General features: G+C 74.7%; 52 protein-coding genes (1 of these 52 running past the window's edge). 25 read left to right on the top strand and 27 right to left on the bottom strand.

Annotated features, from left to right (window positions below):
• Window positions 1–601: the 5' portion of a DUF2877 domain-containing protein gene (locus QOZ88_RS04785; RefSeq protein ID WP_305998651.1), read on the bottom strand. Its footprint begins 314 nt before the window's first position; 601 of the gene's 915 nt are visible here — the first part of the coding sequence; the start codon lies at window positions 599–601; its stop codon lies off the left edge, out of view.
• Window positions 598–1,329 (bottom strand): cysteine hydrolase family protein, encoded by a 732-nt coding sequence (locus QOZ88_RS04790; protein WP_305998652.1) that lies wholly within the window; start codon window positions 1,327–1,329, stop codon window positions 598–600. The genes QOZ88_RS04785 and QOZ88_RS04790 overlap by 4 nt, the downstream gene beginning before the upstream one ends.
• Window positions 1,330–1,564: 235 nt before the next feature.
• Between QOZ88_RS04790 and QOZ88_RS04795 the strand changes: the two genes are divergently transcribed.
• The 4 genes from QOZ88_RS04795 to QOZ88_RS04810 all read left to right on the top strand — a co-directional run bounded on the left by QOZ88_RS04795 (window position 1,565) and on the right by QOZ88_RS04810 (window position 6,159).
• Window positions 1,565–2,449 (top strand): LysR family transcriptional regulator, encoded by an 885-nt coding sequence (locus tag QOZ88_RS04795; protein WP_305998653.1) that lies wholly within the window; start codon window positions 1,565–1,567, stop codon window positions 2,447–2,449.
• Window positions 2,450–2,982: 533 nt separating this feature from the next.
• Window positions 2,983–3,315, top strand: coding sequence for a TraR/DksA family transcriptional regulator (locus QOZ88_RS04800; RefSeq protein WP_305998654.1), 333 nt, complete (start codon window positions 2,983–2,985; stop codon window positions 3,313–3,315).
• A 168-nt stretch (window positions 3,316–3,483) separates the two neighbouring features.
• Window positions 3,484–4,764 carry an NAD(P)/FAD-dependent oxidoreductase gene (locus tag QOZ88_RS04805; protein WP_305998655.1) on the top strand — a complete coding sequence of 427 codons (1,281 nt, stop codon included), beginning with the start codon at window positions 3,484–3,486 and terminating at the stop codon, window positions 4,762–4,764.
• Between the two features lie 276 nt (window positions 4,765–5,040).
• Window positions 5,041–6,159, top strand: a complete 1,119-nt coding sequence (locus QOZ88_RS04810) for a PucR family transcriptional regulator (RefSeq protein ID WP_305998656.1) — start codon at window positions 5,041–5,043, stop codon at window positions 6,157–6,159.
• Window positions 6,160–6,243: 84 nt separating this feature from the next.
• Here the strand turns inward: QOZ88_RS04810 and QOZ88_RS04815 are convergent, their stop codons facing one another.
• Window positions 6,244–7,062 carry a hypothetical protein gene (locus QOZ88_RS04815; protein ID WP_305998657.1) on the bottom strand — a complete coding sequence of 273 codons (819 nt, stop codon included), beginning with the start codon at window positions 7,060–7,062 and terminating at the stop codon, window positions 6,244–6,246.
• A gap of 46 nt (window positions 7,063–7,108) precedes the next feature.
• Entirely contained in the window at window positions 7,109–8,533 is a 1,425-nt protein-coding gene (locus QOZ88_RS04820) for an NADP-dependent succinic semialdehyde dehydrogenase (protein WP_305998658.1), read from the bottom strand.
• Window positions 8,534–8,701: 168 nt separating this feature from the next.
• Here QOZ88_RS04820 and QOZ88_RS04825 point away from each other — a divergent pair, with 168 nt between their 5' ends.
• From QOZ88_RS04825 to QOZ88_RS04835, 3 genes are all read left to right on the top strand, one after another.
• Window positions 8,702–9,688, top strand: a complete 987-nt coding sequence (locus QOZ88_RS04825) for a sensor histidine kinase (protein ID WP_305998659.1) — start codon at window positions 8,702–8,704, stop codon at window positions 9,686–9,688.
• Window positions 9,689–9,853: 165 nt separating this feature from the next.
• Window positions 9,854–10,654, top strand: a complete 801-nt coding sequence (locus QOZ88_RS04830) for a CoA transferase subunit A (protein ID WP_305998660.1) — start codon at window positions 9,854–9,856, stop codon at window positions 10,652–10,654.
• Window positions 10,651–11,319, top strand: coding sequence for a CoA transferase subunit B (locus QOZ88_RS04835; RefSeq protein ID WP_305998661.1), 669 nt, complete (start codon window positions 10,651–10,653; stop codon window positions 11,317–11,319). The genes QOZ88_RS04830 and QOZ88_RS04835 overlap by 4 nt, the downstream gene beginning before the upstream one ends.
• 277 nt (window positions 11,320–11,596) lie before the next feature.
• Here QOZ88_RS04835 and purU read toward each other — a convergent pair whose 3' ends face one another.
• The 7 genes from purU to pcaH form a co-directional block, all read right to left on the bottom strand.
• The gene (purU, locus tag QOZ88_RS04840) at window positions 11,597–12,469 is read right to left on the bottom strand and encodes a formyltetrahydrofolate deformylase (protein WP_305998662.1); all 873 of its coding nucleotides are present in this window, start codon (window positions 12,467–12,469) and stop codon (window positions 11,597–11,599) included.
• A 259-nt stretch (window positions 12,470–12,728) separates the two neighbouring features.
• A complete protein-coding gene (locus QOZ88_RS04845) occupies window positions 12,729–13,325 on the bottom strand; it encodes a 5-formyltetrahydrofolate cyclo-ligase (protein ID WP_305998663.1) in 597 nt (198 codons plus the stop codon).
• Between the two features lie 184 nt (window positions 13,326–13,509).
• Window positions 13,510–13,911, bottom strand: coding sequence for a 4-carboxymuconolactone decarboxylase (gene pcaC, locus QOZ88_RS04850; protein ID WP_305998664.1), 402 nt, complete (start codon window positions 13,909–13,911; stop codon window positions 13,510–13,512).
• On the bottom strand, window positions 13,908–14,687 hold the full coding sequence (locus QOZ88_RS04855) for an alpha/beta fold hydrolase (protein ID WP_305998665.1): 780 nt from the start codon (window positions 14,685–14,687) through the stop codon (window positions 13,908–13,910). Before QOZ88_RS04855 ends, pcaC begins: the two co-directional genes overlap by 4 nt.
• The gene (gene pcaB / locus QOZ88_RS04860; RefSeq protein WP_305998666.1) at window positions 14,684–16,009 is read right to left on the bottom strand and encodes a 3-carboxy-cis,cis-muconate cycloisomerase; all 1,326 of its coding nucleotides are present in this window, start codon (window positions 16,007–16,009) and stop codon (window positions 14,684–14,686) included. Before pcaB ends, QOZ88_RS04855 begins: the two co-directional genes overlap by 4 nt.
• A gap of 37 nt (window positions 16,010–16,046) precedes the next feature.
• Entirely contained in the window at window positions 16,047–16,712 is a 666-nt protein-coding gene (gene pcaG / locus QOZ88_RS04865) for a protocatechuate 3,4-dioxygenase subunit alpha (protein WP_305998667.1), read from the bottom strand.
• A complete protein-coding gene (gene pcaH, locus QOZ88_RS04870) occupies window positions 16,709–17,455 on the bottom strand; it encodes a protocatechuate 3,4-dioxygenase subunit beta (protein WP_305998668.1) in 747 nt (248 codons plus the stop codon). Before pcaH ends, pcaG begins: the two co-directional genes overlap by 4 nt.
• A gap of 68 nt (window positions 17,456–17,523) precedes the next feature.
• Between pcaH and QOZ88_RS04875 the strand changes: the two genes are divergently transcribed.
• The 6 genes from QOZ88_RS04875 to QOZ88_RS04900 all read left to right on the top strand — a co-directional run bounded on the left by QOZ88_RS04875 (window position 17,524) and on the right by QOZ88_RS04900 (window position 24,204).
• Entirely contained in the window at window positions 17,524–18,300 is a 777-nt protein-coding gene (locus tag QOZ88_RS04875; protein ID WP_305998669.1) for an IclR family transcriptional regulator, read from the top strand.
• A gap of 51 nt (window positions 18,301–18,351) precedes the next feature.
• The gene (locus QOZ88_RS04880) at window positions 18,352–19,518 is read left to right on the top strand and encodes a 4-hydroxybenzoate 3-monooxygenase (RefSeq protein WP_305998670.1); all 1,167 of its coding nucleotides are present in this window, start codon (window positions 18,352–18,354) and stop codon (window positions 19,516–19,518) included.
• Window positions 19,519–19,557: 39 nt separating this feature from the next.
• Window positions 19,558–19,800 (top strand): hypothetical protein, encoded by a 243-nt coding sequence (locus tag QOZ88_RS04885; RefSeq protein ID WP_305998671.1) that lies wholly within the window; start codon window positions 19,558–19,560, stop codon window positions 19,798–19,800.
• A gap of 278 nt (window positions 19,801–20,078) precedes the next feature.
• Window positions 20,079–21,701 carry a carboxylesterase/lipase family protein gene (locus QOZ88_RS04890; RefSeq protein ID WP_305998672.1) on the top strand — a complete coding sequence of 541 codons (1,623 nt, stop codon included), beginning with the start codon at window positions 20,079–20,081 and terminating at the stop codon, window positions 21,699–21,701.
• A gap of 172 nt (window positions 21,702–21,873) precedes the next feature.
• The gene (locus QOZ88_RS04895) at window positions 21,874–23,049 is read left to right on the top strand and encodes an acyl-CoA dehydrogenase family protein (protein WP_305998673.1); all 1,176 of its coding nucleotides are present in this window, start codon (window positions 21,874–21,876) and stop codon (window positions 23,047–23,049) included.
• 6 nt (window positions 23,050–23,055) lie between these two features.
• Complete coding sequence (locus QOZ88_RS04900; RefSeq protein ID WP_305998674.1) at window positions 23,056–24,204, top strand: acyl-CoA dehydrogenase family protein; 1,149 nt, start codon at window positions 23,056–23,058, stop codon at window positions 24,202–24,204.
• Between the two features lie 133 nt (window positions 24,205–24,337).
• Here the strand turns inward: QOZ88_RS04900 and QOZ88_RS04905 are convergent, their stop codons facing one another.
• A complete protein-coding gene (locus QOZ88_RS04905) occupies window positions 24,338–25,174 on the bottom strand; it encodes an HDOD domain-containing protein (RefSeq protein ID WP_305998675.1) in 837 nt (278 codons plus the stop codon).
• Window positions 25,171–25,569 carry an EAL domain-containing protein gene (locus QOZ88_RS04910; protein ID WP_305998676.1) on the bottom strand — a complete coding sequence of 133 codons (399 nt, stop codon included), beginning with the start codon at window positions 25,567–25,569 and terminating at the stop codon, window positions 25,171–25,173. Before QOZ88_RS04910 ends, QOZ88_RS04905 begins: the two co-directional genes overlap by 4 nt.
• Before the next feature lie 162 nt (window positions 25,570–25,731).
• Here QOZ88_RS04910 and QOZ88_RS04915 point away from each other — a divergent pair, with 162 nt between their 5' ends.
• From QOZ88_RS04915 to QOZ88_RS04940, 6 genes are all read left to right on the top strand, one after another.
• The gene (locus QOZ88_RS04915) at window positions 25,732–27,300 is read left to right on the top strand and encodes a Re/Si-specific NAD(P)(+) transhydrogenase subunit alpha (RefSeq protein WP_305998677.1); all 1,569 of its coding nucleotides are present in this window, start codon (window positions 25,732–25,734) and stop codon (window positions 27,298–27,300) included.
• Window positions 27,297–28,703 (top strand): Re/Si-specific NAD(P)(+) transhydrogenase subunit beta, encoded by a 1,407-nt coding sequence (gene pntB / locus QOZ88_RS04920; RefSeq protein ID WP_305998678.1) that lies wholly within the window; start codon window positions 27,297–27,299, stop codon window positions 28,701–28,703. The genes QOZ88_RS04915 and pntB overlap by 4 nt, the downstream gene beginning before the upstream one ends.
• Window positions 28,704–28,749: 46 nt before the next feature.
• Window positions 28,750–29,607, top strand: a complete 858-nt coding sequence (locus QOZ88_RS04925; protein ID WP_305998679.1) for an MEDS domain-containing protein — start codon at window positions 28,750–28,752, stop codon at window positions 29,605–29,607.
• A gap of 211 nt (window positions 29,608–29,818) precedes the next feature.
• On the top strand, window positions 29,819–30,421 hold the full coding sequence (locus QOZ88_RS04930) for an ANTAR domain-containing protein (protein ID WP_305998680.1): 603 nt from the start codon (window positions 29,819–29,821) through the stop codon (window positions 30,419–30,421).
• Entirely contained in the window at window positions 30,367–30,801 is a 435-nt protein-coding gene (locus tag QOZ88_RS04935; protein ID WP_305998681.1) for a hypothetical protein, read from the top strand. The genes QOZ88_RS04930 and QOZ88_RS04935 overlap by 55 nt, the downstream gene beginning before the upstream one ends.
• A 50-nt stretch (window positions 30,802–30,851) precedes the next feature.
• Window positions 30,852–31,535 carry a TSUP family transporter gene (locus QOZ88_RS04940; protein WP_305998682.1) on the top strand — a complete coding sequence of 228 codons (684 nt, stop codon included), beginning with the start codon at window positions 30,852–30,854 and terminating at the stop codon, window positions 31,533–31,535.
• Window positions 31,536–31,538: 3 nt separating this feature from the next.
• Here the strand turns inward: QOZ88_RS04940 and QOZ88_RS04945 are convergent, their stop codons facing one another.
• Complete coding sequence (locus QOZ88_RS04945) at window positions 31,539–31,922, bottom strand: hypothetical protein (protein WP_091933915.1); 384 nt, start codon at window positions 31,920–31,922, stop codon at window positions 31,539–31,541.
• Between the two features lie 225 nt (window positions 31,923–32,147).
• On the opposite strand from QOZ88_RS04945, the gene QOZ88_RS04950 reads away from it, so the two are divergent.
• Window positions 32,148–33,320, top strand: coding sequence for a glycoside hydrolase family 3 N-terminal domain-containing protein (locus QOZ88_RS04950; protein WP_305998683.1), 1,173 nt, complete (start codon window positions 32,148–32,150; stop codon window positions 33,318–33,320).
• Between the two features lie 82 nt (window positions 33,321–33,402).
• Here the strand turns inward: QOZ88_RS04950 and QOZ88_RS04955 are convergent, their stop codons facing one another.
• The 5 genes from QOZ88_RS04955 to QOZ88_RS04975 form a co-directional block, all read right to left on the bottom strand.
• Window positions 33,403–34,239, bottom strand: coding sequence for an aggregation-promoting factor C-terminal-like domain-containing protein (locus tag QOZ88_RS04955; RefSeq protein ID WP_305998684.1), 837 nt, complete (start codon window positions 34,237–34,239; stop codon window positions 33,403–33,405).
• 439 nt (window positions 34,240–34,678) lie between these two features.
• Window positions 34,679–35,335: a class I SAM-dependent methyltransferase gene (locus QOZ88_RS04960; RefSeq protein WP_305998685.1), complete on the bottom strand. Its 657-nt coding sequence runs from the start codon at window positions 35,333–35,335 to the stop codon at window positions 34,679–34,681.
• An 8-nt stretch (window positions 35,336–35,343) separates the two neighbouring features.
• The gene (locus QOZ88_RS04965) at window positions 35,344–36,447 is read right to left on the bottom strand and encodes a GNAT family N-acetyltransferase (protein WP_305998686.1); all 1,104 of its coding nucleotides are present in this window, start codon (window positions 36,445–36,447) and stop codon (window positions 35,344–35,346) included.
• 40 nt (window positions 36,448–36,487) lie between these two features.
• A complete protein-coding gene (locus tag QOZ88_RS04970; RefSeq protein WP_305998702.1) occupies window positions 36,488–37,327 on the bottom strand; it encodes an SDR family NAD(P)-dependent oxidoreductase in 840 nt (279 codons plus the stop codon).
• Window positions 37,327–38,808: a flavin-containing monooxygenase gene (locus QOZ88_RS04975; RefSeq protein ID WP_305998687.1), complete on the bottom strand. Its 1,482-nt coding sequence runs from the start codon at window positions 38,806–38,808 to the stop codon at window positions 37,327–37,329. The genes QOZ88_RS04970 and QOZ88_RS04975 overlap by 1 nt, the downstream gene beginning before the upstream one ends.
• A gap of 122 nt (window positions 38,809–38,930) precedes the next feature.
• On the opposite strand from QOZ88_RS04975, the gene QOZ88_RS04980 reads away from it, so the two are divergent.
• Complete coding sequence (locus QOZ88_RS04980) at window positions 38,931–39,584, top strand: TetR/AcrR family transcriptional regulator (protein WP_305998688.1); 654 nt, start codon at window positions 38,931–38,933, stop codon at window positions 39,582–39,584.
• A 27-nt stretch (window positions 39,585–39,611) separates the two neighbouring features.
• Here QOZ88_RS04980 and QOZ88_RS04985 read toward each other — a convergent pair whose 3' ends face one another.
• The 3 genes from QOZ88_RS04985 to QOZ88_RS04995 form a co-directional block, all read right to left on the bottom strand.
• The gene (locus tag QOZ88_RS04985; protein WP_305998689.1) at window positions 39,612–40,532 is read right to left on the bottom strand and encodes an SMP-30/gluconolactonase/LRE family protein; all 921 of its coding nucleotides are present in this window, start codon (window positions 40,530–40,532) and stop codon (window positions 39,612–39,614) included.
• Between the two features lie 80 nt (window positions 40,533–40,612).
• Window positions 40,613–41,122, bottom strand: a complete 510-nt coding sequence (locus QOZ88_RS04990) for a universal stress protein (RefSeq protein WP_305998690.1) — start codon at window positions 41,120–41,122, stop codon at window positions 40,613–40,615.
• Between the two features lie 94 nt (window positions 41,123–41,216).
• The gene (locus QOZ88_RS04995) at window positions 41,217–42,137 is read right to left on the bottom strand and encodes a DivIVA domain-containing protein (protein WP_305998691.1); all 921 of its coding nucleotides are present in this window, start codon (window positions 42,135–42,137) and stop codon (window positions 41,217–41,219) included.
• 253 nt (window positions 42,138–42,390) lie between these two features.
• Here QOZ88_RS04995 and QOZ88_RS05000 point away from each other — a divergent pair, with 253 nt between their 5' ends.
• Both QOZ88_RS05000 and QOZ88_RS05005 read left to right on the top strand, forming a co-directional pair.
• On the top strand, window positions 42,391–43,533 hold the full coding sequence (locus tag QOZ88_RS05000) for an LLM class flavin-dependent oxidoreductase (protein ID WP_305998692.1): 1,143 nt from the start codon (window positions 42,391–42,393) through the stop codon (window positions 43,531–43,533).
• Window positions 43,530–44,150, top strand: coding sequence for an FMN reductase (locus QOZ88_RS05005; RefSeq protein ID WP_305998693.1), 621 nt, complete (start codon window positions 43,530–43,532; stop codon window positions 44,148–44,150). Before QOZ88_RS05000 ends, QOZ88_RS05005 begins: the two co-directional genes overlap by 4 nt.
• Before the next feature lie 132 nt (window positions 44,151–44,282).
• On the opposite strand, the gene QOZ88_RS05010 is transcribed toward QOZ88_RS05005, so the two are convergent.
• The 5 genes from QOZ88_RS05010 to QOZ88_RS05030 form a co-directional block, all read right to left on the bottom strand.
• Entirely contained in the window at window positions 44,283–44,459 is a 177-nt protein-coding gene (locus QOZ88_RS05010; RefSeq protein WP_305998694.1) for a hypothetical protein, read from the bottom strand.
• A gap of 139 nt (window positions 44,460–44,598) precedes the next feature.
• Complete coding sequence (locus QOZ88_RS05015; RefSeq protein ID WP_305998695.1) at window positions 44,599–46,173, bottom strand: FMN-binding glutamate synthase family protein; 1,575 nt, start codon at window positions 46,171–46,173, stop codon at window positions 44,599–44,601.
• Between the two features lie 57 nt (window positions 46,174–46,230).
• On the bottom strand, window positions 46,231–47,691 hold the full coding sequence (locus QOZ88_RS05020) for a GntP family permease (RefSeq protein ID WP_305998696.1): 1,461 nt from the start codon (window positions 47,689–47,691) through the stop codon (window positions 46,231–46,233).
• Window positions 47,692–47,706: 15 nt separating this feature from the next.
• The gene (locus QOZ88_RS05025; protein ID WP_305998697.1) at window positions 47,707–49,260 is read right to left on the bottom strand and encodes a gluconokinase; all 1,554 of its coding nucleotides are present in this window, start codon (window positions 49,258–49,260) and stop codon (window positions 47,707–47,709) included.
• A 75-nt stretch (window positions 49,261–49,335) separates the two neighbouring features.
• A complete protein-coding gene (locus QOZ88_RS05030) occupies window positions 49,336–50,667 on the bottom strand; it encodes an MFS transporter (protein WP_305998698.1) in 1,332 nt (443 codons plus the stop codon).
• 44 nt (window positions 50,668–50,711) lie between these two features.
• Between QOZ88_RS05030 and QOZ88_RS05035 the strand changes: the two genes are divergently transcribed.
• Window positions 50,712–50,837, top strand: coding sequence for a hypothetical protein (locus QOZ88_RS05035; protein WP_305998699.1), 126 nt, complete (start codon window positions 50,712–50,714; stop codon window positions 50,835–50,837).
• A 124-nt stretch (window positions 50,838–50,961) separates the two neighbouring features.
• On the top strand, window positions 50,962–51,363 hold the full coding sequence (locus QOZ88_RS05040; protein ID WP_305998700.1) for a cupin domain-containing protein: 402 nt from the start codon (window positions 50,962–50,964) through the stop codon (window positions 51,361–51,363).
• Window positions 51,364–51,391: the final 28 nt, after the last annotated feature.

Below are 51,391 nucleotides of genomic sequence, written 5' to 3' on the forward strand. Positions count from 1 at the left end.
CACCGCGGCACAGCGCCGCCAGCACGCCCACGAGGACGTCGTCACCGGACGGGGTGAGCCCGGCGCCGGCCCCGATCAGCCGGGCGACGGCGGTCTCCAGCTCCTGGCAGTCGGACGGCTGAGCCAGGCCGCCCGCGAGGAGTGCGCCCAGCGTCCGCACGTCCCGTTCGAGCTGCGGTGCGGTCTGGTACCCGCGGTCTCCCAGGTGGCCGCGCCGCGCCGCGGCGAGGCATGCCAGGCGTCGGTGGACCGGCGACCGGATCGGGTCGCCGTGGGCGACCGGGGCTGGCGCCCAGACCGGCACCCGGTCCAGGTCGAGCACGTGGTTGCCGAACGACAGCACGCCGGCCCGGTGGACGGCGCGGTCGCCGACGCGCACCGACGGCGACCAGATCGCGGGGCCGGCCACCGCGACGCGCACCGACGTGGGGGTGTGCTGCCTCGCCGCGTCCTGGACGGTGAGGAGCAGGCCGTCGACGACGATGTTGCACGCGGTCGCGAAGACGCTGTGGACGACGCCCACGAAGCCGACGACCGGTACCAGGTACGCCTTCGAGACGGCGTACTCGTCGACGCGGGAAGCCCCGCCGCCGGCGGTCATCGTCCGGCAGGTCCCGCGGGTCCAGCGGGCTCGGCATCCTCCTCGGCGGGCCGCCGGGGCCGGGCAGCCAGCGCCTTGATGGCGTGCTCGGAGTTCGAGACCCAGCCGAAGATGCCACCCTGCGCCTTGATCATCTTGAGTCCGACCTCCTGGAACTCCGGGAAGTAGGAGCCCACGCAGTCCTCGAGGACGACGCATTCGTAGCCGCGGTCGTTGCCCTCGCGCACGGTGGTGTGCACGCACACCTCGGTGGTGACACCGCAGAGGATCAGCGTCCTGATGCCGTGGTTGCGCAGGATGATGTGCAGGTCGGTCTCGAAGAAGGCGCCCTTGCCCGGCTTGTCGATGACCGGCTCGCCGGCGATCGGGTACAGCTCCGGGATGATGTCGTGGCCCTCTTCGCCGCGGACGAGGATGCGTCCCATCGGCCCGTCGGTCCCGATGAATGTCTTGCCGCCGCGGGTCAGCTTGGCCGGCGGGCAGTCGGTGAGATCGGGGCGGTGCCCCTCGCGGGTGTGGACGACCAGCATCCCCGCGGCCCGTGCCGCCTCGAGGACGGCACGCGTCGGCTCGATGGCCGACCGGAGCAGGGACACGTCGTTGCCCAGCAACTCGCCGAAACCGTGCGGCTGCAGGAAGTCCCGCTGCATGTCGATGATGACCAGCGCCGTCGTCGACGGGTCGAGCTCGAGATCGAACGGCTCGGCGGTGATGCTTGTGCGGCTCACTGCGAAATCCCCTCTGCCAGGGCCGTGGCGCCGCAACGCCGCGGCGTCGATGTGGCTGGCCCGTCGGCGTTCCCGGACCGCGCCGAGCGTCGGGCGCCGGCACATGTCCGCTGCGATCGAGGCTCGGTTCGATCGTCGTCCCGGCCGTCTATCGTGTCCAATGGATGTTCTCGAAGCGATTGATCGACCGGACGCATCGACTGATCGATCGACGGCCCGGTGATCCGAGGGAGTCGTGGAACTACGTCAGCTCGAGCACTTCGTCGCCGTCGCCCAGCACCTGAGCTTCACCCGTGCCGCTCGCGAGGTACATGTCGTGCAGTCCTCGCTGAGCACGTCGGTGCGCCAGCTGGAGCGCGAGCTGGGCGCGACCCTGTTCGAGCGCACGACCCGCAAGGTCACCCTCACACCTGCCGGGTGGACGCTGCTGCCCATGGCTCGGCGGATCCTCATGGATGCGCGGTCGGCACGGGAGTCCGTCGCCACGGTCGCCGGGGTGGTGAGCGGCGCGGTCGCCGTCGGCACCATCCAGATGCTGACCTGGGTCGACCTGCCCGCTGCGCTGAGCCGCTTCTACCGGGCACACCCGGGAGTGGAGATCACCCTGCGGGAGGCGCCGGTCGACGAGCTGCTCGACGCGCTGCTCGCGGGCGACCTCGACCTCGCCTACATCGCCCGCGACAGCAGCCGGCTGCCGGACGCCGTCTCGGTGCTCGCCACCCGTGACGAGGAACTCGTGGTCATCGCGGCCTCGGGCCACCCTCTTGCCCGGGAACACCAGGTGCACCTGGCCGACCTCCGGGACGAACCGTTCGTGGATTTCCAGGCCGGTACCGGGCTGCAGACGGTGGTCGAGCGGCTGTGCATCCAAGCCTCACTACGGCGTCGCATCACCTTCGCGGTCACCCAGCTGGAGCTGCTGGTCTCACTGGTCCGCGCCGGCCTGGGAATCGCGATCGTCCCGGCACCCGTGGCCCGGGGCAGCGGCGACCTGGCGCGCCTCTCGATCGCCCCATCCCCTCCGCATCGCACGCTCGCGCTGGTGTCCCGGACGCCCGGGCCGGGCAATCCTGCTGCCGTCGCGCTGCTGCGCGACGTCCACGGCCGCATTCTGCGCTGAGCTGCCCGGCGTGGTGTGCCGCACCAGTGGATCGACACCTCCGACGGAAATCCGGCCGGGCGCCGGATGCGAGCTCGGTACCCGCCTCGGTTGCCGACGGTCGGCAATGCCGTCGCGGTGAGTTGACCGGCGACCGCCCTGTTCCGGCCATCGGCGTGCGGGGAGGGTGAGGCCAGGTCCGCAGAGCTGCTAGCCCGTGGTCCGGCGAACCTCGGCCGGCTCCCGCATCCCGCACCCGACGTACGACCGGAGAGGAGTGACCCCGTGCACGCAGACGCGATGGAGCCCGCGAGCCAGACCCACGCGGCTGTACCGGCTGGATCACCACCTGGCTGGCCATCGCCGGTGCACGGTGACGGACTGCTGGCCCTGGCGATGAGCCTGCGGGCCCGCGGGCTGCGTGGTCTGGACGTGCTCCGCCGCAGCCAGGACCGTGCGCCCCCAGCGAGGTCGTGACCCCTCGAGGTCTCCAGCTCTCGTCAGGCGCGTTCCAGTTGGTGGGACGCGTTTCTCGTCGTTCCAGGAGTGCACTTATGACCACGCTCACCACCCCTGCCACCACCACATCCCCTGCCGCTGCGACGGACTGGACGTCCTTCCGGGTGCTGCTCGAGACCCAGCGGGCCGACTGCGTCCGGCAGCACGAGCTCGCCCTGGCCGAGACGGCCACGTCGGTCCCGGACCCGGTCGCGGTCAGCCGTGCGGCCAGCCTGCAGCGCAGGATCGCGGAGGTCGACGCGGCGCTGGACCGGATCGTCGCCGGCACCTACGGCCGTTGCATCCACTGCGAGAGTCCAATCCCCACCGAACGGTTGGAGTTCCGACCGTTCGCGGCCGCCTGCGTCTCCTGCCAGCAGGCGCACTGAGTCCCCCGCACCACAGCCGCGCATCGCCGCGCGGCCCACCTCCGGCCACCCACCTCCCGGGCACCCGCCGGTCCGACCCACGTCCGACCGGCGCCGGCGCGCTCCCTGCGCCGGTCGCTGCCCGGATGAACCCGTCCCGGCGAAGCGGTCGCCGGGGAAGGAGCGGGCATGTCCTCGTCCCAGCAGCACGGTCCGGTGTTCGCACCCGGCTCACCGCGGCAGGTCGCCGTCATCGGCGCCGGCGTGGTGGGCCTGTCCTGCGCCTGGTTCCTCCAGGAGGCCGGCGTGCAGGTCACCGTCTACGAGCGCGACACCGCGGGTGCCGGCGCCTCCTGGGGGAACGCCGGCTGGCTTACCCCGGCGCTGACCGCACCGCTGCCCGAGCCGGCGGTGCTGCGGTACGGGCTGCGCGCGGTGCTCAGTCCTCGATCACCGGTGTACCTGCCGCTGCGTGCCGACGGCGCACTGCTGCGCTTCCTGACCGGCTTCGTGGCGCACAGCACCGCGCGACGGTGGCGGGCCGGGATGGCCGCCTACGTGCCGCTGAACGAGCGAGCTCTCGAAGCCTTCGACGTCCTCGCCGCTGCCGGAGTACCTGCTGTCACCCATCCCGCGCGACCGTTCCTGGCGTGCTTCCGCCGCGAGCGCGAGGCCGAGCGGCTGTGCGGCGAGCTGGAGGCCATCCGCGACGCCGGCCAGGAGGTCAGCGGTCATCCGATCACCGGCTGGCAGGCCCGCGCCCTGGAGCCCGCGCTCACCGACCGGGTCTGCGCCGCGGTGCAGATCCACGGGCAGCGCTACCTGCACCCGCCGGAGTTCGTGCGGTCCCTGGCCTACGCGGTGCGGAACCGCGGCGGCGAGCTCGTCGAAGGCGTCGGGGTCAGCGACCTGCAGCACGTGAGCGGTGGGATCACCGTCGTGACCAGCAGCGGCGAGCGGCTGTGGCACGACGCTGTCGTCGTCGCCACGGGCGCCGAGCTCGGCCGCCTGGCCGGACGGTTCGGCGTGCGCCAGCCGGTGCAGGCCGGTCGCGGCTACAGCTTCAGCGTGCCGGCGCACCAGATGCCCGGCGGCCCCTTGTACTTCCCTGCCCAGCGGGTGGCCTGCACGCCGCTGGGTGACCGGTTGCGGGTGGCCGGGATGATGGAGTTCCGCCGCCACGGCGACCCGCTCGACCCACGCCGGGTCGCCGCGATCGTCGACGCGGTCCGCCCGTTCCTGACCGGGGTGGACCTCGACGACCGCCGCAACGAGTGGGTCGGTTCCCGCCCGTGCACTCCCGACGGGCTGCCGCTGGCCGGCGCCACCGCTTCCCCGCGGGTCTTCGTCGCCGGCGGCCACGGCATGTGGGGCATCGCGCTCGGTCCGATCACCGGCCAGCTGGTCGCCCAGACCGTGCTCAAGGGCGAGGCCCCGCCGGAGCTCTCGCCCTTCGACCCGCTGCGCTGAACCGGCCCCCGCACCCCTGCCCGTCGGCGGCCTCCCCACCTCCCGTCGAGCCCGACCCTGGCCGCAACCGGGGGCCGCGGACAGGGCCGAGGTCGGTCAGCTGGGGCATGCTCCCCTTGCCGACCATCGGCAAGGTCTGGGAGCACAGGAGCCGTGAGGGGCACGATGGCCATGGACCCGCAAGGCGCCGATCACCGACGACCTCCCCGGCCGTCCGCGTCCGATGACTGGCTGGCTCCCATCGCGGCCTCGGCTGCGGCCGCCCGTCAGGCGCCGGTGGAGCTGCTCGGCGAGTACCTGCCCATGCTCGCCGACGCGGCGATCAACGGACGCCGCCCCGACGCGTGGGAACTCGATGCCGTCCGGGAGTCGGGGCGCCGCGCGGCCGCGCAGGGGGTCGGGGCTCGGCGCGCGGTCGATCTGTACCTGTCAGCGGCGTGGCGGCTCTGGCGACAACTGCCGGTCGTCGTGCGATCCAGCGATCCGGAGAAGGTCCGGGCCGCCGCGGAGGCGGTGCTGCGTGTCCTGGACGACGCCGTCGGGGTGCTCGTCGACGGACACCAGGCCGAACGCCGGGAGATGATCCGTCGCGAGGAGTCCGTGCGAGCCGAGTTCGTCGACGATCTGCTCCGCGGTGACGCTGACGTCTCGCGGATGGTGGAGCGGGCCCAGCTGTTCGGCATCGACCTGGGCAAGCCGCACCACGTCGCGCTGGTGGCCCCACGCGACCCCGGCGGCGGGATCGACCGGGCGGCGACCGCTCTGGAGCGAGCAGTCGTCGACCGGTTCGGCGATCGCGAGGTCCTGGTCGCGATGAAGGACGGCCGCGTCGTCGTCGTGGTCCCCAGCGCCGCCACGCCGGCGGGCGCCGCCGCGCGGGGCACCGACGTCGGTGTGCTCCTGCAGCAGGACCTACGGCGACTGCGGATCCCCGGTCGATGGCGGGTGGCGGCCGGGCGGGCGTTCCCCGGGGTCTGGGGGGTGCCACGCAGCTACGAGGAAGCCAGAGAGGCGCTGGCCCTGGCCGACCGGCTGGCCGTGGAGGACGACGTCGTCCATGCCCGGGACCTCCTCGTGTACCGGGTGCTCGGCCGCGACCAGGCGGCGATCGTGGACCTGATCCGCGACGTGCTCGGCCCGCTGGAACAGGTCCGCGGCGGCGCGCAGGTGCTGCTCGAGACCCTGCACGCGTACTTCGATGCCGGTGACGTCGCTACCGAGGCCGCACGACGACTCCACGTCTCGGTGCGCACGGTCACCTACCGACTGGCCAGGGTCGCCCAGCTGACCGGGCACAGTGTCGCCTCGCCCGATCAGCGGTTCGCACTCCAGTCGGCCGTGCTGGGGGCGCGCCTGCTCGGGTGGCCGGTCAGGCCGCTGCCCACCGATCCCTGAACGGAGACCTCCCGCGCAACGGCGCCGGGCAGATCTCCACGCTGGACCTGCGCCGGACGACCCTCGGCGGCTGACGGGCGCCGGTCAGCGCTCCAGCACCGCCGCGATCCGGGTGATCGTGGCCTCCTCCACGGGCAGGTGCGGCAGCACCGACGGCACCTCCTCGGGCTCCAGCCCGGTGTCGCCGAACGCGGCCAGCAGCAGGTCGGCCTCGTCCGGCGGCACCGGCACCGTGCAGCCGGAGCCCTCCAGGGCGGCGCGGGCGAGGAACAGGGCGCCGGCCAGCGTCTCGTCGGGCACCGGCGCCGGCTCGGGGACGACGGCGGACCGGGCGGCCGCCTCGGCGGCGCGCACCAGCGACAGCGGCAACCCCTCGGCCTCGACCTCGATCAGCGGGACGTCGCGCAGCGCGGCGAGCACCAGGTGCTCGGCGTCGATGCGCAGCGGGGCCGCCCAGTCACCGGCCCGCACCACGCCGGCCACGTCGTCGGGGTCCTCGCCCAGGTCGTCGGCGAACTCGGCCCACGCAGCCGGGCGCGTGGCGCGGGCGCGCTCCCCCGCCAGCCGGCAGGTCTCGCCGACGAACGGGACGAGCACCTCGTCGTCGAACCGCTCGGCCACCAGCCGGCCGTCGGCGCCGATCATGTCCAGGGCGTCCTGGAAGCTGCCCGGCGCCGCGTCGCCGAGGTCGACGCGGCCGTCCTCCTCGCTCCCCAGCCGCTGCCCGGTGGCCGCCCGCTCCCCCACCGTCAGGCCGCTGGGCACCACCCGGCCCGCGCGCCGCCGGTGGTGCGGGCGGTCGGAGAGCCCCACGGCCCACGCGCAGCTCTCGGCGATCAGCGCGGCACCGCGCTCGCGCAGCACCTCCCGGGTCAGCAGCCCCATCCAGTCGACGTCGAACACGCCCTCCACTCTCCCCGCGACGGCGCGCGGGCGCTCGCGACCCCCGTCACTCCGCTGCGGAGCCGGCGGTGCTGCGCTCGGCCTGCTCGCTGCTCGGCCCGCCGATCCAGACGGTCTTGGCGTTCGTGAACTCGCGCATGCCCAGCCCGGTGAGCTCCCGGCCGTACCCGCTCTGCTTGACCCCGCCGAAGGGGAGGTCCGGGTAGCTCGTCGTCATGCCGTTCACGAAGGCCATGCCCGAGGCGATGTCGCGGATGAAGCGCGCCCGCTCGTCGGCGTCCTCGCTCCAGAGGTTGGAGCCCAGCCCGTAGGGGTGGCTGTTGGCGATCTCGATCGCCTCCTCCAGCGAGTCCACCGTCCACATCGCCGCGACCGGGCCGAAGACCTCCTCCAGGTAGAGGTCCATCTCCGGCGTGATGCCGGAGAGCAGGGTCGGCTCGAAGAACCAGCCCGGCCGGTCCACCCGCTTGCCGCCCACCAGCACCTGGGCGCCCTTGGCGACGGCGTCCTCGACGTACTCCTCGACGTCGTCGCGGCCGGACTCGGTGGCCAGCGGCCCGATCTGGGTGCCCTCGTCCATCGGGTCGCCGACGGTCAGCGCGCCGATCTTCTCGGCGAACAGGCGGGTGAACTCCTCGGCGACGTCGCGGTGCACGAAGAACCGCTTGGCCGCGATGCAGCTCTGCCCGTTGTTCTGGTTGCGGGCGGTCACCGCCACCTCGGCCGCCCGGTCCAGGTGCGCCGAGGGCATGACGATGAACGGGTCGCTCCCGCCGAGCTCCAGCACCGTGGGCTTGAGCGCGTCACCGGCGATCGAGGCCACCGACTGGCCGGCGGGCGCGCTGCCGGTGAGCGTCGCGGCCGCGACCCGGTCGTCGCGCAGCACCTGCTCGATCGTGCCGGAGCCGATGAGCAGCGTCTGGAAGACGTCGTCGGGGAAGCCCGCCTTGCGGAAGATCTCCTCCAGGTACAGCGCCGTCTGGGGGACGTTGCTCGCGTGCTTGAGCAGACCGACGTTGCCGGCCATGAGCGCGGGGGCGGCGAACCGCATCGCCTGCCACAGCGGGAAGTTCCACGGCATGATCGCCAGCACCACGCCCAGCGGCTGGTGCACCACGTAGGCCTGCTCGGCACCCACCGCGGCGGCGTCCTTGGGCTCGGGCTCCAGCAGCGCCGGGCCGTGCTCGGCGTACCAGCGCAGGGCCTTCGCGCACTTGCCCACCTCCGCCTTCGCCGAGGCCAGCGTCTTGCCCATCTCGGTGGTCATGAGCTCGGCGACGCCGTCGGTGTCGGCGTCCAGGACGTCGGCGGCGGCCGTGAGCCAGCCGGCCCGCTGCTGCGGCGTGGTCAGCCGGTAGCGCGCGAACGCCTGCGCGGCGCGCGCGATCCGGTCCTCGAGGGCCTCGTCGGTGAGCGGCTCGTAGGTCTTGAGCGTCTCGCCGGTGGCCGGGTTGATCGTGGCGATGGCCATGGTGTTCTCCCTCCGGGGTCCGCCCGTCACCTGCCCCTCGGGAGGCGGTCGAAACGGCGCGGACGGTCCCACGGGGACCCGCGCACCGGGGTGCGGCCCGGCCACCCGGCCCGCTGGCCTACCGTGGGGCACCGATTCGGACGACGGCGGAACGATTCAGGGGCACAGGTGAACTGGACGGCAGCGGGCGGGAAGGGCCACCCCCCGGCGGCAGGCTTCGTCCACGACGCGCTGCACTACGACTCCCTCGACGACTTGGTCGACGTCGCCGTTCCCTTCCTCCGCGGCGGGCTGGACGCCGGGGAGGCCGCCGTCGTCGTGGCCTCGGACCCGGCCACCGCCGCGCTGTGGGACGCGCTCGGCGACGAGCGGCTCGTGGTCCTCGACCGCGCCGCCACCTACGGCCCGCGCACGCCGGGGGCGATCACCAGCTTCCGCCGGCTGGCCGAGCGCCAGCGCGCGACCGGGGCGTCGCGGGTGCGGGTCCTCGGCGAGGTCGACCGCGGGGCCACCCCACGCGAGTGGCTGGAGTGGGAGCGCTACGACGCCGTCCTCAACGAGGCGCTGCGCGGCTGGGACCTCTGGGGTGTCTGCGCGTTCGACACCCAGCGGCTCCCCGGGCCGGTGCTCGCCTCCGCGTCCTGCACGCACCCGCATCTGGTGACGTCGCAGGGCCGCACCCCCAGCACGGGGTACACCGAGCCGGCCACCTACCTGCGCCGGCTGCCGGTGCCCGACGAGCCGCTGGAGAGCTCCCCACCCCGGTTCTCGGCCGCGGACGTCGCCGACTTCATCGGCCTGCGGCACGCCGTCGCCGCGGAGCTCGCGGGCCTGACCGCACCCGCCGACGTGGTCGAGGACTTCCTGCTCGCCGTCGACGAGATGACCTCCAACGCCGTCCGGCACGGGCTGCCGCCGGTCAGCCTGCGCCTCTGGACCGCCCCGGACCGGATCGTGTGCACGATCGCCGACGGCGGCCCGGGCTGGGACGACCCCTTCGCCGGGTACGGCCCGGCGCACGGCGAGGACCTGTCCCGCGGCGGGATGGGGCTGTGGCTGGCCCGGCAGCTCTGCGACCACGTCGACATCTCCGGTGGGGCGCACCACCCGGGCGACGGCGGGGCCCGCGTCCGGCTCACCACGCTGCTCCGCTGAGCCGTCCGCCGGACGATTTCCGGCCAGTGGGGAGGCCGGGCGCGCCGGGCGGTCGCGGGCCGCGATACTGAGGGCCGCAGCCTTGCGACGATGGGAGCAGCGTGGTGGATCGGGCGCGTTCGGACCACGGCCGGGGAACCGGCCCCGCAGAGCGGGAGGGCTGACGTGGACAAGGTCGTCCACTCCGCCGAGGAGGCGGTCGCCGACATCGGCCGGGGCGCGACCCTCGCCGTGGGCGGGTTCGGGTTGTGCGGGGTGCCGTACGCGCTGATCGACGCGCTGCTGGCGCAGGGCGCCGACGGGCTCACCACGATCTCCAACAACTGCGGGGTCGACGACCAGGCCCTCGGCGTGCTGCTGTACTCGGGGCGGATCCGCAAGACGATCAGCTCGTTCGTCGGGGGCAACAAGGAGCTGGCCCGGCTGTACCTGTCCGGTGAGCTCGAGGTGGAGCTGACCCCGCAGGGCACGCTGGCCGAGCGGTTGCGCGCCGGCGGCAGCGGCATCCCAGCCTTCTACACCCCCACCGGCGTCGGCACGCTCGTCGCCGAGGGGGGCATCCCGATCCGCTACGACGCCGACGGGAACGTGGTCGAGGTCAGCCGGCCCAAGGAGGTGCGCGAGTTCGACGGGCGGCAGTACGTGCTGGAGACCGCCCTGACCGCGGACTTCGCGCTGGTGCACGCGTCGGTGGGCGACCGGCACGGCAACCTGGTGTTCCACGAGTCGGCGGCCAACTTCAACCCGCTGGCCGGCATGGCCGGGCGGATCACGGTCGCCGAGGTCGAGGAGCTCGTCGAGCCCGGCGAGATCACGCCCGAGCACGTCCACCTGCCCGGCGTCTTCGTCGACCGCGTCGTCGTCGTCGGCGCCGACCGCAAGCCCATCGAGCGGCGCACCACCCGCCCGCGTTCGGACCGCTCGCAGACCCCGGCCGCCGCCGGTGAGGAGGCCACGCCCGCATGAGCCTGACCCGTGAGCAACTCGCCGCCCGCGTGGCGCTGGAGCTCGAGGATGGCCAGTACGTCAACCTGGGCATCGGCATGCCCACCCTGGTGCCGAACTACGTGCCCGAGGGGGTGCACGTCGTCCTGCACTCGGAGAACGGCGTCCTGGGTGTGGGCCCCTACCCCTTCGAGGGCGAGGAGGACGCCGACCTGATCAACGCCGGCAAGGAGACCGTCACCCTGCTGCCCGGCGCGAGCTTCTTCGACTCGGCGCTCTCGTTCGGCATGATCCGCGGCCAGCACCTCGACGTCGCCGTGCTGGGGGCCATGCAGGTCAACGCCCGCGGCGACCTCGCGAACTGGCTGATCCCGGGGAAGATGGTCAACGGCATGGGCGGGGCGATGGACCTCGTCCACGGTGCCCGGCGCGTGATCATCATGATGGAGCACGTCGCCCGCGACGGGTCCCCGAAGATCGTGCAGGAGTGCACCCTGCCGCTGACCGGCAAGGCGTGCGTGGACCGGATCATCACCGACCTCGCCGTCATCGAGGTGACCGGCGACGGGCTGGTGCTGCGCGAGACCGCGCCCGGGGTGGCCGTCGACGAGGTGGTCGCCGCGACCGGCGCCCCGCTCACCGTCGCCGACGACGTCCGCGAGATGCCGCTGCCCGCCACCGTCTGACCCGCCCCTGGCGAGGGCCTCGGCGACGCCGACCCACGACGCGCCGGCGCTGCCCGTCCTCGACCGGGACGGGCAGCGCCGGGTCGGCCGTGCTCGGCCGCCCGGTGCCGGGCCAGCACCTCGCGCCCCCCCCCCCCCCCCCCCCCCGCCCGCCCCCCCCCCCCCCCCCCCCCCCCCCCCCCCCCCCCCCGGGTCGGCCGTGCTCGGCCGCCCGGTGCCGGGCCAGCACCTCGGGCACCGGCGGCGTAGCGGCGACCCGCCGCGGAAGGGCGGCGGCTCACTCGAAGACGACGGTGCGGCCCCCCTGGATGACGACGCGGTTCTCGGTGTGCCAGCGGACCGCGCGCGCGAGCGCCCGGGTCTCGGCCTCACGGCCCCGGGCGGCGAGCTGCTCGGGGCCCAGCGAGTGGTCGACGCGGATCATCTCCTGCTCGATGATCGGCCCCTCGTCGAGGTCGGCGGTGACGTAGTGCGCCGTCGCGCCGATGAACTTGACGCCCCGGGCGTGCGCCTGGTGGTAGGGACGGGCGCCCTTGAAGCTCGGCAGCATCGAGTGGTGGATGTTGATCGCCCGGCCCTCGAGGGCCTCGCAGAGGCCGTTCGAGAGGATCTGCATGTACCGGGCGAGGATGACCAGCTGGACCTGCTCCTTCCGCACGATGTCGAGCAGCGCGGCCTCGGCCTCGGGCTTCGTCTCGCGGGTCACCGGGATGTGGTGGAAGGGGACGCCGTAGAAGTCGGCGATCCCCGCCAGGTCGGGGTGGTTGGACACCACCGCGACGACATCGAGGTTGAGCTCGCCGACCGAGTTGCGGAACAGCAGGTCGTGGAGGCAGTGCGCGTACTGGCTGACCATGACGAGCACGCGCTGGCGCTCGGCGGCGTCGGCCATGCGCCACCGCATCCCGAAGCGCTGGGCGACCGGCTCGAAGGCCGCGCAGAGGCGGGCGAAGTCGAGCGGCACGCCGTCGACGTGCCGGAACTCGACCCGCATGTAGAACATGCCGCTGGTCAGGCTGTCGAACTGGTGGCTCTCCACGATGGTGCACCGCTCGTCCACCAGCAGTCCGGACACGGCGTGCACGATGCCCGCGGCATCCTGACAGGACAGGACCAGGACGCCGTGCTGAGCCTCGGCGGGCCGCGTCATCACGTCACTCCTACGGATCGTCCGCGGCCGGTCGGCCGACCGCGGTGGGGGCTTCCCGCCGTCCATGTGGTCACCATGACCAGGACGTCGGGAAACGTGGGCTATGTGAGCCTAGGCATGTGGGCGCCTCCAGCGGATGCCGCACCCGACCTCGGCCGAGCCGCGACAACCGACGCCGGCGGGCGCCGTGGGACGGACAGCGGCCCGGACGGGGCGTAGTCGCCTGCTGTGGCCGCCCGGGGCCCGAGGTCGCCTCGGCTCAGCGGCCGTCCGGCTGGAGCGCCTCCCAGCCCCCGGACGGCGTCACCACCGCTCGCACCGGCCGGTCGTGCACCTCCCGCGGGAGCTCGTCCACCCGTTCGTCGTCGAACACCACGGCGACGAGCACGGCGTCGGGGCGCGCGTGCACCAGCGCGCGGTCGTAGTAGCCACCACCGCGGCCCAGCCGGATGCCGGCGCGGTCCACCGCGAGAGCCGGGACGACGACGGCGTCGGCAGCCGCGATCGCGGTGGGGCCCAGCCGTGGACCCACCGGGTGGAGCAGGCCGAACCGGCCGGGTTCCAGCTCGCCGGTGTGGTCCGCCCAGTCCAGCGTCCGACCCACGGGCGGGACGACGGGGAGCAGGATCCGGGCGCCCAGCTCGGTGCAGGCGTCCGGCAGCCGGCCGGCCCCCGGCTCGGTGGGGTCCGGCACGAACGCGGCGAGCGTGCGGACGCCCCGGAGGCCGCGGAGCAACGTCGCGACGACCGCCTCCGCGGCCGCCTCCCGCTGCGCCGTCGGGCGGGCCCGGCGGCGGGCGAGGAGGTCCTCGCGCAGCCGGTCCTTGGCGACGGACGGTTCTCCCGAGCTGATCACCACGGGATCAGAGCATGCCGACCGGTCGGATCGCCTGGCGGAGGACCGGGATCACCCCCGTGCAGTCCGGGGCCGGATCGGCGGGATCCCGCAGATGCCGGTTCCAGCGCCGACCCGATCGGTGTCCGTCGCGTCGATCACGTGGGTGGCGCCCAGGTCGGTGGCCGGCCGCTGCCGCCGCGGTTCAGGCGGAGGTGCCGCGGAGCTCCTCGAGGATCGGCCCAGCCACCTTGAAGGCGTGGTTGGCGGCCGGGACACCGGCGTAGACGGCGGCGTGCTGGATGACCTCGGCGATCTCCTCGTCCGAGAGGCCGTTGTTCTTGGCCGCCCTGACGTGGAGGGAGAACTCGTCCCAGTGCCGCAGCGCGATCGTGATCGACAGCGTCATCAGGCTGCGGTCGCGCCGGGCGAGGCCGGGCCGCTGCCACAGGTCGCCCCAGGCGGTGCGGGTGATGAAGTCCTGGAACCCGGCGGTGAACGGTGTCGTGCCCGCGACGGCGCGGTCGACCCATGCATCCCCGAGCACCTCACGCCGGGTCCGCATCCCGGCCTGCCGGCGCTCGTCGTCCGTCGTGGGTTCGCTCATCGGGCGCCTCCTGCGGCGTCGAAGTGGCCGAGCAGCGCGCCGGTGACCTCCAGCGCCCGTTCGAGGTTGCCCAGGTGCGCGGCCGGGCTGAGGCTCAGCAGCTCCGCCCCGGCGATGCCCGCCGCGATCGCCTCCTGGTGCGGGGGCGGGAGGGCCGGGTCCTCGGCGCCCGAGACCACGAGGGTGGGCGACGTGATGCGCCCGAGGTCGTCGCGCAGGTCGATGCCCGCCACCACCTCGCAGCAGGCGGCGTAGCCCTCGTCGTCGGCGCCGGCGATCATCGCCTCGAGCCGCGCCACGAGGTCGGGGTGCTCGGCGGCGAACCCCGGCGTCAGCCAGCGGGACACCACCGTCGGGGCGAACCCGGCGGTGCCCTCGGTCCGGGACTGGGCCGCCCGGTCGAGGAAGCCCTGCGGCTCCGTCTTCGCCGAGCTGAACAGCACCGCGAGGCCCAGCACGCGCGAAGGCTCCCGGGCCGCCATGCGCAAGCCCACCATGCCGCCGAGGGAGACGCCGGCGACGTGCGCCCGGTCGGCCCCGAGCCGGTCCAGCAGCGCCAGGACGTCGTCCACCAGGTCGTCGAGCGCGTACGGGCCCGCGGGTGCGGGCGACTCCCCGTGCCCGCGGCCGTCGTAGGTGACGACCCGGAAGCGCTCGGCCAGGGCGGGCACCTGCGGGTCCCACATGGCCCGCGAGGCGCCGAGTGAGTTGGAGAGGACGACCAGCGGTGCCTCCGGGGGCCCGGCGAGGGTGTACGAGACGGGGACGGCGGTCATCGGGCTCCTTCGGTGAGGTGGGCGTGCTCGGCGAGGGCGGCGTCGACCTGGGCGCCGGCCTCCCCGACGTCCGGTCCGCCGCCGAGCAGGTCGGCGAGCTCGACGTCGTCCCGGTCGGCGACCACGTCGGCGAGGGTCCGGCCGGTGGCGGCGGCCTCCCGGACGGCGGCCGCGGCCTCGTCGTGCGCGGCGTCCCGCCCGAGCAGCGAGGTCAGCGCGTCGGCGAGCGCGCCGGCGAGCTCGGGGTCGCGGGCCGCCGCCACCGTGGCGGCCATGCGGGCCGGGTCGGGGCGCAGGCCATCGAGGCTCTCGACGAGCCAGGCCGCGGCGGAGCCGACGGTCGACAGCAGGTCGGTCAGCGTGGGCCACTCGCTGTGCCAGGCGCCCGCGGCCCGCTCGTGCTCCTGCTCCATGGCGCCCAGCAGGGTGGCCACCAGGCCGGGGGCGCGCCGGGCGCAGGCCCGCGCGGAGATGGCGGCGACCGCGTTGCGCTTGTGCGGCATGGCCGAGGAGCCGCCCCGCCCGGCGCCGGTCTCGGCGACCTCCGCGACCTCGGTCTGGGCCAGCAGCACGACGTCGACGGCGACGGTCGCCAGCACGCCGGCGGTGGCCCCGAGCGCGCCGGCCAGGTCGGCGATCGGCAGTCGGACCGTGTGCCACGGTGCGGCGGTGGGGACCAGCCCCAGCTCGGCGGCCAGGGCGGCGCGGAGCGCGGTGCCAGAACCGTCGCTGGCGGCCAGGGTGCCGACGGCGCCGCCGTACTGCACCGGCAGGGAGGCCACCACCTCGGCCAGCCGCAGCCGGGCCCCGTCCAGCCCGCCGAGCCAGCCGGCGGCCTTGAGGCCGAAGGTCGTCGGCAGCGCCTGCTGCATGAGGGTGCGCCCCATGACGACGTCGTCGCGGTGGGTGCGGGCCAGCCGGGCAGCCGCCTCGGCGGCGAGCGCGAGGTCGCGGTCGATCGCGGCGATCGCCCGGCGGGCCAGCAGGACCAGCGCGGTGTCGACGACGTCCTGGCTCGTGGCGCCGACGTGGACGGCGACGGCGTCCCGCTCCCCCACCGCCGCGCGCAGCACCCGCACCAGCGGCGGCACCGGGTTGCCCGCGTCGGCGGCCTGCGCGACCACGGTGGCCAGGTCGAGCGCCGCCGGTTCCGCGCAGGCCCGGGTGACGGCGTCGGCGGCCGTCGCGGGCACCAGGCCGGTCGCCGCGGCGGCGCGTGCCAGCGCCGCCTCGACGTCGAGCAGCGCGTCGAACCAGGCGGAGTCGGAGACGGCGGTCGCCGCGCCACCGCGGGCGAAGGTCGCGCTGAAGAGACCGGTCACGTCCCGTTCCTACCGCCTCGGCGGCTCACGGGGAGGTTCATACGGCGAAGAACACCGTCTCGCGCTCGCCCTGCAGGTGGATGTCCAACCGGTAGCCGTCGTCGGCCGGCGTGGCCAGCAGCGTGCTCCGCCGGTCCTCCGGCAGCGCCCGCAGCACGGCGTCCTCGGCGTTGGCCTCCGCCTCGTCAGCGAAGTAGATCCGCGTGACGACGCGGTCGAGGATGCCGCGGGCGAAGACCGAGACGTCGATGTGCGGGGCCTGGAGCCCGCCGTCGCCGTCGGGCACCCGGCCGGGCTTCAGGGTGAACACGGCGTACTCCCCCCGCGGCTGGAGCGTCGAGGACCGCGCGTACGCGCGGAAGCCCGGGTAGGAGGCCGCGCCGCGCGGGTCCTCCGGCGAGGCGAAGCCGCCGTCGGGGTCGGCCTGCCAGGTCTCGACCATCGCATCGGCCACCAGGTCGCCGGCGCCGTCGAGGACCCGGCCGCGGATCCAGAAGGCGCCCGCGGTGCCCTCCTCCGCCGCCCAGACGCCGTCGGGCCACGTCATGCCGATGGCCAGGTAGGGGCCGACGGTGGCGCTCGGCGTGGTGCCCAGCCGCAGCGGCCCGTCGAGGAAGCCGCTGCCCCGCCGGCCGGAGCGCGGCTGGTGCGGCCCGGGGGCGTCGGGGACGACGAGCAGCGGGTTCACGAACGGCTCGCTCATGCGACATCTCCGTCGTCGTCGGTCTCGAACGGGGTCTGGTCGCTGCCGCGGAGCACGATGTCCCACTCGAACGCGAGCGCCCAGTTGTCCTGCGTCCGCTCCAGCGAGAAGCGGCTGATCGCCCGGTGCCGCGCGGCCGCCGGCATGGCGTTGAAGATCGGGTCCTGGCCGAACAGCGGGTCGTCCGGGAAGTACATCTGGGTGACCAGCCGCTGGGTGAAGGCGCGGCCGAACAGGCTGAAGTGGATGTGCGCCGGCCGCCAGGCGTTGTGGTGGTTCCCCCACGGGTAGGCGCCGGGCTTGACCGTCATGAACTCGTACCGGCCGAGGCTGTCGGTGACCACCCGGCCCAGGCCGTCGAAGTGCGGGTCCAGCGGCCCCGGGAAGCTGTCGCCGACGTGCCGGTAGCGGCCGGCGGAGTTGGCCTGCCAGACCTCCACCAGCGCACCGGGCACCGGCCGGCCGTCGCTGTCCAGCACGCGACCGTGCACGAGGATCCGCTGCCCCACGGCCTCTCCCCCGCTGCGCAACGTCAGGTCGGCATCGTGCGGCAGGACGCGGTCCTCGCCCAGCACCGGCCCGGTGACCTCGGTGAGCCGGTGCGGCAGGTCCACCGGCGTGCGCAGGGGCGCGCGCAGGGCGGTGCTGCGGTAGTCGGGGAAGCCCACGGGGGTGCGCAGCGCGGCGTCCTCGCGGTGGTACCGCGGCAGGTGCAGGCCGCCGGCGGATGTGGTCCCGGTCATGGGCGGACGGTACGACCGGGCGGCTAGGCTCCCAACCCCACACTTCCACTGGACGGGAGACACCCAGCATGGCCGGTCGCAGCGCCGCACCGGGGCGGTCGGTCACCTCGCGCGCTCTGGGCATCCTCGACGCCTTCGACAGCGGCACCCCGCGGTTGTCCCTCTCCGAGATCGCCGAGCGGTCCGGCACGCCGCTGACCACGGCCCACCGGCTGCTGGGCGAGCTCACCGGCTGGGGGGCGCTGATCCGCCGTCCCGACGGCCGCTACGAGATCGGCCGCAAGCTGTGGGACCTCGGGCTGCTGGCCCCGGTGCAGCTCGAGCTGCGCCAGGTCGCCGCACCGTTCCTGCTCGACCTGCACACGACCATCCGCGACACCGTGCACCTCGCGGTGCGCGAGGGGCTCAGCGCGCTCTACGTCGACCGGGTCTCGGGCCGGGAGTCGGTGCCGGTGGTCAGCCAGGTCGGCAGCCGGCTCCCCCTGCACGCCACGGGTGTGGGCAAGGTGCTGCTCGCCGCGGCCCCCGACGACGTGGTCGACCAGGTGCTGGCCGCGCTGCGCCCGGTCACCCGGCACACCGTCACCGACCCGGCGCTGCTCGCGCGCGAGCTAACCGAGATCCGGCGCCGGCGCTACGCCCGCACGTGCCAGGAGATGTCCCTGGGCGCCGCGTCCCTCGCCGTCCCGGTCCAGGTGGAGCGGGTGAACGGGCCGCTGGCCGTCGCCGCGTTGGGCATCGTCGTCCCGCCGCACCGCCGGGACCTCGCCCGCCTGGTCCCGGCGATGGAGATGGCGGCCCGCGGCATCGGCCGGGAGCTGGCCCGCTCCCAGGAGTTCCACTGACCGGAAGCGCCGGGTATCCACGGCCGCCGGCGGGGGGACACACTCGACGGCGTGCGCACCCAGGTAGCGATCATCGGCGCCGGCCCCGCCGGCCTCCTGCTGTCGCGGCTGCTCGCCCTGCAGGGCATCGACTCGGTCGTGCTGGAGAACCGCTCCCGGGTGTACGTCGAGGCGCGCATCCGGGCCGGGATCCTGGAGCAGCACACCGTCGACACGCTGACCGACGCCGGGCTGGGCGATCGGCTGCACCGCGAGGGCCTGGAGCACCGCGGCATCTACCTCCAGCACCCGGGCACGCGGCACAAGCTGGACTTCCCGGAGCTCTGCGGCCGCACGGTGTGGGTCTACGGGCAGACCGAGGTCACCAAGGACCTGATCGAGGCGCAGCTGGACGGCGGCCCGCCGCTGCTGTTCGAGGTCTCCGACGTGACGCTGGAGGACGTCGACTCCGACAGCCCGCGCGTGCGGTTCACCGACGCCGACGGCGCGGCCCAGGTGCTCGAGTGCGACGTGATCGCCGGCACCGACGGGTTCCACGGCGTCTCACGCCCCGTGGTACAGGCCGCCGGCGGGCGGACGTGGGAGCGCACCTACCCCTACGCCTGGCTCGGCATCCTGGCCGACGCGGCACCGGCCACCGACGAGCTGATCTACGCCTGGCACCCCGAGGGGTTCGCGCTGTACTCCATGCGCTCCCCCACGGTGTCGCGGCTCTACCTGCAGGTGGACCCGGCCGAGAAGATCGAGGACTGGTCCGACGACCGGATCTGGGATGCCCTGGACACCCGCTTCGCGCTCGAGGGCTGGTCGGTCAACCGCGGGCCGGTCACCGACAAGTCGATCCTGCCGATGCGCTCGTTCGTCAGCAGCCCGATGCGCCGCGGCCGGCTGTTCCTCGCCGGCGACGCCGCGCACATCGTGCCCCCGACCGGCGCCAAGGGGCTCAACCTCGCCGTGGCCGACGTGACGCTGCTGGCCCAGGCGCTGGTGCGGCTGCTGACCGAGAAGCGGACCGACCTGGTCGACACCTACTCCGACCGGGCGTTGGCCCGCGTCTGGCGGTGCACCCACTTCTCCTGGTTCATGACCTCGATGCTGCACACCTCCGGCGACGACTTCGACGCCCACCTGCAGCTCTCCCAGCTCCGGCGGATCTGCTCCTCGGAGGCGGCCGCCCGCGAGCTCGCCGAGAACTACACCGGGCTACCCGTCGGCTGAGGGTGCATCCGTTCGGCCTCCTGCGTGCGAATGCCGGTCGTGGAGTCAACCGCCCCGCAGCAGCAGACGGCATGGCTGGTCCAGCCCCTGGTCGACGCCGGCCTGGACCCGGGTGAGATCCAGGTGCTGGTGACCCGCCTGGGCTTCGAGGCGGTCGTCGCCGGCGATCGTGGCGTCGACATCCGCATCCTCGACGTCGTCGGCGACCACCCCAGCGACGTCCGGGCCGCCTGGCTCGAGGTGATCGACCGGATGACCAGCCGGCCGCTGCCCGGCGCCTGACCACCGCCACCGCCGTCCTCCCTCACCGCAGCGCGTCCTGCCTCGCGGTGTGCGATGAGGGAGGGCGCGCCGCGATCAGGTCACCTCATCATCACCGAGCCCGCCGAGGCGCCCCGGACAGACGGTCGACCCGGCCACCGCAGGCCCCGGCAGCGGCCGGTGGGCCGGAATCCCGTCGCACGTGACCCCCGCCACACGCGATGCAACAGGTGGGGTTAGTGTCTCAGACGCTGTGGTCCAGCTCACCCCGGGCCGGGCCGGCACTCCCTGGAGGTCACGTGCGCACCACTCCCCCACGTCCCGCCCGAAGGTCGTTGCTCGCGCTCGGGCTGGGCGCCGTCCTGACCGCCGGCGCCCTCGCCACCGCCACCGTGGCCGGAGCCGCCCCCGATCGCGCCCCGCTGGTCGTCCAGACCACCGAGGGCGCGGTCGAGGGCACCGCGACCGACGGCTACCGCCTCTTCGAGGGCATCCCCTTCGCCGCACCGCCGGTGGGCGACCTCCGGTTCGCCCCGCCCGCGCCGGCGCAGCCCTGGGACGGCGTGCTCGACGCGACCACGCCCGGCAGCGCCTGCCCGCAGGAGCCCAGCGCCAGCAACCCGACCACGTCGCTGGACGAGGACTGCCTCTACCTCAACGTCACGACCCCCTCGGGCCTGGACACCTCGCGGCGCAACCTGCCGGTGATGGTCTGGATCCACGGTGGGTCGTGGCGGACCGGCAGCGGCGACCGGTACGACGCCGGCAAGCTCGCGCTCGAGGGTGACGTCGTGGTGGTGACGATCAACTACCGCCTCGGCCCGCTGGGCTTCATGGCGCAGGAGGACCTCTCCCGCGAGAACGGCGACGTCGCCTCCGGCAGCGCCGGGCTGCTCGACCAGCAGGCCGCGCTGCGCTGGGTGGAGCGCAACATCCGCGCCTTCGGCGGCAACCCCGGGCGGGTGACCATCTTCGGCGAGTCGGCCGGTGGCTCGGCGGTCTGCGCCCAGCTCACCTCGCCGAGCGCGCGGGGCCTGTTCGACCGCGCCATCGCGCAGAGCTACAGCTGCACCGCGCCCTACGACACGCTGGAGACGGCCGAGGCCAAGGGCGCCCGGGTCGCCGAGACCGTCGGCTGCGCGGCCGCGTCCGACGTCGCGGCCTGCCTGCGGGCCACGCCGGTGCAGCAGCTGCTCGACGCCTGGCCGGGCGGCGCCTTCGTCGTCGGCGGCTCAGCCCTGCCGGTGCAGCCGGCCGAGGCGATCGCCGCCGGGAACCACGCCAAGGTGCCGGTCATGCACGGCAACCTCAGTGACGAGAACACCCTGTTCACGCCGCTGGACCCGACCGTCGCCCGGCTCGCCGCCGACGGCTTCACCGGGACCGACTACACGACGGTCCTCGCCGGTGTCTTCGGCGACAACGCCGACGAGGTGCTCGCGCGTTACCCGGCCGACGCCTACCCGTCGCCGTTGCGCGCCCTGGCCGCCGTCAACAGCGACGCCGGCAGCGCGCTGTCCACCTGCGAGCACGTCGATGCCTACGACACCCTCGCCCGCCCGCCGGCGCCGGCTCCCGTCTTCGCCTACCAGTTCCGCGACGAGACGGCCGACCCGCTGGTGGACTTCCCGTACCCGGCCTACCCGGAGGACGCCCAGCACGCCACCGAGCTGCCCTACCTGTTCCCGGGGCTGTTCGGGGACGGGCTGAACGCCGAGCAGGAGCGGCTGTCGACGGCGATGGTCCGCTACTGGACCAACTTCGCGGCCCACGGCAACCCCAACGGCCGCGACGTCCCGACCTGGACCCGCTACCGCGCCTCGAAGGACGTCCAGGGTCTGGACATCGCCTCCGACGGGGGCATCGGCCCGGTCGACGTCGCCGCCGAGGCGGACTGCGCGTTCTGGTCGACGCTGAGTTGAGCTGAGCCGACCCGATCGGCGGCGGGCCCCGGGCAGCGCGTGCTGCCCGGGGCCCGTCCGCGCGAGCGGCACGCCGCCCCCGGGTGCCGCTCGCTACCCACCGGTAGCCCGTGTGGGATCGTCGGGGGCACTACGTCGAGACGGCACCTGCCGCCGTCAGGAAAGAGGACCGATGCGGTTGCAGCTGTCCCCGGAGCTCGAGGCCTTCCGGGAGGAGATGCGGACCTTCTTCACGACCCAGGTGCCGAAGGAGATCCGCGACAAGGTCGCGGCCCACCGGCACGTGTCCAAGGAGGAGTACGTCGAGGCCCAGCGCGCGCTCAACGCCGCGGGTCTGGCCGTGCCCCACTGGCCGGTCGAGTGGGGTGGCCGGGACTGGTCGCCGCTGCAGCGCCACATCTGGCGCGAGGAGATGCAGCTGGCCGGCGTCCCCGAGCCGCTGGCCTTCAACACCAGCATGATCGGCCCGGTCATCGCCGCCTTCGGCAACCAGGAGCAGAAGGAGCGCTTCCTGGCCAAGACGGCGAACCTCGACATCTGGTGGTGCCAGGGCTTCTCCGAGCCCGACGCCGGCTCCGACCTCGCCTCGCTGCGCACCACCGCCGTCCGCGACGGCGACGACTGGGTGGTCAACGGCCAGAAGACCTGGACCACCCTGGGCCAGCACGCCGACTGGATCTTCTGCCTGGTCCGCACCGACCCGACGGCGGAGAAGAAGCAGCGCGGCATCTCGATGCTGGTCTTCCCGATGGACACCCCCGGCGTGACGCTGCGCCCCATCGAGCTCATCGACGGCGGCTTCGAGGTCAACGAGGTGTTCTTCGAGGACGTCCGCGTCCCCGCCGAGAACCTCATCGGCGAGGAGAACCGCGGCTGGGACTACGCCAAGTTCCTGCTGGGCAACGAGCGCGTGGGCATCGCCCGCGTGGGTGCGACCAAGAAGATGCTCGCCCAGGCGAAGGACTACGCCCGCGAGATCACCGTCGACGGCCGCCCCCTGCTGGAGGACCCGTTCATGGCCCGGCGGATCGCCGAGGTGGAGAACGAGCTGGTGGCCCTCGAGCTCACCGCGCTGCGCGTGGTCGCGAACTCCGCCGACGGAAAGCCGCACCCGGCGTCCTCGGTGCTCAAGCTGAAGGGCTCGGAGCTGCAGCAGGCCGCCACCGAGCTGCTGGTCGACATCGCCGGCCCGCTGTCGCTCGCCTCCTTCGCCGAGGAGGGTTCCGACGTGCCGGACTGGGCGCGCGTCGCGACCCCGCACTACCTGAACTACCGGAAGGTCTCCATCTACGGAGGCTCCAACGAGGTTCAGCGCACCATCATCGCCGGCACGATCCTGGGGCTGTGATCTGACGTGGACTTCACCTTCGACAGCGAGCAGAACGACCTGCGGGAGGCCGTGCGCGGCCTGCTGGCGCGCGCCTACTCCGACAGCGAGCAGCGCCGGAAGGTCGTCGCCAACGACCCGGGCTTCGACGAGAAGACCTGGGCCCGCCTGGCCGAGATGGGGCTGCTCGGGCTGCCCTTCGCCGAGGAGCACGGCGGCATGGGCGCCGGGCCGATCGAGGTGGCGATCGTCGCCGAGGAGATCGGCCGGGTCATCGCCCCCGAGCCGTTCATCGAGGCCGTCGTCCTCGCCGGCGGCCTGATCGCCGCCGTCGGCACGGACGAGCAGAAGGGCGAGCTCCTCGGGGCCATCGCCGAGGGCGCCACCGTGCCGGCGTTCGCCCACGCGGAGACCGGCACCCGGTGGAGCGCCTCCGCCTCGGCGGTCAGCGCCACGCAGTCCGGCGACGGCTGGACCCTCAGCGGCGCCAAGGAGCCGGTGCCCACGGGCGCCCGCGCCGACGTCCTCGTGGTCTCCGCCGTGGTCGACGGCGGGACCGGGCTCTTCCTCGTGCAGGGCGACGCCGGGGGCCTGACCCGCACCGGCTACCGCACGCACGACGGCACCCGGGCGGCCAACGTCCGCTTCGACGGCACCCCCGCGACCCTGCTGGGCACCGGCGGGGACCAGACCGCCGCCGTCGAGCGGGCGCTGGCCGAGGCCCGGATCGCCTACAGCCACGAGGCGATCGGCGCGATGGACACCGCGCTGCGCACCACCGCGGAGTACCTCAAGACCCGCAAGCAGTTCGGCGTCACCCTGAACCGGTTCCAGGCGCTCACCTTCCGCGCCGCGGACATGTACGTGTCCCTGGAGCTGGCCCGGAGCGCCGCGCTGTGGGCCTCGATGGTGCAGGACGCCGGTGGCGACGTCGTCTCCGCCGCCGACCGGGCCCGGCTGCAGACCAGCCGCGCCGGCCGGCACATCGGCAAGGAGGCCATCCAGCTGCACGGTGGCATCGGCGTGACCGCGGAGTACTCCGTCGGGCACTACACCAGCCGGCTCACCGCCATCGACCACCTGCTCGGTGACGGCGACTTCGCCGTCGCGCGGCTGGCCCGCACGGTAGGCGAGCGGGCGACCATCGACCCGCTGGGCGCGCCCTACGCCGTCTGAGCGGCACCCCGCCACGGAGCCCCGCCCCTCGACCCCGAGGGGCGGGGCTCCGTCGCGCCCGGGCCGACGGTGAGCGCTGCCGAGCAGATTCTGGCGGTGGACGTGCGCACCGGCGCACACCGTCGAGCGGCCCTCAGTCGCCGAGCATCGCCCGGCGGAGCTCGTCGGCGTCGGCCCGGACCTGGTCCAGCACCGGCACCACGTCGTCCTCGCGCAGCTGACCGCAGGAGAGCCGGGCGATCGGCACCGCCTCGTGGTCCTCGACGGTCAGCCGGGCGGCGACCTCGAAGGCCGCGCGGAGCAGCCCGCCCTCCACCGAGGTGGCGTCGTCGACCTGGTTGAGCCGGTTGGTCATGGTGTGCGGGAAGCCCCACTGCTCCAGCGCGACGGCGGTCAGCCGCACGCTGTTGACGCCGTAGCGGTGCAGCTCGGCGGTGCGCCGCTGGGCGAAGTCCGGGTGCTCGGCCACCAGCGCCTCGTAGCCCTCGGGGTCGTCGTGGTGCAGCAGCGCCGCACCCATCTGGGCGAGCAGCCCCACGCAGAGCGCGTCCTGCGACCGCTCCCCGAAGCGCGGCGCCAGCGTGGAGGACGCCAGGGCCAGGCAGGTGGTCACGTCCCAGAAGTCCTCCGGCAGCCGGGACTCGTCGTCGAGCTCGGTGAGCGCGACGGTCGCCATCGTCCGGACCGTGGTGAAGCCGACGACCGTGACCGCGAACTGCAGGGAGGTGACCCGCCCGCGCATGCCGAAGTAGGCCGAGTTGGCCAGCTTCATCACCCGGCCGGCGAGGGCGACGTCGGAGGCGAGGATCCGGGACAGCACCTTGGCGCTGGTGTCGTCGGAGTTCGCCACCGAGACGATCTGCGCCGCGACCGGGCGCTGGGCCGCCATCGTGTCGATGCCCGCGAGGACCTTCTCCAGGTCGAAGACGGGGGCCGCCTCGCCGCGGGACGGGAGCGGGGTGACGGTCATCGGGTGCACTCTCCGTGGGACGCGAACCAGGCGGCGGCGTCCGCCCCGGTCATCGGCGGGCTGAGGCTGAACCCCTGCAGGTAGGTGGCGCCCAGCCGGCCGAGCTCCGCGGCCTGCTCGGCGGTCTCGACGCCCTCGGCGACGGTGCTCAGGTTGAGGCTGCGGGCCAACGCGATGACGCCGGAGGCGATCTCGGTGTGCCCGTGCGCCAGCTCCGCGACGAACGACCGGTCCACCTTCAGGCAGTCCACGGGCAGGTGCCGCAGGTAGGCCAGCGACGAGTAGCCGGTGCCGAAGTCGTCGATCGCCAGCTCGACGCCGAGGTCGCGCAGTTCGTGGAGGACCGCGCGGGCGGAGTCGGGGTCCTTCATCAGCGCCGACTCGGTGATCTCCAACGCGGCGATCCGGCCCCGGCGTGCCGTGCCTCACAATTGCGCAGCCACGCACCGCGACCGTGCGTTAGCAGGCAAGATCCGTCCAACCCACCGAGCACCGCGAACGACCCCACCACCGGGGTCAGGCGACCAGGCCTGCCCACCGAGGAACGGAGCGCCACGATGCAGATCGGAGTCCCGCGCGAGACGCGGCCCCGCGAGACCCGGGTGGCGGCGACACCGGCGACGGTCACGCAGCTGGTGCAGCTGGGCTACGGCGTCGTGGTGGAGACCGGCGCCGGGACGGCGGCCAGCTTCCCCGACGACGCCTACGTGGCTGCCGGGGCGCGGATCGACGCGGCGGCCGAGGCGTGGGCGGCCGAGGTCGTGCTGCGGGTGAACGCCCCCGCCCGCGACGAGATCGGGCGGCTGGCCGACGGCGCGACGCTGATCAGCCTCCTCTCCCCCACGCTGAACCCCGAGCTGGTCGAGGCGCTCGCCGCCCGCCCGATCACCGTGCTGGCCATGGACGCCGTCCCCCGCATCTCGCGGGCGCAGTCGATGGACGTGCTGTCCTCGATGGCCAACATCGCCGGGTACCGGGCGGTCGTCGAGGCGGCCAACGTGTTCGGCCGGTTCTTCACCGGCCAGGTGACGGCGGCGGGCAAGGTGCCGCCGGCCAAGGTGCTCGTCGCCGGTGCGGGGGTGGCCGGGCTGGCCGCGATCGGCACCGCGTCCAGCCTGGGCGCCATCGTGCGAGCCACCGACGTCCGCCCCGAGGTGGCCGAGCAGGTGCGTTCCCTGGGCGGCGAGTACGTCGCCGTCCCCGCCGGGGAGCAGGAGGTCAGCAGCGACGGCTACGCCCGCGAGATGGGCGAGGACTTCAACCGGCGGGCCGCGCAGATGTACGCCGAGCAGGCCCGGGACGTCGACATCGTCATCACCACGGCGCTGATCCCCGGCCGGCCGGCGCCGCGGCTGCTCACCGAGGAGATGGTGGCCTCGATGCGCTCCGGGTCGGTGATCGTCGACATGGCCGCCGCGCAGGGCGGGAACGTGGCCGGCTCGGTGGCCGACGAGGTGGTCGTGACCCCCGACGGCGTCACCATCATCGGGTACACCGATCTGCCCGCCCGGCTCCCGGCGCAGGCCTCGCAGCTCTACGGCACCAACCTGGTCAACCTGCTCAAGCTGCTGACGCCCGGCAAGGACGGCCGGCTCGTCCTGGACCTCGACGACGTCGTGCAGCGGGGCATCACGGTGGTCCGCGAGGGCGAGCTGACCTGGCCCCCGCCACCCGTGCAGGTCTCGGCGGCACCGCCGCCGGCCGCTCCTCCCGCGGGGGCGACGGCGGGCACCCCCGCCGTTCCGCAGCGGACGCCCGCGCCCGGACGCCGGTTCGCCCTGGTGGGGCTCGGCGCCGCCCTGCTCTTCCTGGTCGCCGCCTTCTCCCCCGACGAGCTCCTCGGGCACCTCACGGTGTTCGCGCTCGCCGTCGTCGTCGGCTTCTACGTGATCGGGAAGGTGCACCACGCCCTGCACACGCCGCTGATGAGCGTCACCAACGCCATCTCCGGGATCATCGTCGTCGGCGCGCTGCTGCAGCTCGGCAGCGACGACGGCGTGGTGCGCGCGCTGGCGTTCGTCGCCACGCTCGTGGCCAGCATCAACGTCTTCGGCGGCTTCGCCGTCACCCGCCGCATGCTGGGCATGTTCTCCCGCGGCCCGAGCCCGGAGAGCGCCGTCCGATGACCGCCACCACCGCCGCGGCCGCGGCCTACATCGTCGCCGCCCTGCTGTTCATCCTGAGCCTGGCCGGGCTGTCGAGGCACGAGACGGCCAAGGCCGGGAACGCCTACGGCATCGCGGGCATGGCGATCGCGCTGGCCGCCACAGTCGGCCTGGCCACGCGGGACATCTCGGCCGTGGGGCTCACCCTGCTCGTCCTCGCGGTGGTCATCGGCGCGGCCATCGGCCTGTGGCGGGCGCGTGTGGTCGAGATGACCGGCATGCCCGAGCTCATCGCGCTGCTGCACAGCTTCGTCGGCCTGGCCGCGGTGCTCGTGGGCTGGAACGGCTACCTCTCCGTCGAGGGTGCCGACGGCGGCTCGACGCTCACCGGCGCCGAGGCCGGCATCCACTCCGGCGAGGTGGTGGTCGGCGTCTTCATCGGCGCGGTCACGTTCACCGGCTCGATCGTCGCCTTCCTCAAGCTCTCGGCCCGGATCAAGAGCAACCCGCTGGTGCTGCCGGGGCGCAACTGGCTCAACCTGGGCGCCCTGGCGCTGTTCGCCGTCCTGACCGTCATGTTCGTGGCCGCGCCGAACCTGCTCGTGCTCTCGGTCGTCACGGTGCTGGCCCTGGCGCTGGGCTGGCACCTGGTGGCCTCGATCGGCGGCGGCGACATGCCCGTCGTCGTCTCGATGCTCAACAGCTACTCGGGCTGGGCCGCCGCCGCGTCGGGCTTCCTCCTGGGCAACGACCTGCTGATCATCACCGGCGCCCTGGTCGGCTCGTCCGGTGCCTACCTCTCCTACATCATGTGCAAGGCGATGAACCGCTCGTTCCTCTCGGTGATCGCCGGCGGGTTCGGCAACGAGGGCGCCGCGGCGTCGTCCGACGTGGACTACGGCGAGCACACCGAGATCACCGCCGAGGAGACCGCCGAACTGCTGCGGGACGCGAAATCGGTGGTCATCACCCCCGGCTACGGCATGGCGGTCGCGCAGGCGCAGAGCGCCGTCGCCGAGCTCACCCGCAAGCTGCGCGCGCACGACGTCGACGTACGGTTCGGCATCCACCCGGTCGCCGGGCGCCTGCCCGGGCACATGAACGTGCTGCTGGCCGAGGCCAAGGTTCCGTACGACGTGGTCCTGGAGATGGACGAGATCAACGACGACCTCGCCGGCACGTCGGTCGTCCTGGTCATCGGCGCCAACGACACGGTCAACCCCGCTGCCACCGACGACCCCACCAGCCCGATCGCCGGCATGCCGGTGCTCCGGGTGTGGGAGGCCGAGCACGTGGTGGTGTTCAAGCGCTCCATGAACACCGGGTACGCCGGCGTGCAGAACCCCCTCTTCTTCCGGGAGAACAGCCGCATGCTCTTCGGCGACGCCCGGGAGCGGGTGGAGGACATCCTGAAGGCGCTGTGACCTCCGCCCGGCTGTCCCACCGCGGCGGGAGCCTTACCGTGAGCACATGCGCGTTCACGGGCCGGTGCGGGAGGTGCCTCCGCCCCGGGCGCGCGACCACGTCTGCTGGGTGTTCCGCGGCGAGGAGGAGCTGGACGCCGCGGTGCTGGCGTTCGCCCGCGGCGGGCTGGACCGCGGGGAACGCCTGCTGGGCGTGGGCGACCGGGTCGTGGCGGCCGTCCGCCGTGGCGGCGCGTCCCTCGGTGACGTCGCGGCGCTCGCCGCCGCCGGCACCCTGCAGCTGCTCTCGCTGGAAGATGCCTACGCCGCCACCGGGGCGTTCAGCGCCGAGCAGCAGCGCGCCTTCTACGCCCGGGCGACCCGGGATGCCCGGGCGGAGGGCTACCGCGGGCTGCGCGTGCTCGCCGACGTCAGCGGGCTGGCCGAGGATCCCGGCGCCCGGGCGGAGCTGGCCCGGTGGGAGCACGTGGCCGACGAGTACATCGCCCGCGGGCCCGGCATGTCGGCGATGTGCCTCTACGACGGCGCCCTGCCGGCAGCGGCCCTGGACGCGGTGACCGCCGTGCACCCGCAGGTCCACGCGCCCGGCCCTCCCCCCGCCTTCCAGGTGTACTTCGACCGGCACCGGGTCGCCCTGGTCGGCGACGTCGACTCGGTGGGTGCGGAGCGGCTCGCCCGGGTCCTGGCCACCTCGCCGGTCGAGGGCGGCACCTGCACACCGGAGCTCTCCGGCCTCGGGTTCGCCGACGTCGCCGGCTGCCGGGCGATCGCCCGCTGGCTCCGGACGCTCGCCGGCACGGGGGTGCGGGTGGAGCTGCGCGACGCCCCGCCGCTGGTGCGGCGGGCGTGGCCGCTGCTGGGGCTCGACCGGTGGGCACCCGTCGCCTTCACCACCGCCGACTGACCCCGCCCCGCCTCCCTGCTGCGGCCGGGCCCGCGCCGACGTCGCACGCCGCCCGGGATCGGCCCTGGCCGGTGGCTGTATTGAGCACCGCTGCACACGCGTCACGCAGCCGGCGCGCGGCCGGCGCGCGGCCGGGCCTCCTGGGCCCGGCGCCGAGGGCGTCCTGCAACAAGGCGGGAGCCCTCCTCTGACCGCCGGCCCGGTGGCCTCGGTGACGATCCTCGGCGACGGCCGCCCCAGCACGGTGGCCGCCAGCGGGGAACTGGCCGTGGAGCTGGACGAGCTGCTCTACCGCCTGGGCACCGGCCCCTGCCTCGAGGCGGCCGCGCGGGGGTGCGGGGGCACGCTGTCCTACCCGCTGCCGGTGCAGGAGCTGGTCTCCGGGTCGATGAACGTCTACGCCCGGGACTTCCCGGTCGCCGACGACCGCACCCGTTCCCTGGTCTCCCGGCTCGCCGCCTACGCCGTCGGCCCGGTGTCCAACATGTACCTGTACGAGACCGCCGTGGAGCGGGCCGAGCACCTGCAGGCCGCCCTGGAGCACCGGGCCGTCATCGACCAGGCCAAGGGCATCCTCATGGAGCGGCAGAAGCTCACCGCCGACCAGGCGTTCCAGCTGCTGGCCCGCGTGTCGATGGAGAGCAACACCAAGCTGCGGGACGTCGCCGCGCGGTTCGTGCTGACCGGGCAGCTACGGCCATCCTCACCGCCGCGCCCCGAGGAGTTGCGCCCGCGGCGCCGGTCGCACACGGTTTCCAGGTGGATCCCTTCCGCGGGCTCGGCATCCCCCGCATCCCCGGGCTCGGCGAGCTGATCGCGCTGCTCCAGACGCAGACGGAGGCGCTGTCCCAGCTCCCCCGGACGCTGGCCGACCTCAACGGCACGGTCCGGGAGCTCACCGCCGCCACCACCGCCGCCCGGGAGACCATCGCGTCCGCCCAGCGGATGGCCGAGCGGCTGGAGGGCCTGGTCGAGGAGCTCGAGGAGCCGGTGCGGGCCCTGCGCCCGGGCATCGAGCGGGTCGGGCGGGTGCTGGACGACCCCGCCGTCGACACCGTGCCGGAGACGTTGCGCCGCATCCACGACGACCTGATGCCGCTGATCCACGGCCTGCGCCAGGCCCAGACCCGCATGGGCTCGGTGACCGGCCTGCTGCGCCGCCGTCCCCCCGGGGACGAGGACGACGGCTACTGACCGGGGAGCTGACCACCGACCCGGTCGCGCTGCTGGTCTGCGGCCTGGCGGTGCTGCTGGCCTCGGTCGTCCAGACGGCGACCGGCATGGGTTTCGGCCTGCTCGCCGGTCCGCTGGTGCTGCTCGTGCAGCCTGCACTGGTGCCCGGCCCCCTGCTGGTGGGCACGCTCGCCGCGCTGCTGCCGGTGGTGTGGCGGGAGCGTGCCGCACTGGAGCTCACGGCCATGCGCGGCGCGGTGCTGGCGTCGGTCCCGGGCGTCGTCGCAGGTCTGCTGCTGTTGCAGGTGATTAACGGTCGTTTGTTGGGCATAACGGTCGCCCTCGTGGTGCTGCTGGCCTGCGGTGCGGCGCTCGCCGGGGTGCGGCTGCCGGGCGGGCGGCGGGCGCTCGCCGTCGCCGGGTTCGCCGCCGGCACGCTGTCGACGGTCGCGGCGACGCCGGGCCCGCCCCTCGTGGTCACCTACCGGGCGCCCACACCGGCCGCCCAGCGGGCGAACCTGTCGGTGTTCTTCGTCGGGACGACGCTGCTCTCCCTGGGCGTCCTGCTGGCCGGGGGCGAGCTCACCGGCGGCGGGCTGGCCGCCGGGGCGGGGCTGGTGCCCTTCGTGCTGGTCGGCTTCCTGCTCGCGGGACCGCTGCGCCGCCGGCTGGCGCTGGCGGCCATGCGCCGCGCCGCCCTGGTGCTGTGCCTGCTCTCCGGGGCGGCGCTGCTCGTCAGGTCGCTGGCGGGCTGACCGTCACTGCTCGGCGGGGGGCTCCCGGCGGACGATGTCGCCAACGGCCTCCTCCAGCCGCGCCCACGTCCCGCTCCACTCGACCAGCGGGTCGAGGATCCGCTCGAAGACGGCGAGCTGCTGGTCGAAGGCGTCCAGCTGGGCCCGCATCGCCGCGATCGAACTGCGCTGCGCGGTCACCATCTCCTTGATCGCGCGGAGTTGGGCGGCGGACATCGCGCCGGGCGGGCTGGGCAGGGCGGGCAGCGGGAGCCGGGACGTCGCGCTGCCCGCGAGACCGCGGGCGCGGTCGCTGAAGAACCGCAGCTGGCTCACGAACTCGTCGATCGACCGGCCCACGAACCCGCCCTGCGGGGTGGTCCGGTCGTCGTCACCGGCCTCGGTCATCGCTCCCCCTCCGTCGCTGCTGCACCGACCTTAGGCAGCGCGGGCACTCCGCCGCGAGCGCGCCGCGGCGGCTCGCCCGGGCGTTCCCGGGCCGCGCGGCCGGTGCGGCCGGTGCGCCGGGGCCCGGTGGGACGGGAGGGGTGCCCACCACGCGTCGGAGCACGGACAGGGGCGCCGCCCCGCGGAAGCTGGCCCGCGGACCGACCCCGAACCCCTGGGAGACCCGTGCACCTCCGCGGCATCCTGCCGGCCCTCACCTCCGTCGCGCTCTGCACGGTGCTGGCCGGCTGCAGCACCCCGATCGCCGTCCGCCCGGCCTCGGCCACCGCCGAAGCCGCCCCTGACCGCACGGTGCCGGACGACCCCGCGGCCGCCGTCGACGCCGCCCTGGCCGGGCTCGACCGGCGGGCGGAGGTCGCCCAGCTGTTCGTCGCGAGCGTCGCGCTGGACGACCTCGGCGACGCCGAGGCGCTCGTGGCCCAGGGGGTGGGCGGCGTGTTCCTCGCCGGCCGGAGCACCGCCCCGGCCACCGGGCTGGCCGCGACGACCGCGCGCTGGCAGGAGCACGCCCCCGGGCCGGGGTTGTGGATCGCGGCCGACCAGGAGGGCGGCGCGGTGCAGACGCTGAAGGGCGAGGGGTTCGAGCGGCTCCCCACCGCCGCCGAGCAGGGCGCGCTGCCCGCCGAGCGGCTCGCCGGCCTCGCCGACGGCCTGGGGCAGGATCTGAGCTCGGCCGGGGTGAACCTGAACCTCGCGCCGGTCGCCGACGTCGTCCCGGCCGGCACCGAGGAGGGCAACGAGCCGATCGGCGCCTTCGGCCGCCAGTACGCCGGCACCGGGCCCGAGGTGGCCGAGGACGCCGCCACCGTCGCCGACGGCCTCGCCGCGCACGGCGTGGTGCCGACCTTCAAGCAGTTCCCGGGGCTCGGGCTGGTGCAGGGCAACACCGACACGAGCGCCGGCGTCGTCGACCCGGTCACCGACGCCGGCGGCGAGCAGGTCACCGCCTTCGCCGAGGCGCTCGCCCGGACGTCGGCCGACGGGTTCGTGATGACGTCGTCGGCGACCTATCCGCGGATCGACCCGGAGAACCAGGCGGCCTTCTCCCGCACGGTGGTCACCGACCTGCTGCGCGACCGGCTCGGCTTCGACGGCGTGGTGATCTCCGACGACCTGGCCAACGCCGCGGCGGTCCGGGATCTCCCCGTCGGCCAGCGGGCCACCCGGTTCCTCGCCGCCGGCGGCACGCTGGTGCTCAGCTGCGACGGCGACCTGGTGCCCGAGATGGTCGAGGCGGTGCTGGCTCGGGCCGAGGCCGATCCCGGCTTCGCCGACGTCGTCGACGCCGCCGTCCGCACCGCGCTCACCGCCAAGGCCGAGGCCGGGCTGCTCGGGTGACCCCTTCAGGCATAGGAAGCTCTACCTGCGTGATGACCCCGTGGGACGCAGGTAGAGCTTCCTATGCCTCAGCGGGGTCCGCTCAGTACCAGCCCTTGGACTGGGAGTGCGCCCACGCGCCGCACGGCGAGCCGTAGCGGTTGTTGATGTAGATCAGGCCCGCGTCGATCTGCCGGTAGCCGTCGGAGGTCTTGGCGATGCCGGTCCCGGCCCAGGTGGAGTCGAGGAACTGCGCGATGCCGTAGGCGGTGCTGCGCGGGTTCTGCGCGTCGGGGTTCCACCCGCTCTCCTTGCCCCACAGGCTCTCCAGGCAGGAGAACTCGCTACCCGAGCCCACCTTGCCCATCGCGTAGTCCTTGAAGGAGCCGGCCGGGGCGGGCGCGGCGGCCGGTGCGGGCGCGGAGCGGGCGGGGGCCGGCGCGGCCGGCGCGGGGGCGCTGGCCGCCTGCTGGCGAGCGGCCTCGGCCCGGGCGGCCTCCTGCTCGGCGGCCCTGCGGGCGGCCTCCTCCTCCGCGGCCTTGCGGGCGGCCTCCTCCTCGGCGGCCTTGCGCGCGGCCTCCTCGGCGGCGCGGCGGTCGAGCTCGGCCTGCTCGGCCGCGGCCCGCGCCTCGGCGGCGGCGGTCTGCTCGGCGGCGCGCTCGCTGCGGCTGGCGGCCAGCGGGGCGAGGCTCTGCACGGCGGACTCGACGGCGTCGGCGGCGGGAGCCTCGGTGGGGATCCCGAGCTGCTCGGCCACGCTGACCGACGCCAGCTCCGGCTCGGCCTGCGCGGCCGGCTCGTCGACGACGACGACGACGTTGACGAGCAGCCCGCCCGCGGCGGCGACCGCCAGGAGCAGCGCGGGACGACGGATCGTCCGGGCGGTGCGCTCGCCCGTGGGGCGCAGGGCGCGGGTGATCGAGGTGTCGGGAAGGTTCATGGGGAGGAACTGCTCCAGGGGGCAGGGCACAGCGGGCCGGTGGCCGGCGCTGCGGCGGGGGTGGTCGAGTGGCAGCGGTGGTCGGGCGGTCGCCCGGGCGCTCAGCGCGGGGAAGGCGCGCGCGAGGCTCCGTACCGGCTGCGGTTCCGTGCAAGGTGGGCCCGCAGGCTCGCCATGCGGCGGCTCTCCGTTTCTTCCGTCGTGCCGCCTACCGGGCCAGCTGACGGGGGGAGAAGCGCTGCTACCCGCGACGGGACGTGCCCGGCGCGCGATTCACCCCAGTGCTGCGGTGGGTCCCCGGCTCGCCCCGGAAGGCGACTCGGCGGCGCCCGGCGGACCTCCCCGGTGGGGAGCGGACGACCGGCCGGGCGCAGCCACGGTAACCACCGTTATGCAGTCGTGACAATCCCCCGACTGCCATCGGTCCGTGACCCGGGCGTCACGGCAGCCGCCAGACGGTGGTCCGGCGCACCGGCACGGGCCCGGTCGGCGACGGCTCGGTGTCGGGGACGTCGTAGGCCGCCAGCGGCTCCAGCCGGTCCTCGGGCAGGTACACCCGCCCCGGATCGCCGATGATCACCTCGGCACCGCGCGCCCGGGCCGCCGTCAGGAAGGGCAGCACCCGGTCGGTCATCTCCCGGTCGTAGCAGACGTCCCCGGCCAGGACGACGCCGACGTCCGGCGGTTCCGCACCGAGCACGTCGCCGACGGGGGTGATGCCCGGGGTCCCGTTCCGGGCCGCGTTGACGGCGATCGCGGTCAGCGCGAACGGGTCGACGTCGCTGGCCAGCACCGCGCCCGCCCCGGCGAGGACGGCCGCGACGGCGACCAGCCCGCTGCCGGCGCCCAGGTCGAGGACCGTGCGCCCGGCCACCAGCTCCGGGTGGTCGAGCACGTGCCGCGCCAGCGCCTGCCCGCCCGGCCAGGCCGCGGCCCAGAACGGCGGGTCGGTGGAGGTGCGCCCGTGCTCGGTTTCCATCGCCTCCCACAGGGCGACGACGTCGCCGGCGACGAGCAGCTCCACCTCGGGCACCAGCTCCGGGCGCACCGGCCGGGTGTGGGCGCGGACGAACTCCGCAGGGATGGGACGGTCCACCCCGGCAGTCAACCGCACCCGGCTCCGGACGCCCGGGCCGCCCGGCTGTGGAGGACGCCGGCGACTTCCACCATCCCGAGGCGGCCGACGGCCAGGGGGTCCCGGAGGCGGGCCGACCAGGAGGAGAGCGCGCCCGCGGGGCGGAAGCCGAGCTCCTCGTTGACCGCCACCATGGGGGTGTTGCCGTCGGAGTTGTAGGTGCTGATGCGGCGCACCTCGGGGAACCCGGCGGCCAGCTCGCGCAGCACGGCGGCCTTCATCCGGGCGCCGAGCCGGTGGCCGCGGTGCGCACGCAGCACCAGCGTGCCGCCCTGGTGGACGAACTCCGGCTGCGCCAGCGGGATCTGCAGGTCGGTGAACCCGACCAGGCGGCCACCGGTCACCGCTCCCGCGCTGAGCACCGTGCGCCCCCGGGCGAGGTGGGTCTGCTCGTACTCCCGGATCCGGTCGCCGTCCCACTCCTCCTCCCCCACCGGCAGGTCGCCGTACGGGGCGTCGGTGGTCATGCGCCGCTCCAGCAGCGCGCGGTCGGCCAGCAGCGGGTCCGGGGTGCGGTCCCGCCAGGTGACGATCTCGTAGCCGGCGCCCGCCGCGGCGGCCCCGGCCTCCAGCGCCGCCAGCCGGTGCTCGTCGACCGGCAGCGCCAGCTCCCGGCGGGTCTCCACCAGGTCGCAGCTCCAGCCGTGCCGCTCGGCGAAGGCCCGCCCCGGTGCCCCGGGGCCCGGTTCGTCCACCTCGCTCACCAGCAGCGAGCGGCCGTGCGTGGCGGCGATCGCACGGGCCTCGGCCAGCAGGGCGCTGCCCAGCCCCCGGCGCCGGGCGGCCGGGTGCACCGCGAGGTCGACCATCGCCAGCGACGGGTTGTCCCGGAGCGGGAGGAGCAGCCGCAGCGCGCCGGCGACCGCGCCGTCCACGAGGGCCGCCCGGTGGGTGCCGTCCCGCGACCCGCCCTGCGCCATGAGCTCGCGGCCCAGCGCGACGTGCTCCTGCGCCGGGCGGGGCGGGGTCGCCGGCCGGGCGTCGCGGCCCGCGGCGGCCCACACCTCGCACCAGGAGGGGAACAGGTCGTCGTCGGGTGCGAGCTCGACGACCCGGCAGGAGGGGTCGGTCACAGCTCCCGTTCTACCGGGCGCGGCAACCGCTTTTCCGGCCTCAGCCCTCCGGTCGCGCCGGCGCCGCCCGCCGGGCGATCAGCCGCCAGTAGGTGCCGGGCAGCAGGCGGACGAGCACGTCGGGCACCTTCGCGGTCCAGCCGATGAGCAGCCGCGGGCGACGGCGCTCGACCGCCGCGACGATCTGCGCGGCGGCGACCTCCGGCGGGATGCGCAGCAGCTTGCTGAACTGCTTGCGGCCCTCCTCGTACTCCTCCACCGACACCCCGGCGCCGGTGCGGGCGCTCTCGGCGATCCGGGTGCGGATCCCCCCGGGGTGGACCACGGTGACGCCGATGCCGTCGTCGGCCAGTTCGTGGCGGAGCGCCTCGCTGAACCCCCGGACGGCGAACTTGCTCGTCGCGTAGGCGACCTGCCCGGCGGGGGCGAAGATGCCGAAGACGCTGGACACGTTGACCACGTGGGCGCCGGGGTGCGCCTTCAGCACCGGCAGCAGGGTGTGGGTGAGGCGGACGACGGCGCGCAGGTTGACCGACAGCAGCCACTCGACGTCCTCCAGGCCCACCTGGTCGAAGCGCCCGCCCAGGGCCACGCCGGCGTTGTTGACCAGCAGCGTGGTCTCCGGGTGCTCGGCGACCAGCATCGCGGCCATCCGGGCGGTCGCCTCGTCGTCGGCGAGGTCGACCACGTGGGTGGCGACGCGCAGGGCGGGGTGCCCGGCCGCGATCCGGCCGGCCACCGCCGCCAGCCGGTCGGCGTCCCGGTCCAGGAGCACCAGGTGGCTGCCGCGGCCGGCCAGCTGCTCCGCCAGCGCCTCCCCGATCCCGCTCGCCGCGCCGGTGACGACCGCCGTCCCGCCGGCGAACGCGTAGGGGCGCATCACGCCACGACCCGGTCGGCGGCGGCCGGCACGCGCGGCTGGAAGGTCATGCCCTCGTCCTCCAGGGGCCCGCGGCGCATCACCGCGACGTCGCGCAGGTAGTTCTGGTGCAGCCGCCAGGGCGCGCGACGCCCTTGCTGCGGCAGGCCCGCGAGGCCGCGCTGCACGTAGCCGGCCGCGAGGTCCAGGAAGGGTGCGCCGCCGCCCTCGGGCGGGGCGACCGGCGTCGCCGACGCGTAGCCGTGTGCGTCCAGGTGGTCCAGCAGACGGCAGACGTAGCGGTTGACCAGGTCGGCCTTGAGCGTCCACGAGGCGTTGGTGTAGCCGATGACCATGGCGAAGTTGGGCACGCCGGAGAGCATCATGCCCTTGTAGGAGACCCGCTCCGGCAGCTCGACGGGCTCTCCGTCGACGACGATGCGCATCCCGCCCACGGGCAGCAGGTTCAGCCCGGTCGCGGTGACGACGACGTCGGCCGCCAGCCGCTCCCCCGAGGCCAGCTCGATGCCGTCCTCGGTGAAGGTGGCGATCCGGTCGGTGACGACCGACGCCGTGCCCCGGCGCAGGGCGCGGAACAGGTCGCCGTCGGGGATGAGGCACAGCCGCTGGTCCCACGGGTCGTAGGGCGGGTTGAAGTGCGTGTCGACGTCGATGCCCGGCAGCTGCTTCTGCGTCATCCGCCGCAGCAGCGAGCGCACCAGGGCCGGGCGCCTGCGGCTGAGCTGGTAGAGCGCGGTGCTGGTGAGCACGTTCTTCCACCGCACGACCGAGTAGGCCGCCTTCTCGGGCAGCCGGGCGCGGAGCTGCTGCGCCAGCGGGTCGCGGCCGGGCAGCGACATCACGTAGCTGGGCGTGCGCTGCAGCATGGTCACGTGCGCGGCCTGCTCGGCCAGGTTCGGCACCAGCGTGACCGCGGTGGCCCCGCTGCCGACGACGACGACCCGCTTGCCGGTCACGTCGAGGTCCTCGGGCCAGTGCTGCGGGTGGACCAGCTGCCCGCGGAAGCGCTCCTCCCCGGGGAACTCGGGCCGGAAGCCCTGGTCGTAGCGGTAGTAGCCGGAGCAGACCTGCAGCCAGGAGCAGGTGAGGGTCACCGTCTCACCGGTGTCGGTCCGCTCGGCGGTGACCGTCCAGCGGGCGTCGGCGCCCGACCACTCCGCCTGCACGACCCGGTGGTGGTAGCGGATCTTCTCCGTGACGCCGTGATCGCGCGCGGTCTCCTCGAGGTAGCGGCGGATCGCCGGGCCGTCGGCGATCGACTCGGGCTCCTGCCAGGGCCGGAAGGAGAAGCCGAGGGTGAACATGTCCGAGTCCGAGCGGATGCCCGGGTAGCGGAAGAGGTCCCAGGTGCCACCGAGCGCAGCCCGGGACTCCAGCACGGCGTAGCTGGTGCCCGGGCGCTCGAGCTCCAGGTGGCAGGCGGCGCCGATGCCGGACAAGCCGGCGCCGACGATCAGGACGTCCAGGTGGTCGGTGGTCACGTCGCACTCCCCGGTCCGCACCGCCGGCCGGGCTGCCGCGGGCTGGCCCCGACGGTATCGACGGTCCGTCGAGTGCGTCAACACGGTGTCGACAACCGTCGTCCGGTGGCTATCCTGCCCCCGTGCCGACTGCCGCGAGCGACCCGTCCGTCGCCGGTCGCGGCCGGCGGGCGGCCCGGCCCTCCGGCGACGACCGCGAGCTGGCCATCCTCGCCACCGCCGAACGACTGCTGGCCGAACGGCCGCTGGCCGCCATCTCGGTGGACGACCTCGCGCGCGGCGCCGGCATCTCCCGGCCCACGTTCTACTTCTACTTCTCCTCGAAGGACGCCGTCCTGCTCGCCCTGCTCGACCGGGTGGTGGCCGAGGCCGACACGGCGATGCGCCAGGTCTTCGACACCCCGGCGTCCGGGGCACGGGACGGCTGGGCGCGGGCGATCGGCGCCTACTACGAGACCTTCCGCGCACACCGGGCGCTCACGGTCGCCTGGGCGCAGGCCCGCTCCACCAACGACGAGGTCCGGGCGCTCTGGTCCGCGGTCGTCGAGCGCTGGGTGCAGCGGTCGGCCGCGGCCATCGACGCCGAGCGCTCGCGCGGCGCCGCCCCGCCCGGCCCGGCCGCCCGCGACCTCGCGGTCGCCCTCACGTCGATGAACGAGCGCGTGCTCTACGCGACCTTCAGCGGGGACGGCCCGGCCGTCGCCGAGCAGGACGTCGTCGGCGTCCTGCTCGGCATCTGGCTCTCCGCCGTCTACGGCACCGCCGCGCCGGGCTGAGCCGCAGGCGCCGCTGCAGGCGCGGCGTCAGAGCCGGAGGGTCGCCACCGTGCTGCCGGTGAGGCTGCCGAACCACAGCGTGCCGCCGGCCTCGCGCACGCCGGTGAGCATCTCGAAGCCGGGGATCTCGCCGCTGATGCGGTGCACCGTCGCCCCGTTCGCGTCGACCGCGAGGACGCCGAGCGTCCGGCCGGGGCTGGGCTGCAGGCGGGGCGGGAGCATGCTGAGCAGCGCGCGCAGCGGGGCGGGCAGCCGGTGGATGGCGGCCAGCGCCGCGACCCGGGGGCTCGGCAGGGTGATCCACACCAGACCGTCCGAGCCGAGCGCGATGTTGTCGGGGTGTCCGGGGAGGTCGTCGACGAACACCTCGCTCGTGCCGGCCCGCGCGCCGGTCAGCCACACCCGGCGCAGCCGGGCCGCGCCGGTCTCCGCGACCGCCACCCACGACTCGTCGGCGGCCAGGGCGACACCGTTGGCGAACTCCAGGCCGCCGAGCAGCTCGGTCACCGTTCCGTCGGGCGCCCGCCGGAGCAGCCGCCCGCTGGCGGTCCGCCGCACCAGGTCCGCCCGCCACCGCGGGATCAGGTAGCGCTGCGAGGAGTCGGTGAACCAGATCGTCCCGTCGGCGCCGACGGCAGCGTTGTTGACCGCCCGCAGCGGGCGCCCGGCCACCTGGTCGGCGAGCGTCCGCACGGCCCCGTCGGCGAGCGAGACGGCGAGCAGCCCGGCGTCGGAGGCGCAAACGAGCAGATCGTCGGCGCCCAGGAGCTCCAGCCCCAGGGGGCGGCCGGGCACCCTGGCAACCGTCTCGACCGGTCCCTCCGGGCCGGCCACCCGCACGATCCGCCCGTCGGCCAGGCCGGTGAGCACCCGCCCCGTGCCGTCGACGAGGACGTCCTCGGGCCCCTCGCCGACCGGCACCACCGTCGTCCCCGCGAAGTCGCGCACGCCGTCCCCTTCCGCTCGCCGCCCGCGGTCGCCCCGCGGGTCAGCGGCAGTCTGCCCGACCGCGGTCCCGGTCCCGGGGGTCACTCCCCGACGACGGCGCCGGCCTCGTCGGTGGTGAAGTCGCGCCCCTGTGCGCCCGTGCGGACCACGGTGACCGGGCAGGCGGCGTGGTGCACCAGCTGGTCGCTCACCGACCCCAGCAGCAGACCGGCGAAGCCGCCCCGGCCGCGCGCGCCGACGACGAGCAGGCTCGCTCCCTCGGCGGCGGCGAGCAGGCCGGGCACTGGGGCGCGGTGGACGACGTGGGTGGTGACCCGGCAGGCGGGGTCGAGGCCGGCCGCCACCACGTGGGCGGCGAGCTCGTCTCGCACGGCCTGCTCCCAGTCGGCCAGCGGCGGCACGTAGCCCGGCTCCCAGGTCGCGGGCTGCGGAGCGCTCGTCATCGACCAGGCGCGGACGACGTGCAGCTCCACGTCGGCGCGGCGGGCGAGCCGCCCGGCCCAGCGCAGCGCCTCCTGCGCGCACTTCGAGCCGTCGTGCCCGACCACGACGCCGCCCTCGACCTGAACGACCTCACGGACCTCGTCCACCGCTGACCTCCTCGTCGCTGTGCGCCGGCGCGATCACCGGCCCGGCCAGCCTCTCACCACCCGCGGCCGTGCACGTCCCCGGCGCGGCGCGCCGTCAGCCGACGGGCTCGGCGCGTCCGCCCAGCAGAGCCAGCTCCTCGGCCGGCGGGACGCCGACGGCCTGCAGCGCCGCACCGATCCGGTCGGTCAGGCACCGCAGCGACTCCCGGGCCTGGTCGCGCTGGCGGCACAGGTCCTCGACCTCGGCGCGGACGGTGGCCAGGTGGGCGCCAGCGGCGTCGTCGGCGGCGGCGCGGTCCCGGCGCGCCTGCTCCGCCGCGGCCTCGCGCTCGGCGGCGGCCTCCGCGGCCAGCCGGTCCCGCTCCGCGGCGGCCTCGGCGGCCAGCCGGTCCCGCTCGCCGGCGCCCTCCTCGGCCAGCCGGTCCCGCTCGGCCGACGCGATGCGCAGCAGCTCCGCGGCCTCGACCTGCGCCTGCTCCAGGGCGGCGGCGCCCTCGGCCCGGTCCCGCTGCGCGTTGACCCGCAGCTGGTCGGCGACGTCGATCGCCAGCTCCTTGATCTCGTGCGCCTTGCGCAGCCGGGCATCGGCCTCCAGGCGCGCGTCGGCGCGCAGCTGCGCGGCCTCGGCCTCCGCGGCGTCCAGCACCTGCGCGGCCTGGTCCTCGGCCAGGCGCAGCACCTCCCCCACGCGGGCGCTGACCGCCGGGCGCTCCCGGCCGACCGGCTGCTCGGCGAGGAGCCGGCGGGAGATCTCCAGCTCGGTCCCGCAGGCGACGACGCGGTCGAGCAGGTGCTCGCGCTCGCGCTGTGCGGCGGCGAGCTCGTTCTCGGCCCAGGCGACGTAGTTGTCGACCTGCACCCGGTCGTAGCCGCGCACCGATCCGCGGAACGACGGCCCGTGGTCCAGCAGCACCCCCAGGCCGCCGGTCGCCCACGCGGGCGGGGCGGCGGCCCCGTCCGGCGGCACCTCCTCGTCCTGGGCACGGTTGGCGACGAATTCGACACGCCGGAGCATCCGGATGGCCCCCCTGGGAAGTAGGTGGAGCGGAATCTGCCAGAGAGCCACCGGGCGCGCGGCTCACCGTGACGGCTCCGTGACCCGTGTCGCGGTGGGCCCGGTGGTGCCACGGCGGGGTGTACCGGACCGGTTACGGATCGCTTCTACCGCGCCTCCGCACCCCCCGTCGGGGCGAGCGGGCATAGCCGGTCGGGGACGGGTGTTGACCCGGCAGAGATGATTGCACTCTCAACCAGATTTGGAGCTCGAGATGCAGTTCGGCGTCTTCACCGTCAGCGACATCACCACCGACCCCACGACCGGCCGCACCCCCACCGAGGCCGAGCGGCTGAAGGCGGTGCTGGCGATCGCGCAGAAGGCCGAGGAGGTGGGGCTCGACGTCTTCGCCCTGGGCGAGCACCACAACCCGCCGTTCTTCTCCTCCTCCCCCACGACGACGCTGGCCTGGATCGCGGCGCGGACGCGGACCCTGCAGCTGTCGACGTCGACGACGTTGATCACCACCAACGACCCGGTGAAGATCGCCGAGGACTACGCGATGCTGCAGCACCTGGCCGAGGGCCGGGTCGACCTGATGATGGGTCGCGGCAACACCGGCCCCGTCTACCCGTGGTTCGGGCAGGACATCCGCAACGGCATCGAGCTGGCGGTGGAGAACTACGCGCTGCTGCGCCGGCTCTGGACCGAGGACGTCGTCGACTGGTCCGGCCGGTTCCGCACGCCCCTGCAGGGCTTCACCTCCACGCCTCGCCCGCTCGACGGCGTCCCGCCGTTCGTGTGGCACGGCTCGATCCGCTCCCCGCAGATCGCCGAGCAGGCCGCGTACTACGGCGACGGCTTCTTCCACAACCACATCTTCTGGCCGGCCGAGCACACCCGGCGGATGGTCGAGTTCTACCGCCGCCGGTACGAGCACTACGGCCACGGCGCCGCCGACCAGGCGATCGTCGGGCTCGGCGGGCAGGTGTTCATGCGGAAGAACAGCCAGGACGCCGTCGCCGAGTTCCGGCCGTACTTCGACAACGCGCCCGTCTACGGCCACGGCCCCTCGCTGGAGGACTTCAGCCGGGAGACCCCGCTGACCGTGGGCAGCCCGCAGCAGGTGATCGAGCGGACGCTGGGCTTCCGCGACTACGTCGGTGACTACCAGCGGCAGCTGTTCCTCATCGACCACGCCGGGCTGCCGCTGAAGACCGTCCTCGAGCAGCTGGACCTCCTGGGCGAGGAGGTCGTCCCGGTGCTCCGCCGCGAGTTCGCCGCGCTGAAGCCCGCGCACGTCCCCGACGCGCCGACCCACGCCTCGCGGGTCGCCGCCGCCGGCGGCGCTGCGGACCGCACGGTGCACGCCCCGGCCGACGACGTGACCGGCCGGGTGCGGGACGAGGTCCGATGAGCACCCGCACCCTCGCAGTGGTCAGCGCCGGGCTGTCGACGCCGTCGTCCACCCGGCTGCTGGCCGACCGGCTCACGACGGCGACGGTCGAGGCGCTGCCCGAGCGCGGCGTCGCGGTCACCGTCGAGGTCGTCGAGCTGCGGCAGCACGCCCGCGACCTCGCCGACAACCTGACCACCGGGTTCGCCAACCAGGCGCTGCGCGGCGCGGTGGACACCGTCGTCGGCGCCGACGGGCTGATCGCCGTCACGCCGATCTTCTCGGCGTCCTACAGCGGGCTGTTCAAGACCTTCGTCGACGTCCTGGAGAAAGACGCGCTGACCGGGAAGCCGGTGCTCCTGGGCGCCACCGCCGGCACCGCCCGGCACTCGCTGGCGCTGGAGCACGCCATGCGGCCGCTGTTCGCCCACCTGCGGGCGATGGTGGTCCCCACGGCCGTCTTCGCCGCCCCGGAGGACTGGGCGGGTGGGGACACCGCGACGCCGGGGCTGACCGGCCGGGTGCGCCGCGCGGCCGGCGAGCTCGCCGACCTGGTGGCCGGCCGCCCCCCGGCCGCCCCGGCCGATCCGTTCGCCGACCCCGCGACCTCCTTCGAGGACCTGCTCCGCGGGAGCTGAGCTGCCGGCCGGGGGGGGGGCCCCCCCCCCCCCCCCCCGCCCGCGGGAGACCAGATTCGGCACCCGCGCCGGGCGGCGGGGGGGGGGCGGGGGCCCGCCCGCCCCCCCCCCCCCCCCCCCCCCCGCGGCGGGTCAGTCCTGTTCCTCCTCGAGGACGCCCTCCTCGCCGCCGCCTTCCTCCTCCACGATGCCGCCCTCGTCGAGCGGCTCCTCACCACCACAGGCGGTCATGGTGAACGAGGCGGCCGCGATGGCCACCCCGGCGGCGGCCGAGCGCCAGCGACGGTTGGGCAGAGAGGTACGGCTCATGGGGTTCTCCTCCAGGTCGGCCGGCCGCAACCGGCAACGGGGTGGTGCCACGGGACCTGTGTCCGCGACCCCTTCGCCCCATCCCCGCCCCGCACCGACGTTCATGGATCCGTAATACGGCCCCGAGGGGTCCGGCGAATCAGCCGACGGCGTCCGGCGACGGCGGCGCGCTGCCGCCCTCGGGGGCCTCCCCCGTCATGAGCGCGGTGATCGCCGCGCGGTCCGCGGGCGAGGGCAGGCCCCACTCCGGCTCGTAGTCGTACACCTCGCGCAGCGGCGAGGACGTGGTGCGCCCGGTGAGCACCTCCACCGACCCGGTGTCGATGAGGCCGGGGTGCGCGACGCCGCACGCCTCGGACACCTTCACCAGGTCGCGGCGCAGGGTGCTGATGTAGTTGGCCGCGCGCACCGACTTCAGCTCCGGGTCCAGGCCGCGGGTCAGCCACGCGTTCTGGGTCGCCACCCCGGTCGGGCAGGTGTCGGTGTGGCACTTCTGCGCCTGGATGCAGCCGATCGCGAGCATCGCCTCCCGGCCCACGTTCACCATGTCGCAGCCCAGCGCGAAGGCCACCACCGCGTTGTCGGGCAGCCCGAGCTTGCCGGCACCGACGAACACCACGTCCTCGGCCAGCCCCTTGCGCGCGAACGTCGCGTAGACCCGGGCGAAGCCGAGCTGGAACGGCAGCGACACCGAGTCGGTGAAGATCAGCGGTGCGGCGCCGGTGCCGCCCTCCCCGCCGTCGACGGTCACGAAGTCGACCCCGCGGTCGCCGGCCGCCATCAGGTCGGTCAGCTCCTCCCAGAACGCCATGTCCCCGACGGCGGACTTGATGCCGACCGGCAGCCCGGTCTCCGCGGCCAGCAGCTCCACCCAGTCCAGCAGGCTGTCGGCGTCGGAGAACTCGGCGTGCCGCGAGGGGCTGATGCAGTCCACGCCCTCGGGCACCCCGCGCGCCGCCGCGATCTCCGCCGACACCTTGGCCGCGGGGAGCACGCCGCCGAGGCCCGGTTTCGCGCCCTGGCTGAGCTTGATCTCCAGCGCCCGCACCGGCGCCCCGGCGACGAGGTCCTTCAGCCGGTCCAGGTCGAAGCGGCCGTGCTCGTCGCGGCAGCCGAAGTAGGCGGTGCCGATCTGGAAGACCAGGTCGCCGCCGTGGCGGTGGTGGCGGGAGACGCCCCCCTCCCCCGTGTTGTGCAGGCAGCCGGCCAGCGCCGCTCCCCGGTTGAGCGCCTCCACCGCCTGCGCCGACAGGGAGCCGAAGCTCATCGCGCTGATGTTCACCACCGACGACGGCCGGAAGGGGGCGGCCCGGCCGCGGGCGGCCCCGAGCACCTTGGCGCAGGGCAGGTCGACGTCCTGCCCCGCGTGCACGTCGGTCGCCGGCACGGCCGGCCCGAAGGTGCGGTGGTTGATCACCGGGTAACCGGCGGTGAACTCCAGGTCGTTGTCGGTGCCGAAGGAGAAGTAGTTGTTGGCCCGCTTGCTCGAGGCGTAGACCCAGCGCCGCTGGTCGCGGGTGAACGGGCGCTCCTCGTTGTTGCCGGCGACCAGGTACTGGCGCAGCTCCGGCCCGATCGACTCCAGCAGGTAGCGGGCGTGCCCCACCAGCGGGTAGTTGCGCAGCAGCGTGTGCTCCCGCTGCAGCAGGTCACGGACGGCGACGGCGGCGAGCGCGCCGAGGCCGGCGGCCGCGGCACGTGGGAGGAGCGGCATGCCCCACTATGGCGCGCCCGGGACCCCCGCGCAGGAGGTGCCCCCCGCCGGCCGCCGTCAGAGGAAGAGGCTGAGCACCAGGGCCAGGAGGAAGCCGATCGTGCCCAGCAGCGTCTCCATCACCGTCCAGGTCTTCAGCGTCGTCTTCTCGTCCATCTGGAAGAACCGGCTCACCAGCCAGAAGCCCGAGTCGTTGACGTGCGAGAGCACCGTGGCGCCGCCGGCGATGGCGATGACGACCAGCGCGAGGTCCACCGTGCTGAGGCCCTCGCTGGCCTCCACCACGGGGGCGATCAGGCCGGCCGCCGTCGTCAGGGCCACCGTGGCCGAGCCCTGGGCCACGCGGATCAGGGCGGAGATGACGAAGGCCGCCACGATCACCGGCAGGCCGATGTCACCCAGGACGTCGGCCAGCGCCGCACCGATGCCGCTGGCCCGCAGCACGCCGCCGAACATGCCGCCGGCGCCGGTGATCAGGATGATCGCGCAGACCGGGCCCAGGGCGCTGTTGAGCACCGACTCCACCTCGGCGCCGCTGTCGCCCCGGCGGCGCCCCAGCACCCACATCGCCACGAGCACCGTGATCAGCAGCGCGATCGGGGTGGCCCCGATCAGCTGCCCCCAGCGGACCACCAGCGACTCCTCGTCCACGGTGCCGTTGGTGGCCAGCGTGGTCAGCCCGGTGTTGAGGAAGATCAGCACCATCGGCAGGAGCAGCAGCGAGACCACCGTGCCGAAGCTCGGGGGCGCCGGCCGGGTCGCCGTCGCCACCCGGTCGGGACCGGTGGAGGCGATGCCCGGGGAGCTGCCCTCGACCGAGGGGTCGGGCGCGTTGTCGGCGGTGCCCGCCCCGGTGGACAGGATGTCGGGGACGGGGAGCACGAACTTCTTCCCGGCCCAGAGCCCGAACAGGTAGCTGCCGAGGAACCACGTCGGGACGCCGATCAGCAGGCCGAACACCAGGACCAGGCCGATGTCGGCGCCCACCAGCTCGGCCGCGGCGACCGGCCCGGGGTGCGGCGGCACGAACGCGTGCATGACGGCGAAGGCGCCGGCCACCGGGAGCCCGTAGGTGAGCAACGAACTGCCCAGCCGGCGGGCCACGCTGAACACGATGGGCAGGAAGACGACCAGGCCGGCGTCGAAGAAGATCGGGAAGCCGAACAGCAGCGCCGCGACGCCCAGGGCCAGCGGCGCCCGCTGTTCACCGAAGCGCTGGATCAGGCTGTCGGCCAGCACCTTCGCGCCGCCGCTGTGCTCGAACAACCGCCCGAGCATCGCCCCGATGCCCACCAGCAGCGCGACGCTGGCCAGCGTGGACCCGAAGCCCGTGGTCATGGTGGTCACCACGTCCTCGAGCGGCACCCGTGCGGCGAGCGCCACCGCGAAGCTGACCAGGACGAGCGCCAGGAAGGCGTGCAGCTTCACCTTCATGATCAGGAAGAGCAGGACCGCGACCGCGGCCGCGGCGATCAGCAGCAGCGGGCCGGCGCTGAGTGCCGGTTCGACGTCGGTCATGGGTCCTCCGCAGGGTCAGGTGGGTGTGGGCGGCACGTCGTCCAGGGCGTCGAGCGTGGTCAGGACGTCGGCCAGGGCCGTGGTGGACCGGTCGACGAGGGGGCGCAGCTGCCGGTACACCGCGACCGCGTCCGGGTCGGGCAGCACCGGCTCGTGGACGGCGACCAGCGCGGTGGCGGCCGTGAGGTCGGGCAGCGCGCCGAGGGCGTGCCAGCCGAGCAGGCAGGCGCCGAGGCCGGTGCCCTCGGGGGAGTCGGCCACCCGCACCGGCAGGTCCAGGGCCGCGGCCAGCGTGCGGATCCACAGGGGTGAGGCGACCGCGCCGCCGGTGGCGCGCACCTCGCGCACCGGCACGTCGGTCGCGGCGAAGGCGTCGCGCACCAGCGCCAGCTGCTGGCAGACGCCCTCGACGGCGGCGCGCACCAGGTGCGGGCGGCGGTGCTCGCGGCGCAGCCCGAGGTAGGCGCCGCGCATCCCCGAGCGCCACCACGGCGCCCGCTCGCCGAGCAGGTAGGGCAGGCACAGCAGCCCGGAGCTGCCGACCGGCACCGCCGCGGCCTCCTCGAGCAGCCGGGCGTCGAGGTCGTCGGCGGCCTCCCCCACCGGGCCGTCCGCATCCCCGGGACCGGCGGCCAGCGCCTGCGCGGCCCAGCGCACCACCGACCCGCCGTTGTTGATGGCGCCGCCGACGACCCAGGCGTCGTCGGTGAGCGCGTAGCAGAAGAGCCGGCGGCCCGCATCCACCGTCGGACGGGGGACGACGACGCGCATCGCCCCGCTGGTGCCCAGCGACACGGCCGCGACGTCCGAGCTGACCGCGCCGACGCCGAGGTTGGCCAGCACCCCGTCGGAGGCGCCGACCACCACGGGCAGGCCGGGCGGCAGACCGGTCGCGGCGGCCACCTCCGACCGCAGGCCGGGCAGCACCGCCGTCGTCGGCAGCACCTCCCCCAGCTGGCCGGGGCGCACGCCGGCGATGCTCATCGCCTCCTCGTCCCAGCGCCCGCCGCGGATGTCGTAGAGGCCGGTGGCCGACGCGCAGGACCGGTCGAGCACGTGCCGGCCGCCGCAGAGGGCGGCCACCACCAGCTCCTTGACCCCGCCCCAGCGGGGCACGCCGGCCACCCGCGTGGCGTCCTCCGCGCGTTCCCACGAGAGCTTCACCAGCGGCGACATGGCGTGCACCGGGGTGCCGGTGCGGGCGTGCAGGTCGGCGGCGCGACCGTCGGCCACCAGCGCCTGGGCCCACTGCGCGGCGCGGTCGTCGGCCCAGGTCACCACCGGGCCCAGCGGGCTGCCCTCGTCGTCCATGGGCACCAGGCCGTGCATCGCCGCGCTGAGCGAGACGGCGACGACGGTGTCACCGCGGTCGCGGGCCAGGGCGGCGACCTCCCCCAGCGCCTCGACGGCGGCCGCGGTCAGCCGCCCGGCGTCGAGCTCGGCGCGACCGGGGGCGGGGACGAGCAGCGGGTAGGCCACGCTGGCGACGTCGCGGACGCGGCCGTCGGTGCCCGCGGTGACCGCCTTCGTCGCCGTGGTGCCCGAGTCCAGCCCGACCACGACGTCCACGGGCACCCCCTCACCGGCTCGTCCGCTGGCCGCATCGTGCCCGTGCACGAGCGGAGCGGCAACAGGCCGTTCCGGTCAGCCGGCCGAAGGGCCCCCGCGCAGCCGCTGCCGGACCGCGGCGTGCAGGGGCTGCAGCACCACGCCGTCCCGGGCGAGCCGGGCTCGGAGCTGCTTGCGGTGCCGCACCACACCGGCCAGCCCGATCGCCCAGAACAGGTACTGGACGGAGAACGCGGCCCGGAAGGCGTCCAGGTCGTAGGCGGTCGAGGCGCCCGGGGTGAGCAGGTCCAGCACCGCCCCGACGGCCAGGATGGTCAGCAGCGAGGCCACGAAGCCGCCGACGTTGACCACGCCGCTCGCGCTGCCCTGCCGCTCCACCGGGTTCTCGGTGCGGGCGTAGTCGAAGCCGATCATCGACCCGGGCCCGTTGGTGCCCAGGACGACGACCAGCAGCACGAGCAGCGGCAGCGGGGCACGGCCGGGCCACAGGAGCACGAGGGTCCAGGCGCTCGCCGTCGCCGCGAGGATGCCGAAGACCAGGACCGAGCGGCGCAGCGGCCACCGGGCGCAGAGCCGACCCAGCGCCGGGCCCACACCCATGCCGACCAGCACCAGCAGCGTGAGCAGGGCCGCCGCGATGCCCGGCGAGAGGCCCTGGCCGACCACCAGGAAGGGGTAGCCCCACAGCAGCGCGAACACCGTGCCCGAGAACTGGGTGACCAGGTGGGTGTAGAGGCCGATGCGGGTGCCGGGCTCGGCCCAGGTGTCGGCGAGCCCCCGGCGCAGCTGGGCCAGGTCCGGCACGGCCGGGCGGGCGGTGCCGTCGGGCGCGTCCCGCAACGCGAGGAGCACCAGCAGCGCGACGAGGGCACCGGTGGCCGCCGCCCCCAGGAAGGTCGCCGTCCAGGAGGTGGTGTGCAGCAGGGTGACCAGCGGGTAGGCCGCGACGATCGAACCGACCTGCCCGAGGATCCCGGTGAGCTGGGTGATCAGCGGCGCGGCCGACCCGGGGAACCAGAAGGAGACGACCCGGAGCACGCTGATGAACGTCATCGCGTCGCCCGCGCCGACGAGCACGCGTGCGGCGACCGCGGTGGGCACGTCACCCGCGAGCGCCAGCACCAGCTGCCCGGCCGCCATGGTCACCGCGCCGGCGAGGATCATCCGGCGGGATCCGAAGCGGTCGAGCGCGACGCCGACCGGCACCTGGAGGCCGGCGTAGACGGCCAGCTGCAGCACGAGGAACAGCGACACCGCGGAGGCGCCGGCCGAGAAGCGTTCCTGCGCCTCGACGGCGGCCACGCCGAGCGACGAGCGGTGGAAGACGGCGACCGCGTACGCCAGCAGACCCACGGCCCACATCGCGTAGGCGCGGCCCGACGGGCGGGCGCGGTCGACGGAGGTCACCTGAGGAGGACACCACGGCCGTCCGCCACCTTCCCGGGCGGCCGGTGAGTTCGCTCACCCCCGGCCGTGGGCACCGCCTGCTGCCGGTCGGGGTCGGCCCGCTGCGGCTGCGGCGTGCCCGGGCCGCGCCCGCGATGACCGCCGGCCGGGTGGCACCGGCCCGGGCGTGATCGACACCGCTGCCCGGGACGACTACTCCCGTGCCGGTCAGGGCAGGAGCAGGCCGTCGCCGGCCGGCGACCCACTCCCGGCCGGCCGCAGCCGTCCGTCCCCGAGACGAGAGGAGCGCCGTCCATGGCGTCCGTCATCCACTACACGATCGCGACCGAGGCCGAGAAGAGCCCGGACTTCCGCCGGGTCCTCTGGACCGGGAAGAACACCCAGCTGGTCATCATGACCATCCCGCCGGGTGGTGAGATCGGCGAGGAGACGCACGAGGACATCGACCAGATCCTCACCTTCGTCAGCGGCATCGGGAAGGCCGTCGTCTCCGGCAGCGAGAAGAACGTGGCGCAGGGCGACCTGGTCGTGGTCCCCGCCGGCACGAAGCACAACTTCCTCAACACCGGGGAGAACCCGCTGGTGCTGTACACGGTCTACGGCCCGCCTGAGCACGCCGACGGCGCGGTGCACAAGACCAAGGAGGAGGCCGACGAGGCCGAGGAGTCGGGCAAGGACGAGCCGCCGACGTCCTGACCGGACGCAGGACCACCGGCCGTGGCCG

Origin of the sequence: Blastococcus carthaginiensis (assembly GCF_030731085.1) — a bacterium.
Classification (GTDB): domain Bacteria; phylum Actinomycetota; class Actinomycetes; order Mycobacteriales; family Geodermatophilaceae; genus Blastococcus; species Blastococcus carthaginiensis.

Bases quoted from the DNA above. Each gene is read 5' to 3' on its own strand.
- QOZ88_RS04800 (WP_305998654.1), top strand. From the start codon at position 2,983: ATGACCACGCTCACCACCCCTGCCACCACCACATCCCCTGCCGCTGCG.
- QOZ88_RS04970 (WP_305998702.1), bottom strand. From the start codon at position 37,327: ATGCGCCCCTACGCGTTCGCCGGCGGGACGGCGGTCGTCACCGGCGCG.
- QOZ88_RS04945 (WP_091933915.1), bottom strand. From the start codon at position 31,922: ATGACCGAGGCCGGTGACGACGACCGGACCACCCCGCAGGGCGGGTTC.
- QOZ88_RS04915 (WP_305998677.1), top strand. From the start codon at position 25,732: ATGCAGATCGGAGTCCCGCGCGAGACGCGGCCCCGCGAGACCCGGGTG.
- QOZ88_RS04995 (WP_305998691.1), bottom strand. From the start codon at position 42,137: ATGCTCCGGCGTGTCGAATTCGTCGCCAACCGTGCCCAGGACGAGGAG.
- QOZ88_RS04875 (WP_305998669.1), top strand. From the start codon at position 17,524: ATGGCCGGTCGCAGCGCCGCACCGGGGCGGTCGGTCACCTCGCGCGCT.
- QOZ88_RS04895 (WP_305998673.1), top strand. From the start codon at position 21,874: ATGCGGTTGCAGCTGTCCCCGGAGCTCGAGGCCTTCCGGGAGGAGATG.
- QOZ88_RS04955 (WP_305998684.1), bottom strand. From the start codon at position 34,239: ATGAACCTTCCCGACACCTCGATCACCCGCGCCCTGCGCCCCACGGGC.
- QOZ88_RS04855 (WP_305998665.1), bottom strand. From the start codon at position 14,687: ATGACCGCCGTCCCCGTCTCGTACACCCTCGCCGGGCCCCCGGAGGCA.
- pcaC (WP_305998664.1), bottom strand. From the start codon at position 13,911: ATGAGCGAACCCACGACGGACGACGAGCGCCGGCAGGCCGGGATGCGG.
- QOZ88_RS05000 (WP_305998692.1), top strand. From the start codon at position 42,391: ATGCAGTTCGGCGTCTTCACCGTCAGCGACATCACCACCGACCCCACG.
- QOZ88_RS04820 (WP_305998658.1), bottom strand. From the start codon at position 8,533: ATGGCCATCGCCACGATCAACCCGGCCACCGGCGAGACGCTCAAGACC.
- pntB (WP_305998678.1), top strand. From the start codon at position 27,297: ATGACCGCCACCACCGCCGCGGCCGCGGCCTACATCGTCGCCGCCCTG.
- QOZ88_RS05015 (WP_305998695.1), bottom strand. From the start codon at position 46,173: ATGCCGCTCCTCCCACGTGCCGCGGCCGCCGGCCTCGGCGCGCTCGCC.
- QOZ88_RS05040 (WP_305998700.1), top strand. From the start codon at position 50,962: ATGGCGTCCGTCATCCACTACACGATCGCGACCGAGGCCGAGAAGAGC.
- QOZ88_RS04905 (WP_305998675.1), bottom strand. From the start codon at position 25,174: ATGACCGTCACCCCGCTCCCGTCCCGCGGCGAGGCGGCCCCCGTCTTC.
- QOZ88_RS05005 (WP_305998693.1), top strand. From the start codon at position 43,530: ATGAGCACCCGCACCCTCGCAGTGGTCAGCGCCGGGCTGTCGACGCCG.
- purU (WP_305998662.1), bottom strand. From the start codon at position 12,469: ATGACGCGGCCCGCCGAGGCTCAGCACGGCGTCCTGGTCCTGTCCTGT.
- QOZ88_RS05020 (WP_305998696.1), bottom strand. From the start codon at position 47,691: ATGACCGACGTCGAACCGGCACTCAGCGCCGGCCCGCTGCTGCTGATC.
- pcaH (WP_305998668.1), bottom strand. From the start codon at position 17,455: ATGACCGGGACCACATCCGCCGGCGGCCTGCACCTGCCGCGGTACCAC.
- QOZ88_RS04805 (WP_305998655.1), top strand. From the start codon at position 3,484: ATGTCCTCGTCCCAGCAGCACGGTCCGGTGTTCGCACCCGGCTCACCG.
- pcaG (WP_305998667.1), bottom strand. From the start codon at position 16,712: ATGAGCGAGCCGTTCGTGAACCCGCTGCTCGTCGTCCCCGACGCCCCC.
- QOZ88_RS04835 (WP_305998661.1), top strand. From the start codon at position 10,651: ATGAGCCTGACCCGTGAGCAACTCGCCGCCCGCGTGGCGCTGGAGCTC.
- QOZ88_RS04925 (WP_305998679.1), top strand. From the start codon at position 28,750: ATGCGCGTTCACGGGCCGGTGCGGGAGGTGCCTCCGCCCCGGGCGCGC.
- QOZ88_RS05010 (WP_305998694.1), bottom strand. From the start codon at position 44,459: ATGAGCCGTACCTCTCTGCCCAACCGTCGCTGGCGCTCGGCCGCCGCC.